General features: G+C 58.6%; 48 protein-coding genes and 1 pseudogene (2 of these 49 running past the window's edge). 18 read left to right on the forward strand and 31 right to left on the reverse strand.

Going from position 1 to position 57671, the window contains the following annotated elements:
• Positions 1-114: the end of a DNA repair protein RadC gene (gene radC / locus HBO09_RS14335; protein WP_044268705.1), read on the forward strand. Its footprint begins 384 nt before the window's first position; 114 of the gene's 498 nt are visible here — the last part of the coding sequence; its start codon lies off the left edge, out of view; it ends in the stop codon at positions 112-114.
• A 180-nt stretch (positions 115-294) separates the two neighbouring features.
• Here the strand turns inward: radC and HBO09_RS14340 are convergent, their stop codons facing one another.
• The 8 genes from HBO09_RS14340 to HBO09_RS14375 form a co-directional block, all read right to left on the reverse strand.
• The gene (locus tag HBO09_RS14340; protein ID WP_044268707.1) at positions 295-3345 is read right to left on the reverse strand and encodes a DEAD/DEAH box helicase family protein; all 3051 of its coding nucleotides are present in this window, start codon (positions 3343-3345) and stop codon (positions 295-297) included.
• A gap of 10 nt (positions 3346-3355) precedes the next feature.
• Entirely contained in the window at positions 3356-5245 is a 1890-nt protein-coding gene (locus HBO09_RS14345) for a site-specific DNA-methyltransferase (RefSeq protein WP_044268711.1), read from the reverse strand.
• 83 nt (positions 5246-5328) lie between these two features.
• The gene (locus HBO09_RS14350) at positions 5329-8022 is read right to left on the reverse strand and encodes an ATP-binding domain-containing protein (RefSeq protein ID WP_044268713.1); all 2694 of its coding nucleotides are present in this window, start codon (positions 8020-8022) and stop codon (positions 5329-5331) included.
• The gene (locus tag HBO09_RS14355) at positions 8019-8720 is read right to left on the reverse strand and encodes a DUF4391 domain-containing protein (protein ID WP_044268715.1); all 702 of its coding nucleotides are present in this window, start codon (positions 8718-8720) and stop codon (positions 8019-8021) included. The genes HBO09_RS14350 and HBO09_RS14355 overlap by 4 nt, the downstream gene beginning before the upstream one ends.
• Positions 8717-12016 carry a helicase-related protein gene (locus tag HBO09_RS14360; RefSeq protein ID WP_044268717.1) on the reverse strand — a complete coding sequence of 1100 codons (3300 nt, stop codon included), beginning with the start codon at positions 12014-12016 and terminating at the stop codon, positions 8717-8719. The genes HBO09_RS14355 and HBO09_RS14360 overlap by 4 nt, the downstream gene beginning before the upstream one ends.
• A complete protein-coding gene (locus HBO09_RS14365; RefSeq protein ID WP_044268719.1) occupies positions 12003-12212 on the reverse strand; it encodes a hypothetical protein in 210 nt (69 codons plus the stop codon). The genes HBO09_RS14360 and HBO09_RS14365 overlap by 14 nt, the downstream gene beginning before the upstream one ends.
• A 470-nt stretch (positions 12213-12682) precedes the next feature.
• Positions 12683-12883 carry an AlpA family transcriptional regulator gene (locus HBO09_RS14370; protein ID WP_017528845.1) on the reverse strand — a complete coding sequence of 67 codons (201 nt, stop codon included), beginning with the start codon at positions 12881-12883 and terminating at the stop codon, positions 12683-12685.
• 271 nt (positions 12884-13154) lie between these two features.
• Positions 13155-13811, reverse strand: coding sequence for an inovirus Gp2 family protein (locus HBO09_RS14375; protein WP_044268722.1), 657 nt, complete (start codon positions 13809-13811; stop codon positions 13155-13157).
• Between the two features lie 982 nt (positions 13812-14793).
• On the opposite strand from HBO09_RS14375, the gene HBO09_RS14385 reads away from it, so the two are divergent.
• Both HBO09_RS14385 and HBO09_RS14390 read left to right on the forward strand, forming a co-directional pair.
• Positions 14794-15288 (forward strand): hypothetical protein, encoded by a 495-nt coding sequence (locus HBO09_RS14385; protein ID WP_169995183.1) that lies wholly within the window; start codon positions 14794-14796, stop codon positions 15286-15288.
• 92 nt (positions 15289-15380) lie between these two features.
• Positions 15381-15659: a hypothetical protein gene (locus HBO09_RS14390; RefSeq protein ID WP_169995185.1), complete on the forward strand. Its 279-nt coding sequence runs from the start codon at positions 15381-15383 to the stop codon at positions 15657-15659.
• A gap of 644 nt (positions 15660-16303) precedes the next feature.
• Here the strand turns inward: HBO09_RS14390 and HBO09_RS14395 are convergent.
• Complete coding sequence (locus tag HBO09_RS14395) at positions 16304-16855, reverse strand: chalcone isomerase family protein (protein WP_169995187.1); 552 nt, start codon at positions 16853-16855, stop codon at positions 16304-16306.
• Positions 16856-17206: 351 nt separating this feature from the next.
• On the opposite strand from HBO09_RS14395, the gene folE reads away from it, so the two are divergent.
• From folE to HBO09_RS14415, 4 genes are read left to right on the forward strand one after another with little or no spacing between them, the layout of a single operon-like run.
• Positions 17207-17764, forward strand: coding sequence for a GTP cyclohydrolase I FolE (gene folE / locus HBO09_RS14400; RefSeq protein WP_169995189.1), 558 nt, complete (start codon positions 17207-17209; stop codon positions 17762-17764).
• Positions 17765-17810: 46 nt separating this feature from the next.
• Positions 17811-18353 (forward strand): DUF3833 domain-containing protein, encoded by a 543-nt coding sequence (locus HBO09_RS14405; RefSeq protein ID WP_169995191.1) that lies wholly within the window; start codon positions 17811-17813, stop codon positions 18351-18353.
• Positions 18350-19060 carry an SDR family NAD(P)-dependent oxidoreductase gene (locus HBO09_RS14410; protein WP_169995193.1) on the forward strand — a complete coding sequence of 237 codons (711 nt, stop codon included), beginning with the start codon at positions 18350-18352 and terminating at the stop codon, positions 19058-19060. Before HBO09_RS14405 ends, HBO09_RS14410 begins: the two co-directional genes overlap by 4 nt.
• A gap of 14 nt (positions 19061-19074) precedes the next feature.
• Positions 19075-19380, forward strand: coding sequence for a DUF6482 family protein (locus tag HBO09_RS14415; RefSeq protein WP_169995195.1), 306 nt, complete (start codon positions 19075-19077; stop codon positions 19378-19380).
• A 56-nt stretch (positions 19381-19436) separates the two neighbouring features.
• On the opposite strand, the gene HBO09_RS14420 is transcribed toward HBO09_RS14415, so the two are convergent.
• Complete coding sequence (locus tag HBO09_RS14420; RefSeq protein WP_169995197.1) at positions 19437-19724, reverse strand: hypothetical protein; 288 nt, start codon at positions 19722-19724, stop codon at positions 19437-19439.
• Positions 19725-19913: 189 nt separating this feature from the next.
• Between HBO09_RS14420 and HBO09_RS14425 the strand changes: the two genes are divergently transcribed.
• The 3 genes from HBO09_RS14425 to dsdC are packed head-to-tail and all read left to right on the forward strand — an operon-like array spanning position 19914 to position 23608.
• Positions 19914-21257, forward strand: coding sequence for a gluconate:H+ symporter (locus HBO09_RS14425; RefSeq protein ID WP_169995199.1), 1344 nt, complete (start codon positions 19914-19916; stop codon positions 21255-21257).
• A gap of 26 nt (positions 21258-21283) precedes the next feature.
• Positions 21284-22639 (forward strand): D-serine ammonia-lyase, encoded by a 1356-nt coding sequence (locus tag HBO09_RS14430; RefSeq protein WP_169995201.1) that lies wholly within the window; start codon positions 21284-21286, stop codon positions 22637-22639.
• A 33-nt stretch (positions 22640-22672) separates the two neighbouring features.
• On the forward strand, positions 22673-23608 hold the full coding sequence (gene dsdC / locus HBO09_RS14435; protein ID WP_169995203.1) for a DNA-binding transcriptional regulator DsdC: 936 nt from the start codon (positions 22673-22675) through the stop codon (positions 23606-23608).
• Positions 23609-23883: 275 nt separating this feature from the next.
• On the opposite strand, the gene HBO09_RS14440 is transcribed toward dsdC, so the two are convergent.
• The 6 genes from HBO09_RS14440 to HBO09_RS14465 all read right to left on the reverse strand — a co-directional run bounded on the left by HBO09_RS14440 (position 23884) and on the right by HBO09_RS14465 (position 31683).
• The gene (locus tag HBO09_RS14440) at positions 23884-26289 is read right to left on the reverse strand and encodes a TonB-dependent siderophore receptor (RefSeq protein WP_169995206.1); all 2406 of its coding nucleotides are present in this window, start codon (positions 26287-26289) and stop codon (positions 23884-23886) included.
• Between the two features lie 107 nt (positions 26290-26396).
• A complete protein-coding gene (locus HBO09_RS14445) occupies positions 26397-27365 on the reverse strand; it encodes a DUF4880 domain-containing protein (protein ID WP_169995209.1) in 969 nt (322 codons plus the stop codon).
• A complete protein-coding gene (locus HBO09_RS14450) occupies positions 27362-27871 on the reverse strand; it encodes a sigma-70 family RNA polymerase sigma factor (RefSeq protein WP_169995212.1) in 510 nt (169 codons plus the stop codon). Before HBO09_RS14450 ends, HBO09_RS14445 begins: the two co-directional genes overlap by 4 nt.
• 516 nt (positions 27872-28387) lie before the next feature.
• Positions 28388-29578 carry a benzoate/H(+) symporter BenE family transporter gene (locus HBO09_RS14455; RefSeq protein ID WP_104911544.1) on the reverse strand — a complete coding sequence of 397 codons (1191 nt, stop codon included), beginning with the start codon at positions 29576-29578 and terminating at the stop codon, positions 28388-28390.
• Positions 29579-29631: 53 nt separating this feature from the next.
• Positions 29632-31134: a PLP-dependent aminotransferase family protein gene (locus HBO09_RS14460; protein ID WP_169995214.1), complete on the reverse strand. Its 1503-nt coding sequence runs from the start codon at positions 31132-31134 to the stop codon at positions 29632-29634.
• Between the two features lie 90 nt (positions 31135-31224).
• Positions 31225-31683 carry a GNAT family N-acetyltransferase gene (locus HBO09_RS14465; protein ID WP_169995217.1) on the reverse strand — a complete coding sequence of 153 codons (459 nt, stop codon included), beginning with the start codon at positions 31681-31683 and terminating at the stop codon, positions 31225-31227.
• A gap of 193 nt (positions 31684-31876) precedes the next feature.
• Between HBO09_RS14465 and HBO09_RS14470 the strand changes: the two genes are divergently transcribed.
• Positions 31877-33292: a glycosyltransferase family 39 protein gene (locus tag HBO09_RS14470; protein ID WP_169995220.1), complete on the forward strand. Its 1416-nt coding sequence runs from the start codon at positions 31877-31879 to the stop codon at positions 33290-33292.
• A 3-nt stretch (positions 33293-33295) separates the two neighbouring features.
• On the opposite strand, the gene HBO09_RS14475 is transcribed toward HBO09_RS14470, so the two are convergent.
• Complete coding sequence (locus tag HBO09_RS14475) at positions 33296-34450, reverse strand: OprD family porin (RefSeq protein ID WP_262381234.1); 1155 nt, start codon at positions 34448-34450, stop codon at positions 33296-33298.
• A gap of 241 nt (positions 34451-34691) precedes the next feature.
• Between HBO09_RS14475 and HBO09_RS14480 the strand changes: the two genes are divergently transcribed.
• From HBO09_RS14480 to HBO09_RS14495, 4 genes are all read left to right on the forward strand, one after another.
• A complete protein-coding gene (locus HBO09_RS14480; protein ID WP_169995225.1) occupies positions 34692-35585 on the forward strand; it encodes a LysR family transcriptional regulator in 894 nt (297 codons plus the stop codon).
• A gap of 426 nt (positions 35586-36011) precedes the next feature.
• Positions 36012-37451, forward strand: coding sequence for an AbgT family transporter (locus tag HBO09_RS14485; RefSeq protein WP_169995227.1), 1440 nt, complete (start codon positions 36012-36014; stop codon positions 37449-37451).
• A 19-nt stretch (positions 37452-37470) separates the two neighbouring features.
• A complete protein-coding gene (locus HBO09_RS14490; RefSeq protein ID WP_169995300.1) occupies positions 37471-39291 on the forward strand; it encodes a CocE/NonD family hydrolase in 1821 nt (606 codons plus the stop codon).
• A gap of 184 nt (positions 39292-39475) precedes the next feature.
• Entirely contained in the window at positions 39476-41395 is a 1920-nt protein-coding gene (locus HBO09_RS14495) for a methyl-accepting chemotaxis protein (RefSeq protein WP_169995229.1), read from the forward strand.
• A 1308-nt stretch (positions 41396-42703) separates the two neighbouring features.
• On the opposite strand, the gene HBO09_RS14500 is transcribed toward HBO09_RS14495, so the two are convergent.
• The 4 genes from HBO09_RS14500 to HBO09_RS14515 form a co-directional block, all read right to left on the reverse strand.
• Positions 42704-43072, reverse strand: a complete 369-nt coding sequence (locus HBO09_RS14500) for a glyoxalase superfamily protein (RefSeq protein WP_169995231.1) — start codon at positions 43070-43072, stop codon at positions 42704-42706.
• Positions 43073-43164: 92 nt separating this feature from the next.
• The gene (locus tag HBO09_RS14505) at positions 43165-44619 is read right to left on the reverse strand and encodes a D-aminoacylase (protein WP_169995234.1); all 1455 of its coding nucleotides are present in this window, start codon (positions 44617-44619) and stop codon (positions 43165-43167) included.
• A 1-nt stretch (position 44620) separates the two neighbouring features.
• Positions 44621-45481 (reverse strand): MurR/RpiR family transcriptional regulator, encoded by an 861-nt coding sequence (locus tag HBO09_RS14510; RefSeq protein WP_169995236.1) that lies wholly within the window; start codon positions 45479-45481, stop codon positions 44621-44623.
• Between the two features lie 26 nt (positions 45482-45507).
• Positions 45508-46911: a gluconate:H+ symporter gene (locus HBO09_RS14515; protein ID WP_169995238.1), complete on the reverse strand. Its 1404-nt coding sequence runs from the start codon at positions 46909-46911 to the stop codon at positions 45508-45510.
• Positions 46912-47107: 196 nt separating this feature from the next.
• Between HBO09_RS14515 and HBO09_RS14520 the strand changes: the two genes are divergently transcribed.
• On the forward strand, positions 47108-47491 hold the full coding sequence (locus tag HBO09_RS14520; RefSeq protein WP_169995240.1) for a lysozyme inhibitor LprI family protein: 384 nt from the start codon (positions 47108-47110) through the stop codon (positions 47489-47491).
• 4 nt (positions 47492-47495) lie between these two features.
• On the opposite strand, the pseudogene HBO09_RS28930 reads toward HBO09_RS14520, so the two are convergent.
• From HBO09_RS28930 to HBO09_RS14540, 5 genes and pseudogenes are all read right to left on the reverse strand, one after another.
• A pseudogene (locus HBO09_RS28930) lies at positions 47496-47582 on the reverse strand (outer membrane lipoprotein carrier protein LolA); the annotation flags it as partial.
• Positions 47583-47603: 21 nt separating this feature from the next.
• Positions 47604-49049, reverse strand: coding sequence for a SulP family inorganic anion transporter (locus tag HBO09_RS14525; RefSeq protein WP_169995242.1), 1446 nt, complete (start codon positions 49047-49049; stop codon positions 47604-47606).
• An 83-nt stretch (positions 49050-49132) separates the two neighbouring features.
• Complete coding sequence (locus HBO09_RS14530) at positions 49133-50029, reverse strand: LysR family transcriptional regulator (protein WP_169995244.1); 897 nt, start codon at positions 50027-50029, stop codon at positions 49133-49135.
• A 41-nt stretch (positions 50030-50070) separates the two neighbouring features.
• Positions 50071-50661, reverse strand: a complete 591-nt coding sequence (locus HBO09_RS14535; RefSeq protein WP_170060914.1) for an NAD(P)H-dependent oxidoreductase — start codon at positions 50659-50661, stop codon at positions 50071-50073.
• Positions 50662-50784: 123 nt separating this feature from the next.
• Positions 50785-51549, reverse strand: a complete 765-nt coding sequence (locus tag HBO09_RS14540) for a sulfite exporter TauE/SafE family protein (RefSeq protein ID WP_169995248.1) — start codon at positions 51547-51549, stop codon at positions 50785-50787.
• Between the two features lie 191 nt (positions 51550-51740).
• On the opposite strand from HBO09_RS14540, the gene HBO09_RS14545 reads away from it, so the two are divergent.
• Positions 51741-52670 (forward strand): LysR substrate-binding domain-containing protein, encoded by a 930-nt coding sequence (locus HBO09_RS14545; protein ID WP_169995250.1) that lies wholly within the window; start codon positions 51741-51743, stop codon positions 52668-52670.
• Here the strand turns inward: HBO09_RS14545 and HBO09_RS14550 are convergent.
• The gene (locus HBO09_RS14550) at positions 52667-54097 is read right to left on the reverse strand and encodes an amino acid permease (RefSeq protein ID WP_169995252.1); all 1431 of its coding nucleotides are present in this window, start codon (positions 54095-54097) and stop codon (positions 52667-52669) included. The genes HBO09_RS14545 and HBO09_RS14550 overlap by 4 nt on opposite strands.
• Positions 54098-54194: 97 nt before the next feature.
• Positions 54195-55445 (reverse strand): kynureninase, encoded by a 1251-nt coding sequence (kynU, locus tag HBO09_RS14555; protein WP_169995254.1) that lies wholly within the window; start codon positions 55443-55445, stop codon positions 54195-54197.
• 143 nt (positions 55446-55588) lie between these two features.
• On the opposite strand from kynU, the gene HBO09_RS14560 reads away from it, so the two are divergent.
• Positions 55589-56062 (forward strand): Lrp/AsnC family transcriptional regulator, encoded by a 474-nt coding sequence (locus tag HBO09_RS14560; protein ID WP_029299899.1) that lies wholly within the window; start codon positions 55589-55591, stop codon positions 56060-56062.
• A gap of 125 nt (positions 56063-56187) precedes the next feature.
• Here HBO09_RS14560 and catA read toward each other — a convergent pair whose 3' ends face one another.
• The 3 genes in view from catA to HBO09_RS14575 are tightly spaced (at most 42 nt apart) and all read right to left on the reverse strand, a layout consistent with a single transcriptional unit that may run on beyond the window.
• Positions 56188-57117 (reverse strand): catechol 1,2-dioxygenase, encoded by a 930-nt coding sequence (gene catA / locus HBO09_RS14565; RefSeq protein WP_169995256.1) that lies wholly within the window; start codon positions 57115-57117, stop codon positions 56188-56190.
• 42 nt (positions 57118-57159) lie between these two features.
• Complete coding sequence (gene catC / locus HBO09_RS14570; protein ID WP_169995258.1) at positions 57160-57450, reverse strand: muconolactone Delta-isomerase; 291 nt, start codon at positions 57448-57450, stop codon at positions 57160-57162.
• 13 nt (positions 57451-57463) lie between these two features.
• Positions 57464-57671 carry the 3' end of a muconate cycloisomerase family protein gene (locus tag HBO09_RS14575; RefSeq protein ID WP_169995260.1) on the reverse strand. Its footprint extends 920 nt past the window's final position, so the window shows 208 of its 1128 coding nt (coding positions 921-1128); its start codon lies beyond the right edge, outside the window; its stop codon occupies positions 57464-57466.

A 57671-nucleotide genomic window follows, 5' to 3' on the forward strand; every position in this document is an offset into this window, starting at 1 on the left:
ACGCTGACTACCACCCTCAAGAACGCCCTCGACATGATCGGCACCCGGATATTGGATCATGTGGTGGTGGGCTGTGAAGGCTGCGTATCGCTGGCCGAACGAGGTTATTTGTAATCCCTAATTTTTCGCTTATGGGCATCAAACAACATCTCGTGGCCTTGGCTGGGATAAAAGAAAAGTCCTGTTTGAGCAACCCTTTAGCGGCTCAAAACAGGACTTTCTTTTTTTTGTCAGGACTACCCTGATAAGCAACAGATCATTTTTGAGTTAGACCCGATTGGACGTAGATCCTGCTTACTTCACCAGCTCCATCAGCCTCCCGAAGCTGTTCACCACATCGTACTTGACGTTCTCGGGAGCGTACTTCCTATTGATCTCGTCGAAAAACTTCCGTGCACATTCGATTTTGGTAGCCTCAATCGGACGCAAATCCATTGATGACATTGAGCCCTTAGTTTCAGCCACAAAGTACACATGCTTGATCGCTCCTTCCTTGAACGAAATTGCCCAGTCTGGGTTGTAATCGCCAACCGGCGTGGGGATCAGGAAGCCGCGCGGTAACTTGGCGTACACGACCACGTCGGTACACGTGTCCAGCTCTTTCACAAACTCGCGCTCGATACCGGAGTCGGTGATTACGTAGTCGTAGATGTGACGGTTGAGCTTGTCACCGGCCTTACTGAAGTCCTGCTTGGTCTGACCAGAGGTGAAGATATCCAAATCAAACTTGTCCTCAACGGGGTCGTAGGCCAAGTGCTCAATGATCATCGTCGCCTTCTGCTCATTGATCAGTCGAATTGCTTCGGCGATGAAGCTTTCAGGATTGGTACGAAACTGCGCAAATACCGCAACACTGATACCCTTAAGGATGTCCGCCGTCGTGCGTCGCGTCAGTTGCGTACCCTCGGCAACCTTACCAATGAGGTCGTACTTCACCGTTGAATGAATTGATTGCTTGTCGTACTCGACAGTTGTTTCAGAAACCTTGAAACCATCACCACTCTTCAGCGCATCGGCAGTCACCTGATCGATCTGCTCACCTTTCTGGATCGTGTACTGCAAGGGCGTCACCCCTAGGCTCTTGTCCAGCTCCTTGACCGCTTTCTTGACCAGTTCCGCGGAATCAAAGTCCACACTGTAGGCTGCCTTGCGATTGATTCGACTCCACAGCTCCTTAAATTCCTGTTTGTCGAAGTTGCTATTGAGTGGATTCTTCTTTGGCCGACGGTCGTCGCTGATCTCAAACATCTGACCGTCGCTGAAGACGCTATCAATCAACTGGTATACCTGCTCCGCATGAGCCTGCAGTTCCGGGGGTAGCGGAGCCAGGGTACCTTCCTTCTTGGCGTCGTGGTACGCGCCTGTAATGCGGTCCGCATCGTCGCTGTAGTCGTTCTTGAGCAGGTACTTGTAGATCTGCTTGGCCAGCTGCGGCGTGACTTCAATATCGCCAGTCGGGGTCTTGAGCACCTTGCCGGTGAAATAGGCTTCGTCGGCGACCTTAGGGCGTGCCGACAAGGACTCGCTGATGTCTTTCTGCAGCGCAGATACGAAGTCCTTGTAGCTCTCGCTCGCAACCACGGTCAATACGTTTACGTCATGGACGATGGCGGGGTGATCCATTCGGTCGCCGCTCTGATTAACGGACAAGCGCAAACCACGGCCTACTTCCTGCCGCCGCGAAATGGTGTTGTCGCTATGCTTGAGCGCACAAATGACGAACACGTTAGGATTGTCCCAGCCTTCACGCAAAGCGGAGTGCGAAAAGATAAAACGCACTGGCTCGTCGAATGACAGCAAGCGCTCCTTGTCCTTCAGGATCAGATCGTAGGCATCCACATCATTGGACAGCCCTGCGTTTTCTCCGCGTTTCTCCACATCGGGATCGGCCAGCCGCTTGGTCTTCTTGTCGATGGAGAAGTAGCCGCAGTGCGTCCTGCCTGCATCGATACCCTTCAGGTACTTGATGTACGGCGTTTCATCCAGGTCCAGCACCTCGTTCAGGTATTGGTGGTATTCCTCTTCGAAGATACGTGCGTAGTCGCCTTTCTCGTCCGCTGCCGAGTAATCGCGGTACTTGGCCACTTCATCGATGAAGAACAAGGTCAACACCTTGATGCCTTGGTGGAATAGGGCCAGCTCTTTATCGAAGTGCGCCTTGATGGCTTCCCGAATCTGGATGCGACGCAGTGCCGCTTCGTTCACGTCGCCATCGGCCTCTCCAACAAACAGCTCAACCCCGTTGGTGAAACTCAAGGTATCGGTGTTGGCATTTATGTCCGCGACCACATAGCCGCGGTACTGCTCCAACTCGTTTGAAAAGCCGTCAGAGAAGAGGTTGTCGCCCTTGGAGAGCTTGCGCACCACGCGCTTGATCTCGCCACTCTTCAGCTTCTGCTCGAACTCAACGCGCGCCTCCGGGGGCTTCTTGCTCGAAATCTCAATGGACTGCAAGTACAGATAAGCATTGGTACCGGCCAAGCCCTTAACCGAAATGCCACGCACGGCAATCTTCTTCACCAGTTTCTGGTTGTAGGCGTCCAGCGCATCCAGCCGATGGATCTTGTTGTGCGGGGTCTTGTGGGTGGCCGAGTAGCGCAGCACCATCAAGGGCTTGAAGTTCACCAGCGAGTCGAGGGTCTTGCCGCCTTCCATCTTCTGAGGTTCATCCAGAATCAGGATAGGCCGGTTCGCCGCAATCACATCAATAGGTTTGCGCGATTGGAACTCATCCAACTTTTCGTAAATGCGTCGGTTGTCCTTTCCAGTGGCATTAAACGCCTGCACGTTGATCACCATCACGTTGATTCCCGCGTCCGACGAGAAGTTCTCCAGGTGGTGCAACTGCTTGGAGTTGTAGATGAAGAAGCGCGCCTTCTTGTGGTAAGTCTCCAGAAAGTGTTCAGCCGTAATTTCCAGAGACTTGGCCACGCCTTCGCGGATGGCAATGCTGGGCACCACGATGATGAACTTGCTCCAACCGTACTGCTTGTTCAGCTCGAATATAGTTTTGATGTAGCAATAGGTCTTGCCGGTGCCAGTCTCCATCTCGATGTCGAAATTGACCTTGCTGACTTTAGTCTTCACCATTTCGGACGACTGCGGCAGGTTCTGTTGATGCTGAACCTGGGTGACGTTCTCCAGCAGCGCAATATCTGACAGCTTCAGGTCGGCGTTCTTGAATCCCCCCTCCGCAAACAGATCTTCGACGCCCTTCTTAGCCTTGCCCGGGTCGATGCGGTAGCTGATGGCCTCCACCGACGCAGTTGGTTGACCTTTAAAGCATTCGACCACGGCTTGCACCGCCGCCGTCTGATAAGACTGCATCTTGAATTTAAGTTTCATCGCGCGCCCCTTAGATGCATTTGACTTCGGTGGCGGGCGACAACAGCTTGAAAATCTGCTCGACGTTGATCTTGGCGGCGCTATCCTTGTAGCCTGCGTCGCGGAACACCACACGAAGCGGCTGCTGCTTGGCTAATTCTTTCACGAAGGCTTCGTCGACGCTGCCGCTGGCGTCGAAGCATGCGGCAAGCACATTGCCATCGACAAAGAATACATCCTTGCCTTGGATGGACTGCTTGGCAATCGGCAAGGTTAGATCGACACCCCAGTCCAGCATCACTTGGAACAGCAGATCCTCGGGGTTACGATCGGACTTGATGTTGTCGACAAACAAATCAAGGTTGCCTTTATCGATTGAATCTGGCGAGTAATACACATCAGCCATATTCGAAGTGTCAACCTTTAACACCCGGATGCCGGCGTCTTTGCTCCAGTCGTCGTGGCATGCTCCTTCAAGAACTTTTTGGCCTGCGCGGCGGATACGTTCTTTACTGATTTCCGCGATGGTTTTATATCCAGCTTTGAAGGCCTCGGACTTCTCATCGGTTGAATCATCAATTTGAACCATAATGTACTTACGGTTGCCACCATCCTTAGCATTCGATTTCAGCGTCGCATGCGCTGTCGTGCATGACCCGGCAAAGAAATCAAGAACAATATCGCCACGGTCCTTCTTCGTCGCTATTTCAATTACTCGCTCGATGAGGGCTGTCGGTTTCGGCGTGTCAAAAAGCTTTGGCTTCTTGAATAGTTCAAGCAGTTCATTCGACGCATCCTCATTACTTCCTACCTCATCGAAACCCCAATATGTAGGGACCGTTTGTCCTTCAGACTCAGATAGAAATTGCTTAACCCGAGGTACATTATCTCCACCAAGGCCAAACCAGATACGCTTATCCGCCTTGAGCGCATCAAAGGTTTTCTCGATAAGCCCCCACGAACGTCCTTCGGGAGGGCCGAGTTCTCTACCGCTAGGTAGCGTTACCTTGAAGAATTGATCCTTGGTCGCCCTCCCGATCATTCCCGTCATATCTACTGAAGCCCAAGGACCCCGCGGGTCATTATCTGGGTTCGTAAATGATGCACGCCGTTTTTCGCTGAGCGACATCTTTCCAATACTGTCCTTCGGATTATCCCCGTTCCTTACATACGCAAGGATGTAGTCATGAACACTACCGATTGTCGAGCGGGCATCAGGTGATGCTTTCTTTCGCCAGATGATACTGCCCAGAAAGTTAGACTCACCGAACACTTCATCAAGAATCCTTTTGAGATTATCTCGTTCGTGATCATCAATAGAAACAAATATGGCCCCGTTTTCTTTCAACAGGTTTCTGGCAAGTCGAAGCCGTGAATACATCATTGATAGCCAATCGGAATGAAACCTTCCATTGCTTTCGCTATTGACAACTAGCCTCCCCCCCACACTATCGACTTGATTTGATCGAATCAGAAATTCATTGGTATTTTCTGCATAGTCATCCGAATAAACAAAGTCACTACCTGTGTTGTAAGGTGGATCGATGTAAATCAACTTGACCTTTCCAAGGTAGGTTTCCTGCAGCAGCTTCAACGCTTCAAGATTGTCGCCTTCGATAAAGAGATTCTGCGTGGCATCAAAGTTTTCGCTTTCTTCTCGCGCCGGGCGCAAGGTTTTAGCGATAGGTGAATTCGCGCTCAACATCGCCTCGCGCTTACCTGGCCAGTTCAGGTGGTAGCGCTCTTGAGGGCCTTCGACTATGGAATCAGCCAACTCTTGCCGCAGTTGGTCAAAATCCACCGTCAGCTTCACTGCGCCATCCTCACCCTTGGCTTCGGTGACGCAGTTCGGGAACAACTCACGAATGCGGGCGATGTTGTCCTGCGTGAGATTGGGCGAGTGCATTTTTAGTTTTTCCATGTTTTTTCCTCTAGCAGCCGTGCTTCCGTGAAAGAAGCGCAGCGGCTCAATTGGTCAAGTTCGTTTTGATAAATTCAGTCGTCTTATTGCCAGTCCTGGCAAAAGTGCACGCGCAGACTCTCGATAGCCGATGGCAAGATGCCCTCACAGGTCACGCCCAGATAAGTGGCCGCACGAGTGGTGCCCACGTACAAGTATTTGTCGAAGAGCGCAGGATGTAGCTCGGCAAGCTGGTCGATGCCAATAAAGAAAACAGCCTCAAACTCCAGGCCCTTGATGTGCTGGATATCGAATACACGCACATTGCTTTCTTGCCCGACGGCCTGACCCTCGCGGCAAGCAATGACCTGAATGTTGTGCTCGGCCAGGGCGGCATTCAGTGCATCCGCCACCGGGGCCACGTCGTTTTCGGTATTCACAAAGATAGCCGTGGACGGCAATTGGCCTACAAAGCGCTCAATCTCACGAATGCGATCTGCGAGCCAGCTGACAACGACCGCTGTCTCGCCAGCATGCTCCAACAAGGCAGGAGCCACACCCGAGCTATCCATATTCGCGGGTAAGCTGACGTTTTGCTCGGCACCAGCGACGGCGCGGATCATGGCACGGGCCAAGTCGTTCAGTTGCTTGCTCTGACGGTAGGAGACGGTGATTTCCTTGATGTCGAAGTCGGCAAAGACCCACTTCAAGTCGTCAGCGGAGCGCGCCCCCCAGGTAGTCAGGCGCTGGTTGAAGTCGCCGCAGGCAAAGAACGAGCGCAGTTGTGGGTGAGCCAGCGCTGCCATGCAGGCGAGCTGAATGGGCGAGAAATCGGTCGCCTCGTCCACCAATACTTGGTTGCGGTAATGCCCCAGGATGGGCTGGAGCGATGACCAAGCGGGGCTGCCGATATCGCGCAGGACGCTGGGCCGGCTGATCAGGTCGCCTGCGGCGCGCAAGATGGCCAGCAGCACAATATCGAGTTCGAGCGGATGGAGGTCGCGTGCCTCGAAGCCCTCGCTGAGATACCAGCTCCCAGTTTGTTGGCGTTCTCGCCGGAACGCACGGTAGTATTTGGGAATGCCGTCGAGGTAGCGCTTGACCGGGCTCACGAAGCGCCGGGCGTTGGTTTGCACCAGAAGACTCGCTCCCACATCTGCACGGTCGGTCTCTGCCAGGCCACGATCGGCCAGCCACTCAATGATTTTGCCGTTGCGAGAGGTCTTGTTCAGAATACGCTTGGAGGCTGCTGACCGAGCCTGGGCACGCACGGCTTGCATGTAGGCGTTGAGAGCAGCCGCGCGCCCCGTGCGCGATGTTGTGGTGTCTTCTTCCTCGTCGGCATCGAAATCATCTTGCTCGTCGGTCTCAGTTGCCTGCGCCTGCTGCAAGCTGTCGATGACACGAGCTAACTCATCTAAAAATGCCCGGTTGCGGTTGAGCTGCAGGTTGAGCGCAGCTTTGATCTTGCCGTCAGAGGCTTCCTTCAGGCTGGTGACGAGCGCCTGCACTTTGGGGAGTTCTGCGGCCAATGATCCAAATGTGGTGGCCAGAGTGCTATCACCTGTCCGCGCTAAGATGTCTTGCAAGCGTGCGCCCAAGCTCTTGATGTCGGGGGTCTTGGCATCATGGAGTAGAGCCGCAGCTTCATGCAGTTCCTGCACGTAGGCGCTACGCTGCCATGCATCGAAATCGTCAAACCATTGGATGGGCCGGTCGAGCGCAGCTTCGCTAAGGTTTGGCAAGCTCTCTTTCAGGACGAAGGTGCCGCCGCCAGAAGCAGTTCTGAGAACGCCAAAAGCGTTTCTGGCCAGCTCGCGCCGATAGTCCTGCCAAGTCCTGATGCGCAGATCTGAGGCAGGAACACCTTCTCGGGCAAAAGCTTCTTTGAGGTACTGCTTGAGCAGTTCGGTAGGCGTGAACATCAGCCAGCTGTTGGAATGCGCTACGCCTTGCGCTGCAGCGACCGTCTCAACCAGGCGTTGCTCGCCTTCTTCTAAAAAAGCGGTGTCGAGCTTTTGGCCGAGGCGCCGGATCAGGGTCGTCGTTTTGCCGGTACCGGGCGGACCCAAGATTAGCAGGCGCTTGTCGAGAGGAAGACGGAAAATCTCGTCCTGGTATTGATCGAGTACAGGCTGATCCCGCAACCCCATCTTGGTGATGACGCTGCGGCGAACGCCGTCGATGATGTTGGCCTTGACGGTCTCCTCAGCCAGCAATTGGCCCAGGATATCTTCTGTGACCTCTTCCCCGGCAACCTCAGTCAACAGAGCTCGCAGCGATTCGATGGTGAGCGGCCCGAAATGCTCGGCTTCAACCACGGTGTCGCGAGAGTCCCACCCATCGGCGAGTGCACTTGGCCGGAACTGAGCTCGCTCAAGAACCTCAACAACGGTTCCATTGGGAAGCGTGAACTCTGCACCAATCGCCAATGAGGCCAATCGTCCAACAGGAGCCCGGTAGCTGGCCAAGTTAGGAATGCCCGATACCGGCGTAGTGCGGCAGATGTAGTAGGTTTTCTCTTCGCCCTCTTCATCAACCACTACAACGCGAGCAATGGCGGGCTCTGCGACCAATACCCGGTAGCTTTCACGGTTCGCCTGGCTGATCTGATCCAGTCTTTGGATAGCCGAACTGGACGTCATCGTATTGATGCTCGCCAGAGCATCGGATCCAAGTGTTCGCGCATCAAGAAGCTTGCTCTTGGAGGCTTCGGCGATGCTTTCGAGTTGCGCTAACGCCTCGCCCGCGACCTGCTCGATGTGTCTCTTCGATTCGTCATTCAGGCTCTGCGTCATACGCTATCCCTACCGGTCAACTGTTCAAGTTCGTTTCTTAGATGTCGCAAGAGCGCGTTGATCTCTACCTTGCGGTTGAATTGCTTTTCTTTGGCAAGCTTGTTCGCGACCTTCTCGACCTCACGCTGCTTCGCCGCAACCTGTTCGACACGAGCGACCAAGTCACCAAGGCCTTCTTGCGGGCGCGCAGGTGTTGGAATCAGGCGGTGAAGCAACTGTTCGTACAAGCCACCCAAGTCGAGCGCCAATGGCATGACGGCGCGCTCCACATCGCTCGGTAACCACGCCGTCGCAAAGTAGTCGCTCAACACCCAACGGCTCGCGTCTGATTCGTTCGGACGCTTGTACGCGGCGACTACCTGCGTTCGGCCGTCAAAGCTTAGCTCGAAGATGATGGGGAATTGCACCGCACCATCTATGCAGCGCAACACATCCATATTCAGCTCCGACGTCTTGAGCTGGATGGCGAAGATCTGAAGCTCCGGCACATGAGGTCTAGCGGGCAGGTTGATCGTTTCCGGAGCCAGCTTGTATTGCCAGACGATCTGTTCCACTTGCTCAACGAAGAAGTCTTTCAGCCGTGTATTGGCTCCACTGTGTTCGTAGATCTTGTTCTTTGGCAGGTTGCGGCCAAAAGCGGCCTGCTTCGGGTAGCTGATGAACGCGGCGTTCGACTCCCATGGAGAGATATGGCTCATCCGGCCTCCTGAATTATCAAGAAGGTGATGAGCTCGAAGTCATCCAGTCCGGCAATAGTGTTGACCAGCGCAGTGGTTTTGCCGCCGCTGAACAGGCTGTCCAGATCCTTCTCTTCCTTCACCTCGATCATCGAACGAATGGTCTTGCCAAGCAGGTCGGAATACACCTGCATCTGCCGCCCGTCAGCAGTTTCCTTGTTAAACAGACTGCAAGCCTCCGGAATGGGCTGCGCTTGGCCCTTGCAGCAACTGCGCACCAGATCGAGCAGGCGTTTGACCTCGGTGTGATCATGAATGACCTCACCCTCACGACTGATGTAGACGAGGTAATACGGGTGCAGACGGTTATGATGGCTAACGCTGACGCTCGAGTTGCGGTTACGCAGAGTAAAGATCACCCCTGGACGCAGGCCAAGCTCAGGTTTGGCTGACACAGCGGCGTGCATGCCGCTCGGTACGTTGTTCAACTCACCATTGGCTTTGACATAATTGAGCAAGTCCATGCGGAAGTCATTGAGCCCCAGATCTGTGATCGAAACGCCCGTTTTCAGGTCTTCCAGCTCGATGACTTCGTCTTGTAGGCGGCGCAGCTGCTCCTTGCGATAGGACACATCGTTGGCTTGAGCGCTCAACACATTGTCGTCGCCCGTGGCAGTGACGTCGGCAATCATCATCCGGCTCTCGACACGCTCCTTGAGGTTGATGTACTCGTCGAGCGAGATGTCGGGCCAGTAATTGACCAGTTGGATGCTGCTGTTGGGCGATCCAATGCGATCCACTCGACCGAAGCGCTGGATAATGCGCACGGGGTTCCAGTGGATGTCGTAGTTGATGAGGTAGTCGCAGTCCTGCAGGTTCTGGCCCTCGGAGATGCAGTCGGTGCCGATCAGCAAGTCAATCTCTGCCAGTTCGTTGGGCAGCACGATGGCCTTTTCTTTGGATCGTGGCGAGAAGAGGGTGAGCAGCTCTTGGAAGTCGTAGCTTTTCTTTTGAGCTGTGTTTTTTAGCGTCGACTGAGGCGCGCTACTACCAGTGACCTTCGCTGTGTGCAGGTTCTGATTGGCGAGCAGCTCAGTGGCCAGATTGTCATAGAGGTAATTGGCCGTATCAGCGAAAGCCGTGAAAATCAGTACTTTTTTATTGCCTGGATTAATGGGATTGGCAATCTTGTCGAGTACTAGCGATTTCAGGTGCTGCAACTTGGCGTCTTCGGCTGGCGTGATTTTGCTCATCGAGACCAGTAAAGCGGAGATGATTTCCAGGTCAACCTGGAGTTCATGCTCCCAAGAAGGCAGATCCATATCTGCCAGCTTTATCCGAATTGTGTTGCCGATTTCTAAGTCATGAAACGACGGAATACCGTCTTCTTCAGCGTCAATTGAGCCCATGGCTTCTGTAAGGCTGGCGACCTCTGTTACACCGCCCCGGCTCTCGAACTCCTTAATCAGGCCGAGAACGCGCTGGTGGTTTTCTTTCAAAGCATTAAGTGTGCTGCGGAATGCATAAACAGAGCTTTCAAGGCGCTTCAGCAAATTCGTTGTCATCAGCGCTACCAGGCTTTTTTCCCGGTCAACCTGACGTAGCTTGCCTCGACCGCCTTCAACCTGCGTGTCGTACATCTCTTCATACTTCGCCAATCTGCTAGGCAAGATGTAGCTGATGGGGGCATATACGGCGAGCTTAAGCAGAGACAACTGCTCGAAAATCTCGTTGAAGCTCATTACATCCGTTCGCTGCTCAGCATCCACAACCAGTGGGCTACGGAACGACAAGGGTTTGCGCCTCTCAGGGAATTGGCCGATATCCGTAGTGTCGTAGAAGGTCTGAATGTGTTTACGCGAGCGTGCAATAGTGACGCTGTCGAGCAACTCGAAGAAATCGAAGTCGAGCGAGTCCAAGATGGCTCGCGCCGTGCGTTCCTCGGGGGGAAGTTTTGACCAAGCGTTAAAACTGGCCTGTGCACCACGAAAAATTTCCTCGACAGTTTTGCCAGTACGCAGCTTCTTGCTTAGGTTTTCGGAGTCGCCTTCGTAGGCTAGGGCGAGTTGGTTGCGTAGGTCATTGAAGCGGTTGTTCACTGGGGTAGCTGAAAGCATCAGCACCTTGGTTTTCACACCCTCTTTGATGACTTTGTTCATCAGCTTCTGGTATCGAGTTTCCTTGTCCTTGAAGGCATCGTTATTGCGGAAGTTGTGCGATTCATCGATGACGACGAGGTCGTAATTACCCCAGTTGATGCGGTTGAGCGGAGTGCCAAAGGACTCGCCACTGGTGCGTGTAAGGTCGGTATGGCACAGCACGTCGTAGCTGAATCGGTCACGAGCAAAGATGTTGGTCTTGAGGTTACGGTTGTAGTTGAGCCAGTTGTCCGCCAGCTTTTTGGGGCAGAGCACCAGCACCGACTTGTTGCGCAGTTCGTAATACTTGACGACGGCTAGGGCTGTGAAGGTTTTCCCCAAGCCAACGCTGTCCGCCAGGATGCAGCCACTGTAGGTTTCTAGCTTGTTGATGATCCCGGTGGCCGCATCCTTCTGGTAGTTGAAGAGCTTGTTCCAGATGAGCGTGTCCTGATAACCGGTACGGTCGTTGGGTAAAACGTCCTCATCGATGTCGTCCAGGAACTCGTTGAAGATGTTGTAAAGCATCAAGAAATAGACGCTCTCAGGCGAGTTTTCCTGGTAGACAGCCGCAATGTGATCGCAGATCTGCAGGGTGACGTCTTCCAGTTTTTCCGGGTCGCTCCAGATCTGATTGAACAGGCTTAGGTAAGTTGCCGTGAAGGTTGGCTCGTCCATTTTGTTGACGAGGTTGGAGACAGCATTGCCTTGCTGGTAACCAAGATCGACGGCTGTAAAACCGTGCAATGGCATGTAAGAGGTGTCCGCTCCAGCAGATTGCACACAGGCGAACTGCTGCATAGGGGCCTTGCTACGGTTGGACTTGAAGGTAGCCTTGCGCCGCATCCAATCTGCGCACTCTTTGGCAACCGCTCGCTGGGTGAGCTTGTTGCGCAACTGAATCTCGAACTCGCTGCCGTACAGGCTGCGCTCACGATCCAGCTTCGGGATGTGGAATTCTTTTCGCTCTTTGCGGACCTTGTCGGCAACCTCGTTGGCAACGAACGTCGGCGAGGTGAAGATGAAGTTCAGCTCGTCGAGTTTTTCCAGCTCAGCTTTCAGCGCTTCGAATGCATACATCGAAAAACAAGACGCTGCGATACTCAGGCGGGAACCGGGTTTTAGCGTCGCTTTGAGGTCGTCACCCAACAGCCTGGTAATATTGTCAATGAGCTCCATCGTTTCCCTTACCTTTTTTCGTCTCTTCCACTGACGGCGTTTCTGCCTGCAGACCCTGTTCCTGAGCATATTTCAGGATTAATACCTCAATCATCGAGGCAATGGAGCGTCGCTCTCTTTCCGCTGCAATTCGCAGCAGTTGCTTGATATCACTCGAGGTACGAATGGAGAGGGTTTCGTCCTTGGGACGCTTCATGACTCAGTCCTGCAGTTTTTGTGCTGCAAATGTACTGCGTTGTGCCATCAATAGCGACTCAAAAAATCCAGAACCAGGCGAACTGCTATTCCCACCCACTAAATCTAAGATCAGGGTCGTGATCGACACAGCAGCCGCAGCTTGCAGGCTCTCAACAAATTCAGACAAGACAGGTTAGCAACTGGTCCACCACACGCTTCAATGCTGACGAATACATCAAAGCGCTGCAGCACTTGCTCCAGATAGTCTGCATAGTCAGCTAACTGCCATTTTGGTAACGGCAGCGTTGCTGGTGCCTCCCCAAAGTGCGTGAGTCAAGTTCGTAGCTTTTGGTTCATGTGGTAGTGAGCTCAACCGTCTCGTCCAACATTTCAGATTTGACGCTTTAGAAATAAAAGGAAGATTTGGGCCACACAGTCAGCATCAACTGCCGACCGCATGGCTTGAAGAAATCTCAGTCAATTAGCTGATCACGCCGTGAGAGACTCGTGAACATCCCGCGCCTCGATCCTGGCCATGACCCAACCCATCACCTCACTTTCAACCCAGCCGACAGCCCTGTCGCCCAATGACACGGGTTTTGGAAAGCTCCCCTCGCTGATGTACTTGTAAATTGTGGACCGACCTAGGCCGGTGGAATGCTGGACATCTTTCAGGCGAATGATCCTCATGAACTGGCTCCTCTTATCCGTTCAGAGGATTGGCGTGCTGGTGAAGAAGTACCTATTTGAGCGTCACCTCGCGGCCTGGCTGATTCAGCAAGCCATAACCTTCCTTTTAAATAATTCGCCGCGAGTAATGATAGCAACGTGTGATTATGCGAACAGGGTTACCTGCTACTCCTAGGCTGACACTCGCCGATAGGCTGCCCTTGGCTCACACCAGGGCAGTCAAGTGCACGGCGAACTCTCTCTTATTGGTTGCACTCCCCATCTGGTGCGCTCAGCTCCTACTGCAACCAAAACCATGACTGCCATCACCAAAGACTTTCGTCGCTGACTTGCAGAGGTAGCTCGCTCTGTAAAAGAATGCAGCCTGTCCTTCCGATTCACCGCGATTAAGGTAGTAGAACGGATTGGTGGGAATCTCGACCAAGCCGCTGACAGCCTCTATTGGCAACCCCAAGGCACTGGCCCAAGCCCCTTCTAGGCGATTAAACATGTTGTTCCTGCCAGCCTCGAACTTACCCAAGGCCGTAAACGCATCTCGGTTGAGCAAGATTGCCAGGTGATAATGGGGCTTACCATGCTGCCCCAGCTCCCGCGCCCAGACGTAGCGGACCTTGCTGTCATGGGCATGCTTGTTCAATTTCCGAGCCTGACTACGGTTATGCTTAATCTTGGCTTTAAACGATTCAATGAACCGTTCAATCACTTCATTGGTAAAAGTGTAATCGGGTAACTGAGTCTGGGCAGGGAGCCGTAGATCAACCCTAAATGCAAATACACGACTGTATTGGATAAGCGCCCGCCCCACCGCTTGATGAAGGCGGTTTAGGTATTCACTGATAAATGGGCCTTTAGCCTCCTGCACAGCCAAGCCTAGGTAAGTAGATCCTGTATGGAGAGTTAGATTAGTGTTTTGATGATGTCGGGCCATGATGGTGCTCCAAGTATGTGGGCTCATACCATCAGCACGCCTAGTACAACTTTACTGAAAATCAGAAACAAGCATAGCCCTACGACTACTTACACCCCCATCCTCTTCCCCGTCGCATCTCGCCATACACAGACAACAGCCAACACCGAAGACCAACTAACCCAACAAAAAGCAATCACACAAATTAATACACCCACCATGGTCACATCAGCAACAATTACTAACCCTATAGTCATTAATGATCCACATAAAAGCATATTACCAATACCGAAGACTTACCGAGATTTTTTGCGACTAAAACACCAAGTGAAATCATCCCACAAACATCAAAATTGAGAAGGCAGGCACTCCGACAAAAAACCATCACGACTGAGTAGACCAGACATGATTGGCGCCATCACCGATATACCCACCAAAGCCTTTAATAAAAAATTCTAGCTAATAATTCCCCCCTGACTTTTCCTATAATCCATTCCTGCACCTCACTTTCCAGCCAATCTACACATCGCTCGCCCAGCGGCATCGGACGGCCCACAGATAAATTCATAAACTCTAAATTGAACCAGGCCGATCGACTCGATGACTTTTTAGGACGAATAAACTTCAAGAATGGCACTTCGTTCTATTCGTTCAGAGGATCGACTGCGCGGTAAAAGTTAGCCGCCATCATCGTAACCTCCTACAAAGTAATACAGCTAGACCCGCACTCCTTGCACTCAACCTCAGGAATTATCGACCGTCTGAGTGGACGAGCCGACCGTGAGTGCCAAGAGGAGAATGCGGCCTGCATGCTTCACCCCCTTCAGGATGGAGGTACAAACGACGTATTTTTTGTAGAAAATCTAGCTGAACCCTAGTAAATAATGGCCGTTTAAAAATTTCATCTACTAGAGATATTCTAGAAAACAACCTAGCAAATTAAAAAACACTTCTTTAAAAATTAAAAAAATGTTATAGGAAACCTCTAGAGTTAGGAGGAGATATGGCGATACATTTCAATGACCGGCTAGCACGTATACTTGATGATACGAGCCACAATCGCAGACATGACATTTGGCGATGGCTTCAGCTAACAACTAATAACGTTCAATTATCCGGAGACGTTAATCAGCCGGGAATGCGATCCACGATGACACACGTCATATCCAGCACCCCTGGTCTTTCCGAAATAATCAAAAACAAAGAAACCGAACAGCTTCTTCCAGAAAAATGTCTTGAATGGATAAATGAAGGAAAGCGACAAGTTGAATGGTTAAGCTCAAAGCTCAGAGAGCGCATGACTTTTAGTGACTCCATAGCGCCATTAACATCAGGATTAACTGGAAAGGATTTACTGATCGCAAGCATTGACTTATGGACCATCAACATCAAACAGAAAGGTTCATTTTTAAATGAGTTAGAAAACAGCTGGAACGAACACAAAAAAGAGACAAACAGTTTAAGTGGTTCGAAGATGACGAGCAAAAATGCTTACTAGCAGGGAAGCTGATCAATAAACACATCCCATTGGACGGGCTTCTTTCGATAACGCTATCAGCATACCAACCTATTGAAAACCACGAAAACCTGTTGACTTTTTTCGACCACGCCAACCTTAATCAAAACCAAAAAAGCTTGTTCATAGAAAGAGTTAAAATAAGCTGGCGCCAGCAAAAATATCGAAAAAACCTGACTGGAAAAGGGCAGTACAACTTCATCCTCTCCGATAAAGCGATAGCACGCCTTGACAAACTTTCCGAAACTTACGAACTCAGCCGTGCAAAAATTTTAGACATTTTATTAAAAATGGAATCCGAACAAAACAGATATATACCTGAGCGAATAAAACTGCTAAAAGACGAGTCGTAACTCGTCGTACAATCACGACTTAAATATCGCTGTCAATATGACTTCCAACCCCGGGACTCAGAGCCCTAACCCCATGACTTTTCTAACATTTGAACTTAGCCGTTATCCCGTAGAAGGTGGACTGACAGTTGCGAGACGGTCTACACCATGATCGACACCCTGCTTTTGCAAGCACACCAAGCCAGCTCGTAAAGCTCGCTCCAGACTGAAGTCATTCGACATAGCAAAGCTTTGACCCGTCGTACATCGGACCGAAGATCTTGACCCAGGGCAGAGATAGCCAAAACCTACGCCGACGAAAGCCAGATACGTAGCCATGACTGTAGTACGGTAAATACCTCGGCTTAGCTCAATGACCGCACTGCGCTCAGACCCAGCATCCGAGACGGTCGCAGGTTCGAATCCCAAGCGAAGTAACGCTTAGGAAAACGGTATTCCAAATGGTATTCCACAACAAAAATCAAACCGTAAATATCATTAAAAATCAAAATGTTATGATTTAAGTTCAGATTACCCCGGCCCACGACTCAGTCTTCCCAGCCCCCCAAAAAGCCGTGCCGCCTAGTACACGTGTCCCCACACTCCGCCGCACCCCGCAAGACCACCACAAAACATCCCCCCCCTACCTTCAACATACGCATTTCTCACCGCTCCCCCACCCCCAACAACCGCGCCCGCAACTCCGGGTTACGTGTCCGAGGGTCCAGCCATATAGCAAAAAAGGCTTTAGCGAACGCAACATCCCTCACCACATGCTGAAGTCTCTTTCCAACATAAAACCGTGCGCCCTCTCCCGGGACATAAACTCCGGTGATCTGGTCACCCGCTCGTACATCGACAAATGCCTGGAACATCTCCGACTCCCAGCGGGCCATCAGTTCTGAATTCTGGGTGGTGGGCGACAGGCGACGGATTTCCTTGATGCTGGCTTTAACCAAGTCATCGCGACTGATAGCGCGACTGTAGGTCAGCTCCAGTGCAAAAGGCGCATCGGCATCCAGCGTTCCATCGGCAGTGAGGCGTGAGCTCCAGAATTGTGCGTTGTAAACGGCAAACCCGAATACGCGCATCTCTCCATACCCCAGCCGACGAGCGTTGGGAACAGCCTCGCGCCAATCAGCAAATAGCTCTGCGCTCTGGAGCATCAGAACAAAACAGATAGCCTGGCGGATTAAACGGCTCGTCTGCCTGAACATGCAAAGCCCTCTATGTGACTCAATAAGCGTCCTTAAAAGTTATACCAAATAGTTATTTTGTACAGCCAACACCTCCAAACGGGCATCACCGCGCCGGTCAACCTCAGGTAGCTGCAGTTGAGGACCCACGGGGGCCATACCCTCGAAAAATAGCCGCGTGTCGAAAGCGATCCGCGCAACCTCACGCGAGGCGTGTGTGAGGTTTTCGCATCGGCACAAAAAGTTTTCCGACTCATTGTCAGGTGATTTTTTTCAGCCTATCTTGATTAAAACCTATACAAAACTACTTTCTAAGTATAAGTCTTGGCTATGGATCGGCACTCACGCACTGCATCGCCGCGAGACACTTGAATGAACCCACTACTAGCCAGCCATTACCGTGAAATTCTCGTTGGCATCGGTGAAAACCCCGAGCGCGAGGGGCTGTTAGACACGCCTAAGCGTGCCGCCAAAGCGATGCAGTATCTGTGCAATGGCTACACGTTGAGCCTGGAAGAGGTAACCAACGGTGCCTTGTTCGAGTCGCAGAGCGATGAAATGGTGATCGTCAGCGACATCGAGCTTTATTCCTTGTGTGAGCACCACATGCTGCCCTTTATCGGCAAAGTGCATGTGGCGTACATACCCACCGGCAGGGTGCTGGGGCTGTCGAAGGTCGCGCGAGTGGTTGACATGTTTGCGCGTCGCCTGCAGATCCAGGAAAACCTCACCCGGCAGATTGCTGAAGCCATCGAGCAGATCACCGGTGCCGCCGGTGTGGCGGTGGTCATTGAAGCCAAGCACATGTGCATGATGATGCGCGGCGTAGAGAAGCAGAATTCGGTCATGACTTCGTCCGTGATGCTGGGCGTGTTCCGTGATAGTTCGACGACGCGGCAAGAGTTCCTGCAGCTCATCGGACGACGATAGCTCGAAACCTCCCCCTCACCACCTGTGTCCTTCAGGGAGTAAGTCAATGACCCGATTTCTGCTGTTACTGGTACTGGTGCTCAGCACCGCGAGCTGCGGCAGTGTGGATGTCGCCCGTTATGCCGATCAGCAACCGACATTGGATCTGGAGCGTTTTTTCAGCCAGCCCGTCAAAGCCTGGGGGATGTTTCAGAAGCGTAGCGGTGAGGTTGCCAAGCGTTTCGAGGTCAACATCGTCAGCCGGCGCGAGGGCAACAACCTGATTCTTGACGAGCGCTTCCTGTACAGCGACGGCACCCGCCAACGCCGCGTCTGGGTCCTCACGCCCACGGGCCAAGGGGGCTGGATCGGACGTGCGGATGATGTGGTCGGCGTGGCTGACGGCCAAGTCGCTGGAAACACGTTGCACTGGCGTTATCGCCTGAACCTACCGGTCGGCGACTCGACCTACGAAATGAGCATGGACGATTGGATGTACTTGATGGACGAGGACACGCTGATCAACCGCACCCGTATGTCCAAGTTCGGGGTCGAGGTCGGACAGGTGACGTTGTTCTTCCGTCGCCAAGGCGCCGGAGCGGGCCAATGAGCCGCGCATGGACCATGACCTCCCTCGGCGACGGTTATCGCGCGCTGGTGATCGGCGCCAGTGGAGCCCTCGGCACGGCTTTTTGCGAACAGCTCAAACAAGATCCGCGCTGCGCCGGGGTTCGCGCACTGGGGCGCCATTCCGTTCCCGCGCTGGACCTTGAACGACCCGAAACGATTGCCAGCGCCGCCGCCGAACTGGCAGCCGAAGCGCCGTATCAACTGATCGTACACGCTGCCGGCCTGCTCCATCGCGACCAGATCAAGCCAGAAAAAAGCCTCAGCACGATCGAGCCGGAGGCGCTGCAGGCCGTGTTTCAAGTGAACACGCTGGGACCGGCATTGGTGTTGCGCCACTTTCTGCCGCTGCTCGAACCTCGGGGAGCGATGGCGATTCTTTCGGCCAAGGTCGGGAGCATTGGCGACAACCGTTTAGGCGGCTGGTACGCCTATCGCGCCTCCAAGGCTGCGCTGAACATGCTGGTCAAGACCGCCGCCATCGAACTGGCGCGCACTCGCCCGCAGGTCCGCTTGCTCAGTCTGCACCCGGGCACGGTTGTGTCGGGGTTGTCGCAGCCGTTCAGTGGAGCCGCCAATGCCCGTCCGGCAGACATCGCCGCAGCCCAATTGCTGACCTTGATTGACCAGTTGACGCCGGCCGACAGCGGCTATTTCTATTCCTACGATGGAGAACGCCTGCCCTGGTAGGCAAGGAGTGACGCGTGAACCTGCAAACCCTTACCGAACGTGCGGCCAACAGCGAAATACGCGAGCTGGAGCTGCTGTCACTCGAAGGCGGTTTTTACCTGGCAAGGATCCGCCTTGATCACGGCCAGTTCACCTTGCTTGATGATGCGGCCAAGCCGATGCACCTGCGTTCGATCACCCACCTGCGTGACTTGCTGCAGACCGTGCCGGCATTTCCTTGCGTGCTGGTGCAGCAATGCGTGCACGACGAAATGTGCGGCCGGGATACAGGGCCTGTCGAAGCCCTGCGTATCCCGTTTTCGCTCACCACGCCATTATGAGTTGCACAGCGCAGAGCTCCACTGGATGAACGTCAAGTTCCAGTGGTTCAGCCAGCCTAGTCACACACAGCCTTCAACCCCAAAACAGTGGTCGGCGTACTACCAAGATGCGACTGCGTGGCAACCACCATATTGGCCCCAGCGTCACCCTCCAGATGGTAAGGCTTGCCATCACAGGCCTTGGCAGCCTTCTGGTTGATGTTCTCCAACAACCCTTCGCGGGAGTTAAAGATGCTGCCGTGGCTGGTGATCATGTACTGGCCGGGGGCGATTTCGTTGACCCCGGTGAAGGTGCATCCCGTCAAGACCAGGGCAATGCATGCGGCTAACAGTGCGGCTTTCAAGTGTTCGAACTCCTGTAAGGGCCTGGCGATTGCGCAGGTGCCGTGCATTGTCGAGCAATCGGCAGGCCCTGGCCATAAGTGAACAGCCTTCAGCTAGCGCCTGACGAATCATCGTTTGTCCCCGCCATAGGCCTGAAATCTAATCCATCGCAAACAACTAACAATAACTGCGATGGAGCAGACCCACCCATGTCCCCTACCTTTTCTCTATTGGTCCTTGGCACGTCAATCCTGTTGATTGTCGTGCTGATCGGTAAATGCCGTGTCCATCCGTTCCTGGCCCTGATCGCCGCCAGCCTGCTGGTGGGCGTCGGTACGGGAATGACGCCAACCGCCATTGTCTCGGCCTTTGAGAAGGGCATGGGCAGCACGCTCGGCTTTCTTGCCGGCATCATTGGGTTGGGCAGTATCCTCGGCAAGTTGCTGGAAGAATCTGGCGGCGCCAAACGCATTGCGACCACGCTGTTGCGGTTGCTGGGTGAGCAGAACGCTGCGTGGGCGATGATGCTGGTGGGCTTTATTGCCGGGATTCCGGTGTTTTTCGAGGTGGGATTTGTCCTGCTGATCCCGCTGATTTATGTCGTCGCCCGTCAGACCCGGATCAACCTGTTGTACCTGGGCGTGCCGCTGGCGACCTCACTGATGGTGGTGCACTGCATCCTGCCGCCGCACCCCGCCGCCACGGCTATTACCGGCATGCTCAATGCCGATATCGGCAAGGTGATTCTCTACGGTTTGATCGTCGGCCTGCCCACGGCGGTGATTGCCGGGCCGATCTGGGTCAAGCTGACCTGCGCGCGGCAGGCGCCTGCCAGTCAGGCTCAGTTTCTGGCCGAGCGTGGCGAAGGGAATATCGACGACAGCCAAACGCCCAGCTTCGCGATTGCGATGATCACCGTGCTGTTGCCCTTGGCCCTGATGGTGGGCAAAACCCTGGCCACTCCGTTGCTGAGCAAAGGCTCGATGGCGTTTGAGTGGGTGTCCTTTATAGGCAACCCGCTGATTGCGCTCGTACTGTCGATTTGCTTTGCCTACTGGTCCCTGGGCCTGCGCCGTGGCCTGGGCATGGGCGACCTGCTTGACCTGACCCACCGCTGCTTCCCGCCACTGGCCGGGATTCTGCTGGTGATCGGTGCCGGCGGCGCATTCAACGACATGCTGGTCGGCAGCGGCATCGGCAAAGTCCTGGCGGATGTGCTGGGTCAGTCCAACATCAACCCGATCCTCCTCGCGTGGTTGATCGCCGGCTTGATGCACTTCGCCGTCGGCTCGGCCACGGTGGCCATGATCAGCACCGCCGGCATGGTGTTGCCGATCCTCGGACAGAACCCGCAATACAGCCCCGAGATACTGGTAATCGCCATCGGTGCCGGCGCCATCGGCTGGACCCACGTGACGGACTCGGCGTTCTGGGTCGTAAAAGAGTACCTGGGGATCTCCCTCTCCGAAGCCCTCAAGAAATTCACCGGCGCCACTGTGCTCGCCTCGGTGGCGGCCCTGGTCTTTACCCTGATTCTTTCAAGGTTTGTATGATGAACCCCACCTCAAAGGCAGTTCCCATGATTCAAGGCAAAACCCTAGACGCCTGGTATGCAAGCCATCCCGTCATCCAGCCATTGGTCGCGTTGGAGCAGGTCAGCTGGTTCAACCCCGCGATCGCCCCGGCCGCTGTGGCACTTGGGGATGTGGGCCTGACCCTGGCCGATGTAAAAGACGCCAGCGCACGCCTGCTGCGCTTCGCGCCCTATCTGGCCAAGGTGTTCCCTGAGACTGCGGCAGCGGGCGGAATCATCGAGTCGGCGATCCAGCCGCTGAAGGCATTGCAGCAAGCGCTCTTGAACCAGGCCGCCCTCCCCGACAGCGGCGCGCTGTGGCTGAAAAAAGACAGCGACTTGCCGATCTCCGGTTCGATCAAGGCCCGTGGCGGTATCCACGAGGTGCTCAAGCATGCTGAAGACCTGGCCTTGCAAGCGGGTTTGATCACCCTCGACGATAACTACGAGACCTTAGCCAGCGAACGCGCACTGGCGTTTTTCAGCCAGTACAAAATCGCCGTGGGTTCCACCGGCAACCTTGGCCTGTCCATCGGCATCATGAGCGCCAAGCTGGGCTTCCAGGCGACGGTGCATATGTCATCGGATGCCCGCCAATGGAAGAAGGACAAACTGCGCGCCAGCGGCGTGACCGTGGTCGAGTACGCATCCGACTACAGCGTTGCCGTAGAAAGCGGCCGCCTGCAGGCGCAAAACGATCCGGCCTGTTATTTCATCGACGATGAAAACTCGCCCCACCTGTTCCTCGGCTACGCCGTGGCCGCCGAGCGCCTGGCCCGACAATTTGAAGTCGCGGGCGTGCTGGTGGACGCCGAGCATCCGCTGTTCGTGTACCTGCCCTGCGGAGTTGGCGGCGGCCCTGGCGGCGTGGCGTTTGGTTTGAAGCTGGCGTTCGGTGATGCCGTGCATTGTGTGTTTGCCGAACCCACCCACTCGCCGTGCATGCTGCTCGGTGTGTATACCGGGCTGCACGACCAGGTGAGTGTGCAGGACTTCGGCATCGATAATGTCACCGCCGCTGACGGCCTGGCCGTGGGCCGCCCCTCTGGTTTCGTCGGGCGGGCGATGCAGCGCCTGATCGATGGCTACTACACCGTCACCGATGAAGAACTCTATCGCCTGATGTTCCTCGCCCACGAACTTGAAGGGGTAAAACTCGAACCTTCGGCCCTGGCCGGCGCACCTGGCATTGTGCGGGTACTCAAGGACGCGCAGTATTTGCAGCGCATTGGCGTCACGCCAGCGCGGTTGGCCAATGCCACCCACTTGATCTGGGGAACCGGCGGCAGCATGGTCCCTACCGAGGAGTACGCCACTTACCTGGATAAGGGGCGTGCGCTGCAAACCACAACCCATCGTTGATCGCCGGCGGTCGACGCGAAGAGGGATACCCACATGGCGGTACCTGGCCTGAGCAAAGCGCCCAAACTTAACGGCGCGCACCTGTCCAACCTGCATACGTTCCTGGTCGCCGCCCGCCACCTCAGCTTTGCCCGCGCCGCCGACGAGCTGTGCCTGACCGCCAGCGCGGTCAGCCACCGCATCGCCCGCCTTGAAGAGGATCTGTCGCTCAAGCTGTTCCATCGCTTGCCCCGCAAGGTCGACCTGACCGATGACGGCGAGCGCATTTTCAAGGTCATGCAGCACACCATGGACACCCTGTCCGAAGCGGTGCAGGAGCGTTCCGACAGCCAGATCGAAGGCCAGCTGAGCTTCTACGCAAGGCCTTCCGTCGCGCAATGCTGGCTGGTGCCCAGGCTGGCCGACTTCACCGCACGCTACCCCGGGATTCAACTGGATGTGCGGGTCGGCAACGAACCCATCGACTACCGCACCCGCCGCATCGACCTGGTGCTGTGCTACTCCAACGGCGAGCATCCGGGCCTGCAAAGCCTGCGCCTGATGCCCGAGCGGATTGCCCCCGTGTGCAGCCCGCAATATGCCCAGGCCCATGGCCTGATGGGCCACCCGGAACGCCTGGCACAGTGCACGGTGCTGCACGATGTGGCGGCGTGGGACAACATCTCGTTCGATGCTGAATGGCGTTTATGGCTGGATGCGGTGGGCGACAGCAGCCCATTGCCCAGCCGCTTCATGACCTTCGACCGCTCCGACTTGAGCACCCTCGCGGCAATCAACCATGCGGGCGTGGCCATCGGTCGCGAACAGCTGGTGCGCAAACGCGTGCAGGATGGCGAGTTGGTGCTGCCGTTCGGTGGGTTCAGGGAGGCGGTCAACTACGGTTACTACCTGGTCCATCCCGCGCACGAAACCTTGCCCAAACGGCTCAAGGCACTGATCGACTGGTTGGTGGAGCAAGCCCAGAGCTGATCGCAGCCTCTAAATGGCTCAAGGGTTGTGCGCGGGCTTTTGTGGAGAGGGGGCTTGTCCTAATGCCAGTCAGTTAAGCGGTCATCACCTTCTGTAGGAGCGAGCTTGCTCGCGAAAAACGTCAACGATACGCGTGCTTACTGAATGAATGCGGCGCCTGTAAGTTTTTCGCGAGCAAGCTCGCTCCTACAAAAAAAGCCTTAACTGACTGGCATTAGGGCTTGTCCCCTCACCACTAAAGTCCCCTCTACTGCCCTCTCACCACGATCAGGCCATCAGAAATCCCAGCGCGTGGTCACCATCACATTGCGCGGGTCGCCGTAATACGCCGAGTCGTAGAAGCCGATGTTGGTGTAGTACGCCTTGTCGAACAGGTTGTTCACATTGAGCGTGGCCGACAGGTTTTCCGTCAGTTGGTAGCGAGCCATCAGGTCCACCAACCAGTACGGATCCTGGGTGAATTTCTCGCTCTGACGCGTGCCCGGGTTGTTGACGTTTTGCCAGCCCGCAGCCTGCCAACGCGCGCCACCACCCAGGGTGAGTTTGTCCAGGCGGCCTTGGAGTTTGTAGCTGGTGTAGAAGCTCAGTTGATCTTCCGGCTCCCAGGTGGCGACCTTTTTCTTGTCGGCATCACGGGCAATCTTGTGGGTGTAGCCGGCCTGCAGCTGCCAACCGGGGCTGAGTTCACCGGAGATTTCCGCTTCGTAGCCCTTGGTTTTGGTTTTAGTGCCGATGTAGGAGTAGTCCACGCCCGGCAGGGAGTTGTAGGCGGTATCGGCAATCGGGCGGTTCTCCTCGTGAACCTCGAAGTAGGCCAGGCTGGCGTTCAGGCGCCCGTCGAAGAATTCGCTCTTGAGGCCCAGCTCGTAGTTCTTGCCTTCGTTGGGATCAAGCATGGTGCGCGTGCGGTCGCGGTATTGGGTTTGCGGCTGGAAGATTTCGGTGTAGCTGGCGTAGGCCGTGAAGTTGTCGTTGAGGTCGTAGGTCAGGCCGGCGTAGGGCACGACTTTTCCGCTTTCCTGGGTGTCGCTGGTGCCGGTGACTTGGTAGTTGGCGATGCGCGTACCCAGCAGCAGGTGCAGGTCATCCATCAGGCTGAAACGCCCCGTGATATAGCTGCCGGTCTGGCGCGTGGTTTCGTCGTTGATCTTGGTCGGCTGATTCCACAGTGGCTTGATGGCTTCGCCGTGCCACTGGTAGAAGTCGTAGGAGTTGTCGAAATACGTCGCGCTGCCGTAGTCCTTGCCTTTCCATTTGGAGATGGACAACGACTGCCCCACCACCAGTTGGTGCTCACGACCGAACAGGTCAAAGGGCCCGGATGCGTACACATCGAGGCTGTCACTGGTGGTCTCGCCGGTGTATTTACGCGCGAAGATCGAGCTAGCGGTCAGGGAGTCCTGGGAGATGTAGCCCAACGGAGCGTTGTAGCCGTTGATCTGATGGTTGTACTGGCCCTTGGTGACCCAACCATTGTCGAAGTTGTGCTCCAGGGTAGCGAACAGGGTGCGGCTGTACTGTTCCCAACTGCTCCACTTCGGCCCGTTGTTGAACGAGCGCGGCAGGTCCAGCTTGTTGCCGGCCGGATCGAAGATGGTGCGCGTGCCGGTCCAGCTGGAGCCTTTGGGATCGCTGTCCTGATAGTCGGCACCCAGGGTCAGCAAGGTGTCGGGGTCGAGGTCGACTTCGAGGATGCCGTAGTAGACGCCGGTCTTGCGCGAATAGTGATCGAGGAATGATTTTTTATCCTGGTAGGCCGCCACGGCCCGGCCGCGCACGTTGCCGGTTTCGGTCAACGGGCCGCTGACGTCGATCTGCGAGCGGTAGTTGTCCCAGGAACCAGCGCCCAGTTCGATGCTGCTCTTGAACTCGGAAGTGGGCTTCTTGCGAATCAGGTTGATGGTGCCGCCCGGACCACCCGCGCCGGTCAGCAGGCCGGTCGCACCTTTGAGCACTTCAACGCGGTCATAAAGGGCCATATCGGTCAGGGTCTGCCCCGCCGAATACTGGGCGTCGCGCAGGGTGGGAATGCCGTCGTACTGGAAGTTGACGATGGAAAAACCACGGGAATAGTAGTTGGTACGTTCGGTGTCATAGGTCGATACGGTGATGCCGGGGGTGTGGCGCATCACATCGTCGATGGCATTGAGGCCGAAGTCGTCCATCACCTGGCGCGTGACCACCGAGATCGATTGCGGCGTTTCCCGAGGGGTGAGCACCATGCGCGTGGCCGTGGCAATCGTCCCCGGCGTATACGAGCCCGTGCCTTCGGTGATCGAACCCAACTGGTTGGCGCTGATCTGCGTGGCCTGCAATTGCACTTGCCCGTCGGCGGCCCGCGCCACCACGCGATAACTGCCCTGCTCGTACTCGGCCTGCATGCCCAGCGGTGCCAGCAGGCGCTCAAGCCCCTCGGCTACGGCAAAGCTGCCGTGCAAGCCCTGGCTTTGCACACCCTTGGCCAGCGCCGAGTCGATGGCGATCATCACCCCTGCCTGATTGCCGAAAGCCCCCAGCACACGGTCCAGGCTACCGGCAGCAATGTCGTAGGACTGGCGCGGGGCTTGTTCGGTGGCAGGCTGTGAGGTGGCGGCCATCGCGGCATGGCTGGCCGTTGCCACGGTTAAACCGACGATTATGGCGCGCAGGGCGCTGGCAAGCGGAGTGACGCGGCTGTGCATAAAGACTGTCCTGTGGTGAAAGGTTGGGGGGCGCTTTTATTCAGCGTCTTCCCTGTCTTGATGCACGAGATGGCAAATACTGCCGGTCACATGGAAAGTTTTTTAACCTAGGCCGGCACCACTGTTGCCAGGTAGCCGAAGACCCGCTGCACGCGGACCGGCAGGACCTTGGCCAGCAGGTCGAGGCTGGCGTCCGGCCGGTCGAGGGAGAACGAACCCGAGACCTGCAGACTGGCGACAGCCGGGTCACAGCGCAGCACACCGCGTCGGTAACGGTTGAGTTGCTCGATCACCTGGGCCAGCGGCATGCGCTCGGCAATCAGCAGGCCACGGCTCCAGGCATCGGCGGCGGGCGTGAGGGTTTGCAGCGGGCCGCTCTGCTGACGGTCGAAGCTGAACTGCTGGCCGGCGCGAATCGACACCCGGCCACCTTGCTGCGGTTCGACCGATACGTTGCCCGCCAGCACTTGCACCAGGGTCCCGCGCAGGCCCGACAGATCCTCGCTGATGACCAGCCGCGACAGCGCCGCCGGTCGCACCCAGCCATGGGCGGTCTTGATGCCGACGAAGGTATCGGCCGCCGTTGCCAACAGCAGGCGCCCCTGGTTCAGGGTCAATTGCGGGCCGCGCACATCCACTGCCGTCTGGGTGTCCAGTTGCACCGCGCCAGCGCCGGCCAACTGCAGCGGGCGCCGCTCGCCGGTGGTGGTGCGGTAATCACTGAACAACTGCGGCAACACCACGCGCTCGCGTACACCCAGGCCCATGGCCGCGGCGATACCCAGGCCGGCGAAGCCCTTGAGCAGCGTGCGGCGCGACGTCAGGCTGCGGGCCCGCAACAACTGGCGGGCGGTGGGCGCCGGCAGGGCAGCGGTGCTGCTGCGCAGGTCGTGGCTCAAGCCGGTCAAGCGCCGCCAGGCCAATTCGTGGTGAGGGTTTGCATTACGCCAGGCGGCGCAGGCTTGCTGCTCGACAGCGCCACTGACACCCGATTGCAGGGTGACCATCCACATCAGCGCCTGATCCAGCACGTATTCATCCAACAACTGATCGTCGGCGGGCTGGAACATCGTCATGCCTGGTACACCGCCAGGTAGCAATGCCGATAGGCCTTGAGCATGGCCTTTTGCACGATATTCACGGTCAGGTCCAGTTGCTCTGCGATCTGTGGATAAGTCAGGCCATCCAACTGCGACAGCAGGAAAATCTCCCGCACCCGGCTCCCCAGCCCATCCAGCACCTGCCCTACCGCATCCAGTGCTTCGAGCACCAGCAAGCGGGTTTCCAGGGATGGCGCGTGTTCCGGTTCGAGGATCGCCAGGGATTGTTCGTACGCACGCTCCAGGGCCTGCCGGCGAAAATACTGGCCGCACAAACGGCTGGCCACCGTGGTGAGATAGGCCCGTGGCTCACGCAGCAATGGCAATGGCCCACTGCTGAGGATGCGCACGAAGGTATCCTGTGCCAGATCCAGCGCCTGCTCCTGCCCACCCAGCTTGCGCCGCAGCAACTGCACCACCCAGCCGTGGTGCTGGGCGTAGAGTTCACCCACAGCGCGGTGGGAGGAAGAAGGTGAGGCCATCGGCAGGATATCCAGGTTGACAGCTAACGGGAGGCGCACATGATAATACTTCTCATTAGAGATCGTTAGAAGTTTATACATCCCGTTGCTTTATCCGACCAAAAGCCATGGGTGGTGATACGCACTCCTCTTTGCCTTGCATGGAAGCCAGTTGAATTGAAAAGACCGCTAACTTTGACACGCCTGCTCATATGATTCCGGCCGCAAAAGCTGCACAGGGGCAAGGGTGGTTGACCCAGATCTGGATAAACGAATAAAGATCTGCCAAGCAGATGCTCTGAGAGAGGGCGGCAAAATCCGTGTGGAAAAGCTCAGCGGCCCATTGGGGATCGTCGTGCAACAAGCTCATCTGCTGTGGCGAGCGGGCTTGCCCCGCGTTGGGCTGCGAAGCGGCCCCCCAGACAAGCCACTACGGAGTATCTGATGCACCGTATTCGGCTTACTGGGGCTGCTTCGCAGCCCAACGCGGGGCGAGCGGGCTCGCCACAAAAGCCCTATCTGCCGGGATTTATGGGGCTAGGCCAGCGCCCGGCGCCCACCATGAATCACCCCATGCACCAACAACCCCGCCACCAGCCCCCAGAACGCGCCGCCAATCCCCAGTAGCGTGACATTGGCCGCCGTCGCCAAAAAGGTGATCAGCGCCGTTTCCCGAGTGCGGGTATCGGCCATTGCATTGGCCAGGCTTGAACCAATGGCGCCGAGCAGCGCAAGGCCCGCCAAGGTGGTGATGAATGCGCGCGGCAGGACCATGAACAAGGTCGCCAGCGTCACGCCAAACACCCCGACCAGGATGTACAGCGCCCCACACACCAGCCCGGCGATGTAGCGTTTGGAGGGGTCCTGATGGGTATCGCGCCCGGTGCAGATCGCCGCCGTGATCGCCGCAACGTTGAACGCGTGAGCCCCAAACGGTGCCATCAGCAAAGAGCCCAGGCCCGTGACGGTGATGATCGGATTGGCACTGGTCTTGAACCCGTCGTTGCGCAGCACCAGCATGCCGGGAATGTATTGCCCGGTCAGGGTGATCACGAACAGCGGCAAGGCCACGCCAAAAAACGCCGCAATGGAAAAATGCGGCATTTCAAACACCGGCGCCGCCAGTTGCAGTTCAAGGCTGTGCAAGTCGAGCCGCTGCTGGGCGAGCAGCAGCCCCAGGCCAATCAACAGAATCCCGACCATCGCATAACGTGAAGTAAAGCGGCGCAGCACCGCGTAGGCCACCACCAGCACGATCACCAACAACGGATCCGCACTCGCTCCACCAAACGCCGCCACGCCAAACTGCAGGAGAATCCCCGCCAGCAAACCCGCCGCAATGCCACCGGGGATCAGCCGCACCAAGCGCTCAAACGCACCGCTCAGGCCCAGGACGATAAAACCGATGGCGCACATCACGTAGGCGCCAATCACCTCGGCATAGGGAGTAAACGGCATGACCGTCGCCAGAAACGCCACACCCGGCGTCGACCACGCCGTGATGATCGGCTCGCGGTAGCGGTAGCTCAGCCACGCACCGGTCACGCCCACGCCAATACTCACCGACCACACCCACGAAGCGGTTTGTGCCGCACTCAGTTGCGCCAAGTGCGCGGCCTGGAACACCAGGACGAAGGTGCCGGCGTAATTGACGATGACGGAAATCAGCGCACTGATGCTCGGTGACAGGTAATCGGCGAGGCGCAGGCGTAGGGCGGGTCGGTTCATGGCGCATTCCTTTTGTTAAGGCCGCAAAGGCTAACAAGCACCGGACCGTCCTTTCAGTCCACTTCGCCACCTTGCACCAGACCACCCTTGAGCACCTTGGCCAACTGCCGGCTGGCGCTGTCGATTTCACCGGGCGTCAGCGCCGAGAACCCCAGCAGCCAGCCGCCCCTGGCCGGCGGCTGGGTGTAGAGCCGAGTCAGGCCTGGCAGCTGGATACCCACCCGCGCCGCCTGGCGAATGGTCTCCAGCTCCGACCACCCCTCATGCAACACACAAGGCAACTGCAAGCCACCGGGCGGCAAGCTGGCGGTGACCACATGGCTCAAGTGACGCTCAACCGCTGCGGCCATGGCATCCCGGCGCTCGCCGTAGATTTTGCGCATCGCGCGTATATGGCTGCCGAAATGCCCATCGTTCATGAAACGCGCCAGGGTCAACTGGGCGATTTGCGGGGTGTGGCCGTCGAGGATGCTGCGGGCGTAGGTCATGGGTTTGACCAACTCCCGGGGCAGCACCATAAAGCCCATGCGCAAGCCGGGGTACAGCGACTTACTGAAGGTGCCGAGGTAGAGCGTGCGCTGGTAGTTGTCCAGGCCCTGCACGCAGGCGGTCGGCAAGCCTTCGTAATGAAACTGGCTGTCGTAGTCGTCCTCGATGATCCAGCCTTGGCGTTGCTCGGCCCAGGCGATCAGGTCCAGGCGCCGCTCCAGCGCCAGGGTCGCACCAGTGGGGTATTGATGGGACGGCGTGACATAGACCGCATTGGCGCCGCTGCGGTCGGCGCGCAAGGCGTCGATACACAGGCCTTTGGCGTCCACCGCCACCGGTACCACCTTGAGCTGGGCCATTTCAAACGCCTTGCGGGCGCCGAAGTAACCGGGGTCTTCCATCAGGATCGGCTGGCCGCTGTCGACCAGCACCTGCGCACACAGGTACAGGGCCTGACGCGTGCTGGACAGCACCAGCACCTGATCCGGCGTGACCCGCGCACCGCGTTCCAGGTTCAGGTAGTCGGCGATGGCCTGGCGCAGGGGTTCAGCGCCTTGCGGGTCGCCGTGCAACAGCAGGTTCGGGCGGTAGTCCTTCAACGCCTGGCGGTGCAGGCGCTCCCAGATGCCCACGGGGAAGGTGCGCGTTTCCGGCAGCCCCGTGGCAAACGCCTTGACCACCTGCTGGTCGCTGACGCCGCCGCTGGCGAGGATCTGCGCGCCCCTGGCACTCAGCGCCGGGGCCTGGTTCGGCAGCAGCGGCTGGCGCTTGCGCGCACCCCGCAGGCTCGGCCCGATTTTCTCGGAGACGAAACTGCCCGAGCCTTCGCGCCGGCTCAGGTAACCGTCCAGTTGCAGTTGGACGTAGGCCATTTCTACGGTATCCCGGGAAATGCCCAGTGACTTGCACAGCGTGCGGGTCGCGGGCAAGCGGCTGCCGGGCGCGAGGACGCCCTCGAGGATCAATTGGCGCAGCACGCGTTGCACCCGCACCCGCAAATCCAGCGAGGCCAGCTTGGGGTCCGTCAGGCGGATCTTCAGCGTGTCCAGTTCCAGGTTGTGGGTCATTGACTTGGCCAAGGGCTAAAAAACCATGCATCTTTGTGCGAAGCCGCCGATATGTCCACGACCAATATCGGCGAGCTGAGCGGGCGGGCGTTACAGGGCCATGCGGTACTCGATGCAACCCGAGTCTTCGGCGATCCAGTTGTAGAGTTTTTGCGCGCGCTTATTGGTCTGCTGGGTATGCCAGTACAAACGTGCGCAGCCGTGATACTGCGCATAGCGCTGGACCCATTCGATCAGCAACTTGCCGGTACCGCCACCGCGTACCGTGGGGGCGACGTACAGGTCTTCGAGGTAGCAAAAGTCAGCCACCGCCCAGGTCGAACGATGCAACAGCGCGTGCACCAGCCCCACCAGCTCATCGCCCTGCACCGCTACCGCGCAGGCCATGGCTTCATTGGCATCGAGCAAGCGGCTGAAGGCGGTGCGGGTCGTGGTCTCATCCAGGGACACTTGATAAAAGTCCTGGTAGGCCAGCCACAGTTGCAGCCACTGCTCATAGTCCTCGGCTTGCACGGTTCTGACCACGATTGCCTGTGGATCGTTACTCATCGCATTCTCCTGTAGGGAATGCCCGTTCCGGTGTGGATCGGGACCCGGCAATGGTAGGTTCCCAAGGCAACGGTAAACCGACCACTTCAAGGCCAGCGGGCAGGCCAATCCACAACGGGATCTACGTTCACAATTTGTTAAGGATTGCCTTCGTATACTCCAACGCTGCCCCCTCGCATCCGGTAACCCACCCATGACACGCCCTGCCCCGCTGTTGCTGCTGCTTGCCGGTTTGCTGTTCTTCGTTGCCCTGGGCAACCACGAGTTACAAGGCTCCACCGAAGCCCGGGTGGCCGGGATTGCCATGGCCATGCACCTGGACAATGACTGGGTGGTGCCGCGCCTGTTCGGTGAGCCATTCCTGGAAAAACCACCCCTGAGCCTGTGGCTGGATGCCGGGGCGATTCGCCTGTTTGGTGCCAGCACCGGCGCGGTACGGCTGGCCTCGGCGTTTGCCGGTTTGTTCAGCGTGATGCTGCTGTACGGCATGCTGCGCCGGTTCGGGCGGCCCACGTCGCTGGCGTTTTGCGCAGCGCTGGTGCTGGCGACCATGGCCAGTTACTGGAGCAACGTGCGCGGCGTGGGTGAAGATGCGCTGCTCAGCCTCGGCGTAACCCTGGCCCTGCTGGCGTTCTACCAGGCCACGCGTCCCGAGTCCCAGCACCGCGCCAACGTCGGCAGTTGGCTGCTGTTTACCTTGGGGATGGCGATTGCCACCTTGAGCAAAGGCGTGCTGGGGCTAGCGATGCCGGGGATTGTGATTTTTGCCTATCTGGCTTGCACCAGCCTGATGGACAAACGCTTGCAACTCGGCCAGTGGCTAAAACCGGGGGCCTTCACTTTGCTTGCGCTGGTGCCGTTATTGATCTGGCTGGGCTTTCTCTATCAACGGGGTGGCATGCAGGCGGTCGGTGAGGTGTTGTGGACCAACAGCGTCGGACGCTTTAGCGGCTCCTTCGTCGAAGCCGGGCATTACGAGCCCATCTACTACTACCTCGCCAAATTGCACGAAGCCTTTTTGCCGTGGAATATTCTGGTGTACCTGGGCCTGTGGCACTTTCGCAAAAGCCTGGCGAGCAATCGTTACCTGCTGTTTTTCAGCCTGTGGCTGGTGGCGCAATTTACCCTACTGACCTTCGCATCGAGCAAACGCGTGGTGTATCTGATGGCCGTGACACCGGCGGCGGCGGTCCTTGCCACCGAGTATGCCGCGGTTCTGCTCCAGCGCCTGCCCACCTATCGCCGCAGCTTGATCACCGGGGTGTTTGCCCTGGTGATAGCCTGCTACCTGGGTGCAGCAATCTGGTATGCGCCAAAGGCCGACCGGCGTGAATCGTTCGTCCCCCTGACCAGCCAAATCCAGGCACTGCAAGCCCAAGGCCATAGCGTGGTGCTCTACCAACCCAATGAGCGCGTGGCGGGCGCCAGCGTGTTTTACACCCAGAGCCACCTGCCGATCCTGCAGTCGCCAGCGCAACTGCGCGCCTATCTCGATGCCAAGCCGGGCAACGTGGCGCTGCTGGACCGTATCGAAGAATTGACGATCCCGGTCACCACCCGCCAGCAAATCAAAGTGGGCAGCCGCCCCTACTCCTTTGTCGAACAGTAAGGCCTACCAGAGCGCCAGGTCGTACGTCAGGTAGACCCGGTAGTTGTCACGGTCACTGGCATAGGTGGAACGGTAGGTGGCCTTGCGCAACTCTACGCCCAGGCCTTTGAAGGTACTGTCCTGGATCACGTAGCGCAGGTTGGTGTCGGACTCCCACTCCCGGGCTTCACGCCCTTTGAAGTCGCCGTTCTGGCCCTTGTAGTAACGGGTCATGAAACTCAGGCCCGGCAGCACGGCGGCGAAATCGTAGTCATAGCGCAGCATCCAGGTTTGCTCACCGGCCTGGATGAACTTGCCGACCCCGGCGTTGCTGAACGAGTACACCGTCGACACACTGGCATAGGGCAACGCGGTGTCGCCGCTGACTTTCTGGTAGCCCACGCCCAATGCCTGCGGCCCCAGCTTGTAGGTGAACAGGCCACTGAACATGTCGCTGTCGACCTTGCCGTTGCGCGCCTCGCCGGCTTCATTGCTGATGAAATAACGCAGATCGCTGGTCAGGCTGCCGGGGCCCAACGGCTGCTTGTGCACCAGGCCAAGGAATTGCTGGCGATAGAATTCGCGCATTTCCCCGTAGTACCAAGTACCACTGAGGCTCGGCGTGAAGGCATAGGTGGCGCCGGCGAAATCGAAGTCACTGCCCTTTTTGCCGCTGTAGCCCTGTGGATAAATATCCACGCTGTCGGTGGAGTTACGCAGCTTGAATTGATCCAGGTGCCCGCTGTGCAGGTACAGGTTGCGGATGCCGGTGTATTCGATCTGAGTGCCGCGAAACGTCTGCGGCAGCAAGCGACCATCGTTGTGTACCAGTACCGGGATCTTCGGCAGCAACGTGCCCGTTTTCAGCACGGTAGCGCCGATGCGCATTTTTGCGGTCACGCCCAGGCTTGAGAATTCATTGGCGGCGCGCCCGTCATCATGAACCGGCAATAAACCGGTACCGGCGTGGGTGCGGCTGGAGTCGAGCTTGATCCCGGACAACCCCAGGGCATCCAGGCCAAAACCTACGGTGCCTGCGGTATAGCCCGATTGCAGGTTGAGCAAAAAGCCTTGCGCCCATTCCTTGCGGTCTTCGCCACCATCGCGATAACCGTCGTTGAAATAGTAATTGCGCAGGGTCAACTTGCCGTGGGAGTCCTCCCAGAAACCCTGGGCCATCAGCGCCGGTGACAGACTCGCCAGCAAGCCTGCGGTGACCACGCCGCCCCTCGTGAAAAGCTCACGCATCAGTGTTTCCTCAATGCCGTATTGTCGATTTTTATGGGCAATTGCTCCGTGTGCCAGGCTGGACGCCAGGTCACATTGGGGCGGACACTAACGGCTTGCCGAACGCCCCACAACGTTATGCGAGAAGCGCATGACGCTATGCGCAAAGCCGCCCTTCGACAGGAAATCCACGGTGAACCTCAAGCAACTCGAAGCCTTCAAGGCGATCATGTCCACCGGCTCGACCATCGGCGCGGCCACGCGCATGGGCTTGTCGCAATCTGCGGTCAGCCGCCTGTTGAGCCAGTTGGAGGACGCCCTGGGGTTTGCCCTGTTCTTGCGCAAAAAGGGCCGCTTGATGGCCACGCCAGAGGCCGAGGAATTACTCACCGAAGTCGCAGGATTGGTGGACGGCATGCAACGCATCCAGCGCCTGGCCGATGAAATGCGCGTAGGCCGCTCACGCAAAAGCCTGCTCAAGGTCGGCGTGCCTACCAGCATGACCCAGGAGTTGTTGCCGCGTATTGTCGCGGACTTTCTCAAGGACCATGAAGACATCGTGGTCGAACTGCTGACCGGCTCCTACGACATGATCGAGCGCGCCGTACTGGACCGCTCCGCCGACCTGGGTTTTGTGCGCCTGCCCACCGAGATGCCCGACTTCGATGTCGAGCCAGTGCTGCACACCGAAGGCGTGTGCGTGATGCCGGCCGACCATCCACTCAGTCGCCACGAGTTCATTGAGGTGCAGCATCTGCGCAATGTGCCGCTGGTGATGCTGGGCCGGCAACGGGCGCTGCGTACCGAGCTGAACCAGATGTTCCGCGCCGCCAACCTCACGCCCCAGGTGCGGGTCGAAGTGCACTCGGTGGGCGCCGCCTGCAGCTTTGTCGCCGAAGGTCTGGGGGTGTCGATCGTCAATGGTTTGCTGGCCAGCCACTTCATGCATCTGCCGATTGTCAGCCGCCCGTTTCGCCCGGCGTTGCCCTATGCATTCGGCCTGGCATTTCGTGCCGACGAGCCGCGCTCACAGCTGGTGACGGCCTTTGCCGATCACCTTAAACAGCGACTGAATCTGAGCACATAGCTCCCCAGAGTGCTTGTTGTGAAGAGCAGGCTTGTTGTGGCGAGGGGGCGTGCCCTAATGCCAGTCAGTTAGCGGTCATCGCCTTCTGTAGGAGCGAGCTTGCTCGCGAAAAACGTCAACGATAACGCGTGCTTACTGAATGAATGCGGCGCCTGTAAGTTTTTCGCGAGCAAGCTCGCTCCTACAAAAAAGCCTTAACTGACTGGCATTAGGGCTTGTCCCCTCTCCACAAAAACCAAATCTGTGCATCTGCAAAGCAAAGCAACCCTGCTCACCACAACAAAAACGCATACCCCAACCCGCCCCACGCATAACGTTGTGGCCGGCAAAACTTTGCCCTAGTGTCCGCCCAACCAAGCGTCACTACCCACAACAATAACAGCGCACGCACCCCGCTCAGACGGGGGCCGCGCCGGGGCCGCCAGCATGACCGAACCGCAGATCCTCCGTACCCCGCCGCCCACCGAGGCGGCCGCAGACAAACCCGCGCAACGCAAGCAAATCAACCCGGCAATCATTCTGCTAAGCATCGTCCTGCTCGCCGTGGCCTTCACCTATGCGGTCAACGCCGGCAAGTTCCAGCGCCAGAATGGCCTGGTGGTACCCGGCTCGTACCAGGTGCTGGAAAAGCAGGATTCCTTCAGCCAGTTGTTCTCCCTGGAACCGCGCAAGGCGGGCGATACAACGGCCCGCCCGGTGTCGCTGGTGGAAGGTTTCATGGCCATTCCTCAAGGCATCGAAAAGCGTGCGGCGCTGATTTTCATGGTGCTGTTCATCGGCGGCATGTTCGGCGTGCTGAACAAGGCCGGGGTGATCGATGCCGGGCTGGAGCGCCTGCTGGGCCTGACCCGGGGCAATATCTACGTGTTGGTACCGAGCCTGATGCTGGTGTTTTCCGCCGGCAGTACCTTTATGGGGCTGGCCAAGGAATTCATCCTGATCGTGCCGTTGATGGTGGCCATGGCCAATCGCCTCGGGTTGTCGAACCTGATTGGCCTGGCCATCGTCACCATTTCGGTGAAGATCGGTTACCTCGCATCCATCTCCAACCCGGTGGCCTTGTCGGTGGCCCAGCCGATGGTCGGCCTGCCGATTTTCAGCGGCTTGAGCATGCGCGTCGCGGCGTATTGCACCTTCTTGCTGGTGGGCATCGCGTTTGTGTTGTGGAGCATTCGCAAGCACGGGTTTGATGCCAGCGCGCAGATCACCTTCGAAAGTAAGCCCTTGCCGATGCGCCATCTGCTGAACCTGCTGGTGCTGGGTGGCGGGATCGGCTTCCTGGTCTATGCCTCGAACCGTTGGGGCTGGAAATACCATGAGCTGTCGGCGTTCTACCTGCTGCTGACCGTGCTCTTCACGCTGATCGCCGGCCTGGCCGCCAGCACCGCCGCCAGCGCTTTTGTCGACGGCATGAAAAAGGTCCTGATCGCCGGCGTCCTGATCGGCCTGGCGACCGCCGTGGAAATCATCCTCAGCACCGGCCAGGTGCTGGACACCATCGTCAACAGCCTGGCCAACCTGGTGGGCGACCACGGGCCCGTGGTGTCGGCCTACGGCATGTTCTTCGCGCAACTGGGGCTGGACGTGCTGATCCCCTCCACCTCCGGCCAGGCCGCCGTGACCATGCCGATCTTCGGCCCGCTGGGCCAGTTGTCCGGGGTCAGCCCACAAACCACCGTCTTTGCCTTTTTGATGGGCAACGGCCTGACCAACATGATCACCCCGACCTCCAGCGGCCTGCTGGTACTCCTGGCCACCGCCAACGTCGGCTGGGGCCAATGGGCGCGCTACATCCTGCCGCTGTTCCTGATCTATGCGGTGCTGGCGATGGTGCTGTTGGCCATCGCAGTGCAAACCGGATATTGAGTCGATGAGTGTTTTACCTATGCGAACCCTGCACAACCAGATGATCGCCATGCGCGATGGCATCCACCTGGCCACCGACATCTACCTGCCGGCAGGCGGCGACGGCCCGTATCCGGTGGTGATCGAACGTACGCCCTATGACAAGAGCAAACCGTCGCGCTCGGAAAAGCAGCTCGACGGCCAGCACATTTCCCGTGAACAAATGGCGGCCCGCTTTACCGCCCAGGGCTTTGTCGCAATCTTCCAGGATTGTCGCGGGCGCTACGCCTCCGAAGGGGTGTTCACCAAATACACTGCCGAGGGCGAAGACGGTTTCGACACCCTGGCCTGGATCGTCCGCCAGCCATGGTGCAACGGCAAGATCGGCAGCATGGGCCTTTCTTACGCGGCGCACACCCAACTGGCGATGGCCTGCCTGCATCCGCCGGGCCTGGGCAGCATGGTGCTCGACAGCGGCGGCTTCGCCAACGCCTACCAATGCGGGATTCGCCAGGGTGGTGCGTTTGAACTCAAGCAGGCCACCTGGGCGTTTCGCCAAGCCAAGGAAAGCCCGGCGGCGCTGGCCGACCCGCAAGTGCGCCAGGCGCTGGAAGACGAGGATATCCACGAGTGGTTCCGCCGCATGCCCTGGCAGGCGGGCCAATCACCGTTGCGTCATGTGCCCGAGTACGAAGCCTATCTGCTGGAGCAGTGGGCCCAGGGCACCTTCGGCCCCTACTGGCAGAAATCCGGAATTTATGCCGAAGGGCATTACGCCGGCTTGCCGGATATTCCGGTGCTGTTCATGTCCAGTTGGTACGACGCTTATGTCAGCTCGACCCTGGCCAACTACGCCGCCTTCAACCGAGCCCGCCGCGCACCGCAGCAATTGATCATGGGCCCGTGGCTGCACGGTGACCGCAATATCAGCCACAGCGGTGATGTTGAGTTCGGTGCCCAGGCGGCCTTTGACGGCCAGGTGGCGCAGGATTGGTTGAGTTGCCGTCTGCAATGGTTCGAGCAGTCTCTCAAGACTGGGACGCAACCACCGCAGGCCCAAGTGAAAGTGTTCTTGATGGGCGGCGGCAGCGGCACGCCGGATGAAAACGGCCGCCTACAGCATGGCGGCCGTTGGCTGCAGGGCGAGCAATGGCCGCTGCCCGGCACCCAGTCACTGACCTTGTACCTGGATGCGCAGCGGCAATTGACCGAGGTTGCGCCCAGCGCGGGCGAGGCTGTCTTGGGTTACTACGCCGACCCGGCCAACCCGGTGCCGACCGTGGGCGGTGCATTGACGTCCGGCGCGCCGATTTTTGTCGGCGGCGCCTTCGACCAGCGCGAGCGCGCCGACTTTTTTGGCAGCCGGGGCGACAATCGCCCCTTGTCCGAGCGCGACGACGTGCTGAGTTTCCAGACCGCGCCCCTGGCCGCAGACTTGATCGTCGCAGGTCCCGTGCAGATCGAACTGTGGATCGACAGCGACGCGCCAGACACTGACTTCACCGCCAAGCTGGTGGATGTCTACCCGCCGAGCGCGGCGTATCCGGAGGGCTTTGCGATGAACATCACAGACGGCATCCGCCGCTGCCGTTATCGCGACGCTTGGGAGCAGCCCAAACCGCTGGCGCCCGGTGAGCGGGTGAAGGTGACCATCGAGCCATTCGCCACCTGCAACCTGTTTAAACAAGGTCATCGCCTGCGCTTGGACATATCCAGTAGCAACTTCCCACGCTTCGACGTCAACCCCAACAGCGGCGAGGCCGAGGGCCAGGCCCGGCATCCGCGCATTGCTCACAATCGTGTGCACCTGAGCCGGGATGCCGCGTCGTGCCTGGTCTTGAGCATCCTGCCGAACGATTGAGCGCCCTGTAGGTGCCGGCTTGCCGGCGCCTACATCGCTATCAATGACCGCTCATCCGCGAATCCGGCATTGATTAAAAAACCGTTTCAGCTCTCGCCCTGCCTGCCGATACCTCCTGTCTATCCATCGGCTGGGCGATCTTCCAGCAACTGATGTACACGCAATCTGTTCCTGGAGGAATTCGATGAATACATGGTTTGGCAACATCAGCGTCAACTTGAAACTGGGCCTGGGCTTCGGCCTGGTGCTGGTGCTCACCTCGATCCTCGCGATCACCGGCTGGACCAGCCTGGGCAGCCTGATCGACCGCAGCAACTGGATGAGCGACATCACCCAACTCAACGCTTCGCTGACCAAACTGCGGATCGTGCGCCTGCAATACATGCTGGCCAACGGCGACGAGGACGTGGCGCAGAATGTCCAGGCCAGCCTCGACAGTTTTGCCGCGCAGCAACAACAGCTGATCAACAGCTTCAAAAGCCCGGAAAACCTCAAGCTGCTCAACGAGCAGAAAGACACCATCACCGCCTACCGGCAGTCGCTGAACAAAATGCGCGAGGCTTACCGTAACGGCAACGCAGCACGCCAAACCATGGGCGAGCGTGCCGACGCCGCAGGCCTGGTGATTGCCGCCCTGGACCGCAGCGTGCGCCAGATGCCCGAAAGCAGCGAGCGCTTCGCCCAGTACGAAGCGATCAACCACGCCAAGGAAGAGTTCCAGGTCGCCCGCTATGAAGTGCGCGGCTATACCGGCAACGTCAACCCGGAAACCGAGGCCCGCGCGGCGGCGCAAATCGAGTCGGCGATCAATGGCCTCAAGGGCCTGAAAGACGTATTCGGTCAGTCCCAGCAAACCGAGCTGACCGCCCTGGAAAACGCCTTGGGCGCTTACCGCAGCGCGGTGCAGGCCTACAAGGCAGCCAATGCCAATATCGTCCTCGCCCGTCAGGAAATGACCGTGCAAGGTGCCGATATCGTGTCGCGCAGCGAAGCGCTGTATGACATCCAACTGCAACGCCGCGATGCAGAAAGCGTCCAGGCCCGTAGCCTGCAACTGATCAGCACCGTGCTGGCCCTGTTGGTGGGCATTATCGCCGCGCTGGTCATCACCCGGCAGATCACCCGCCCACTGCAGGAAACCCTGGCCGTGGTCGAGCGCATCGCGTCCGGCGACCTGAGTCACAACATCCGGGTGACCCGCCGCGATGAACTGGGCGTGCTGCAACAAGGTATCCAGCGCATGGGCACCACCTTGCGCGAGCTGATTTCCGGTATTCGCGACGGCGTCACCCAGATCGCCAGCGCCGCCGAAGAACTGTCGGCCGTGACCGAACAGACCAGCGCCGGGGTCAACAGCCAGAAGATCGAGACCGACCAAGTGGCCACGGCAATGCATGAAATGACGGCCACCGTGCAGGAAGTCGCACGTAATGCCGAGCAAGCTTCCCAGGCCGCCTCCACCGCCGATGGCCAGGCCCGCGAAGGCGACAAGGTGGTGGCGGAAGCCATCGCACAGATCGAACGCCTGGCCGACGAAGTGGCACGCTCCACCGACGCCATGGCCCATCTGCAACAAGAGAGCAACAAGATCGGCAGCGTGATGGACGTGATCAAGGCCGTGGCCGAACAGACCAACCTGCTGGCGCTCAACGCCGCGATTGAAGCAGCGCGCGCAGGTGAAGCCGGGCGTGGGTTTGCCGTGGTGGCCGACGAGGTCCGTGGGCTGGCCCAGCGCACGCAGAAATCCACCGAGGAGATCGAAGGCCTGGTCGCCGGCTTGCAGAACGGTACCCAGCAAGTGGCCAATGTGATGAACAACAGCCGCAGCCTGACCGACAGCAGCGTCGAATTGACCCGCAAGGCGGGCGTCTCCCTGGAGAACATCACCCGTACGGTGTCGAACATCCAGTCGATGAACCAGCAAATCGCCGCCGCCGCCGAACAGCAAAGCGCCGTGGCCGAAGAAATCAGCCGCAGCATCGTCAATGTGCGCGATGTGTCGGAGCAGACCGCAACCGCCAGCGACGAGACCGCCAAGTCCAGTGTCGAATTGGCACGCTTGGGCAGCCAGTTGCAGCAGATGGTCAGCCATTTCCGGGTGTAAACAAAAAGCCGCCCCGGCCAAAACCGGGGCGGCTGCGCTTCTCAGGCCTTAACGGTCATCGAAGCTGTCTCGCAGGAATTTCCAGACGTGATAAACACGCAGGCAATTCACTACGAGGTCCCACGTACGTCGTGCAAACTTGGACATACTCGGCCCTCCTAGAGTTGGGCCTTACCTCCAGCGCACTTACCGGAACACGTGAGCCTTTGGACGCTAGTCGATCGCGCCTCTTGAGGTGGCCGGGCTAATGGTCCTTCCGCATGAATCCGGCACGGATTACTAGCCCGTGGCGGCCGGTCCAAAATTCGCGCGCGTACCCGACTCACTCAAAAGCGACAAACGCAGAACGGGGAAGATCCTAACCAACATTTGGGCCGAAGGTGTGACCAACAGTGGTCAAATATCCAGTGTTGGACGGGAGATTTATTGCAGCCTTTTGCAGCTGGAATTGACGCGAAAAAAGCGCCAGAAACCATCAGCACCGATCATCGCTCAATCTTGCAGGCCGATATGAACAGCGCTAATATCCCGGCGAGTCGATTGCGCCTTTTGAGATAGCAACCCCAGCCACTAACTGGGATTGCAATAAAAAACCGCCCTGTAAAGGCGGTTTTTTATTGCCTGCTATTTGTCGATCAGGCCTGGCCTTCCTCGACAATTCCAACCGAATAGCAAAAAGCCGCCCCGGCCAAAACCGGGGCGGCTGCGCTTCTCAGACCTTAACGGTCATCGAAGCTGTCTCGCAGGAATTTCCAAACGTGATAAACACGCAAGCAATTCACTGCGAGGTCCCACGTACGTCGTGCAAACTTGGACATACTCGGCCCTCCTAGAGTTGGGCCTTACCTCCAGCGCACTTACCGGAACATGTGAGCCTTGGGATGCACATCACTGCTTCCTTTGAGGCGGCCGGGCTTTGGTTCCTCCCGCGTGAATCCGGCACGGATTACTAGCCCGTGGCGGTCGGTCCAGAATTCGAGCGCATACCCAGCCTCACCTACCAAACGACAAACGCAGAACAGGGGCGATACTAACCAAGATCCCAGCCCAAGGTGTGACGAGCGCTCATCAAACACTCTTTAGTTCCCCAGCGTTTTATTACCATTTTTTGCATCTGTATTTGGATAAAGTCAGGCATCAAAACCGAACCATGCCGATTGTCGCCAAGCCTTGCGAGTTCCCAAAACCATAAGTAGTATTTGTTCGCACGTCACTGCTTCCTTTGAGCACGTAACCCCAGCCACTAACTGGGATTGCAATAAAAAACCGCCCTGTAAAGGCGGTTTTTTATTGCCTGCTATTTGTCGATCAGGCCTGGCCTTCCTCGACAAATACCAGCCGATTGCCAAATGGATCCTTGATGCTCATCTCCCGCGTGCCCCAGGGTGTTTCTTCGATTTGCGGCTTGGCAAAGCGGTAGTCCTTGGCCTGCAATTGCTGCTGGTAAGCGTCCAGCCCCTGGGCCTGGATACGCACCGCGGCGCCTGGTGAGGCATCACCATGGTGCTCGGACAGGTGCAGTACACAGGCACCGAACGACACTTGCAGATACAACGGAAAATTATCTTCGAAGCGGTGCTGCCAATCGACCTTGAAGCCAAGGAACCCGATATAGAACTCCTCAGTCTTGGCCTCGTCGAAGGTCCGCAAGATGGGGGTGACTGTTCCTAACTGCATGGCGACGGCTCCCTGTTTTGAAGCAGCCACTATAAGCAAGCATCCCACCTGTGGCGAGCGGGCTTGCCACGGTAGCGCCCTTCGCCCTGAAATCAGAACCCTGCGCGCAAATCCCCGCTGCGCGCCAGAAAACGCCCCGCCCGCTGACCATTCGCCTGCCCGTCGCGGTAGCTCAGCACGCCGTTGATCCACACCCCATCTATCCCTTCGGCAGCCCGTTGCGGGTCCTTGAAGTCGGCCACATCCCGCACCCGCAATGGGTCGAACAACACCAGGTCGGCCCAGTGCCCTTCGCGGATTTCACCGCGTCCGGCCAGGCCAAAGCGCGCGGCCGACAGGCCAGTCATTTTGTGTACTGCCGTGTGCAGCGGGAACAAGCCCAGATCGCGGCTGAAATGCCCGAGCACCCGTGGGAAGGCGCCCCACAAGCGCGGATGGGGAAACGGGTCTTCCGGCAAACCATCGGAGCCCACCATCGACAGCGGATGGGCGAGGATGCGCTGCACATCGGCCTCATCCATTCCGTAGTACACCGCCCCCGCCGGTTGCAAGCGGCGGGCGGCGTCCATCAAGGACATGTCCCACGCAGCGGCGATATCCTGCAAATCCCGCCCACCCATTTGCGGGTGCGGTGTCGACCAGGTGATGGTGATACGAAAGGCATCGGTCACTTGCTTGAGGTCCAGGGTCGAAGAACTGGCGGCATAGGGATAGCAATCGCAGCCCACCGGATGGCTCTTCGCCGCCTGCTCCAAAGACGCCAGCAACTGCGGACTGCGCCCCCAATTGCCCGCGCCGGCGCACTTGAGGTGGGAGATGATCACCGGGGCCTTGGCATGGCGGCCGATCAGGAATGCCTCGTCCATGGCCTCCAGCACCGGCTCGAATTCGCTGCGCAAATGGGTGGTGTATACCGCACCAAACGCTGTCAGTTCTTCACTCAGTTGCAGCACTTCGTCGGTATCGGCGTTGAACGCGCTGGCGTAGGCCAGGCCTGTGGATAAACCGAGGGCGCCCGCTTCAAGGCTTTCGTGCAATTGCACGCGCATCAACGCGATTTCAGTCGGCGTGGCGCTGCGCTGCAGGTCGTCCATATGGTTGCTGCGCAGCGCCGTATGACCGATCAACGCAGCGACGTTGACCGCCGGCTGGGCGTGTTCCACGGCGGCGCGGTAATCGGTAAAACGCGGATAGACAAACGCCTGGGCCTTGCCCAGCAGGTTCATCGGGTCCGGTGGGTCGCCGCGCAGGCTGACCGGCGAGGCGCTGATGCCACAGTTGCCGACAATCACCGTGGTCACGCCCTGGCTGAGCTTGGGCAGCATCTGCGGCTGGCGGATCACCACGGTGTCGTCGTGGGTGTGCACGTCGATAAAACCCGGCGCCAATACGCGGCCACTCGCCTCGATCTCATGCTCGCCCTGGGCACCCGACAAATCGCCGATCGTCTCGATACGCCCGTCGCGCAACCCCACGTCAGCGATGTACCCCGGCGTGTTGCTGCCATCAATGATCAGCGCCTGGCGAATCAGCGTGTGGTACTTCATCTCAATCTCCAAGCGGCAGGCTGTCAGGGCCGCCGCGATAGTCGTCCAGGGCCAGCTTGATCCGGCGCAGGCGTTCCTGGTTGTCATCCGGCCTGGCCAGGGCCAGTTCGGTGGCAAGTACATCGATGGCCAGCAGCATTCCGTAGCGCGCAGCAGTGGGTTTATAGATAAAACTGGTTTCGGCCGGTTGCAGCGGCAGCAGTACGTCTGCCAACTGCGCCAGCGGCGAGTCGGCCAGGGTGATCGCGACGATCCGTGCACCATAGTTGCGGGCCAGTTCCACCGCCCCCAAAAGTTCGGGCGTCAGGCCGGTGAGGGAGCAGACAATCAGTGCGTGTTCGGCGCTCAATGTGGCGGCTGTGACCCGCATCATCACCGGGTCGCGGCACGCGGCAATCGGGTAGCCCAGGCGCACCAGGCGCACCTGCAATTCTTCGCTGCACAGGCTCGACGGGCCGCCCATGCCAAACGCGTGGATCATCCGCGCCTTGCCCAGCAGGTTCACGGCATCGACAAAACCTGCCTGGTTGAAGCCCGACAGATGCTGGCGCAGGGTCGCTTCGATATCACCGAGGATCTGCCGATGAAACGCCGACTGCTCGGGCAACCCCGCCGGGTCGAGGAAGCGACTGCCCACGCCGCTGGCCTGGGCCAGTTGCAGGCGCAGGTCGCGCAGATCACGGCAACCAACGCTGCGGGCAAAGCGCGACAAGGTGGCGGTGCTGACCTCGGCCCGCTGGGACAGTTCTTCCAGGCTGGCGGATGCGGCGAAGCCCACATCATCGAGCATCAGCCGGGCGATTCGCCCTTCGCCAGCGCTGAAGAAATCCTGGCGGGCGCGGATCTGGTAGAGGATGTCCATGGGGTCTCCGGGTTACAGGATCAGGCTCATAAAACAAGAGACAGACCGTAGGTCAGACCGAAGGCGACCAGCGAAATAAGGGTCTCCAGCACGGTCCAGGTCTTGAAGGTCTGGATCACCGTCATATTGAAGTATTCCTTGATCAGCCAGAAGCCACCGTCGTTGACGTGGGAAAAAATCACCGAGCCGGCACCGGTCGCCAGCACCAACAATTCCGGGTGTGGATAACCCAGGCCCAGGGCCACGGGCGCAACAACGCCGGACGCGGTAGTCATGGCCACGGTGGCCGAGCCGGTGGCAATGCGCATCAGCGCGGCGAACAACCAGCCCATCACCAGCGGCGACAAGTTGAAGGCATTGGCCATGCCGAGGATTTCATGGGTCACGCCGGCGTCCACCAGAATCCGGTTCAAGCCGCCGCCCGCGCCCACTAGCAAGGTGATGCTGGCGGTCGGCGCCAGGCACTCGTTGGTGAACTTGAGGATCGACTCGCGGTTGAAGCCCTGGGCCAGGCCCAGGGTCCAGAAGCTGAGCAGGGTCGCCACCAACAAGGCAATCACCGAGTTACCGATAAACAACAGGAACTGGTTGAAGCCGCTACCGGGCGTAGAGATCAGGTTGGCCCAACCGCCGATCATCATCAGCACCACCGGCAACAGAATGGTGCCCATGGTCAGGCCGAAACTGGGCAGGCGGGTACGTGGCTCGCGCTCGATGAACTGGCGCTCCAGGGGGTTCTCGGCAGGCAAGTGGATACGCGGCACGATGAACTTGGCGTACACCGGGCCGGCGATGATCGCGGTGGGGATGCCGATCAAAATTGCATACAACACGGTTTGCCCGACCGAGGCGTTGTAGGCCAGCACCGCCATCATCGCCGCTGGGTGCGGCGGCACCAGGGCATGCACCACCGAAAGACCGGCGACCATCGGCAGGCCGACCATCAGAATCGACACCCCGACGCGCCGGGCCACGGTAAAGGCAATCGGCACCAGCAATACAAAACCGACCTCGAAAAACAGCGGCAGCCCCACCAGGAAGGCAATGCACACCATGGCCCAATGGGCATTGCGCTCGCCAAAACGGTTGATCAGGGTACGCGCCACCTGCTCGGCACCGCCGGACTCGGCCATCATCTTGCCGAGCATCGTGCCCAGGGCCACCACCAGCGCGATATGCCCCAGGGTCTTGCCGACCCCGGCCTCATACGACCCCATGATCGTATCCGCCGGCATCCCGGCCAGCAGCGCCAGGCCGATGGACACCAGGGTGATGACGATAAACGGGTTGAGCCGATAACGTGCAATCAGCACGATCAATGCAATGATGGCGATGGCAGCGTATGCCAACAGCCAGACGCCAGGTGATGTGGCCATGCGGTACTCCTCGGAAAGGGTCACGTCGAATTGGTTGTGAAACTCATAAATCATTACCGATGAGATTTTTCAAATTTTATGAAAGTAATTTTCGCCCACAGATAAGCGCTGTCGCTTTGGGACATGCCCTCAGACCCGGGATGAAAATCAGGGGATAGTTCTTACATGCAGGCCGCGGGCGGGTACGGGAAACTCGACTGCCCGTGTCCGGTCTCAGATTGCACACCGAATCCTCTTCAGGAAGCCCGTCATGAACCGTAGAACCCTCGCCATCAGCGCGCTATTGCTGGCCTCGTCCGGCACCTCGATGGCCGCCGACAGCAGCCCCGCCCTGCAAAAATGCATGGACAGCGCCAACACCACAGCCGCGATGGTCGGCTGCAACGCCCAGGAAACCAAGGTTCAGGACAAGCGCCTGAACAGCGCCTACAAAACCGCGCTGCAAGCCCAGCAAGGCCCGCGCAGGCAGCAATTGCAGGATGTGCAGCGCCTGTGGATCAAATACCGCGATGCCAATTGCGCCTTCGCCGGCTCCGCGACCGGTGGCAGTATTGATCAGGTCAATGGCTCTGGCTGTGTACTGGACATGACCCAGACCCGCGCCGAGGAACTGGAAAACCTCGTCGGTCCTTGATCTCTGTGGGAGCGGGCTTGCCCGCGAAAAACCTGAGAGCGCCGCGTGCGTCCAGAAGCCCCGCGTTATCGTTGACGCTTTTCGCGAGCAAGCTCGCTCCTACAGGGGAGGATCAGTCGTGTTGCACCCGCGCACGCTTGAGCAGTTTCTTGCAGCGCTCGGACAAATGCAGCACACGCAGATGCTTGCCAGCCTTGGCGTAGCGCTCGCGCAGGGTCATCAAGGCCGCGATAGCGGAGTAGTCGACAAAGCTCAGGTGCCGGCAGTCCAGCGTGACCTGGGCCGGATCGTTGGCCGGGTCGAACTGGTTCAAGAACGGCGTGGTCGAGGCAAAGAACAGCGTACCGTGCAGGCGATAGAGCTTGCTGCCATCCGCCTCCAAATGTTCATCGGCGTACAGCTCACGGGCCTGTTGCCAGGCAAAGTTGAGCGCGGCAATCACAATCCCGCACAGCACCGCCGTGGCCAGGTCGGTAAAGACGGTGATCACCGTCACCGCCATGATCACCAACACATCATTGAGCGGCACTTTGTTGATGACCCGCAGCGACGCCCAGGCAAAGGTCTGCTGGGACACCACAAACATCACCCCCACCAGCGCCGCCAGGGGAATGCGCTCGATCAGCGGCGACAGGAACAAAATAAACAGCAGGATCATCACCCCGGCAAACACCCCGGAGAAACGCCCGCGCCCGCCCGAGCTGAGGTTGATCACGGTCTGCCCGATCATTGCGCAACCGCCCATGCCGCCAAACACCCCGCTGACCATATTTGCCGCGCCCAGGGCCACGCTTTCACGGTCGGGATAGCCGCGGGTCTCGGTGATTTCATCGGTGAGGTTCAAGGTCAGCAGGGTTTCCAGCAGCCCCACCATCGCCATCAAAAACGCGTAAGGCGCGATGATGCCCAGGGTTTCCAAAGTCCAGGGAATCTGCGGCAAGGCAAAAGTCGGCAGGCCACCGGCGATGTGGGCCATGTCGCCCAGGGTGCGCGTGGGCAAGCCCAGCAGGTACACCGCCAGCCCCACCCCGAGAATCGCCACCAGCGCCGGCGGCACCGCGCGCGTCAGGCGCGGCAGCAGGTAGACGATGGCCATGGTCGCCGCCACCAGCGCGCCCATCACATACAACGGCGTGCCACTGAGCCAGGCCTCACCGCTCTTGAAATGCTCCAGTTGCGCCAGGGCAATGATGATCGCCAGGCCGTTGACGAACCCCAGCATCACCGGGTGCGGCACCATGCGCACCAGCTTGCCCAGGCGCAGCAAGCCGAAGGCGATCATGATCAAACCGCCGAGCAGCACTGTCGCCAGCAGGTACTCCACCCCGTGTTGCACCACCAGCGCGACAATCACCACCGCCATCGACCCCGCCGCCCCCGAAACCATCCCCGGCCGGCCGCCGAACAAGGCGGTCAAGGTGCAGATGATAAAGGCGCCATACAGCCCCATCAGCGGGTTGAGGTGGGCCACCAGGGCAAAGGCGATGCATTCGGGCAACAAGGCAAAAGACGTGGTGAGTCCGGCCAGGGCATCGGCACGCAGACGAGAGAGTTTCATGGGGTTACCGGGGGAATTGCGGGGAATGAGGTGGCGATGGTACGCAAATACATCAGATGGAACCACTGTGGTAAACAGTCGGTTCAACAGGAGTAGCGCGCCAGTTTTTCCTGGATAAAGTCGAGAAAGCACTGGATACGCAGGGCCAGTTGCGAGTTGCGGTAGTACACCGCGTTGATCGGCTGGCGATAGCCACTGTTGAACGGGGCCAGAACCGTCTGCAAGCGACCGGCGTTGATGTCTTCGATGGTCATGAAGTGCGAAAGGCAGGCGATCCCCTGCCCCTCCAACGCCAGTTGGCGAAGGGTTTCACCGCTGGACGCGGCAATGTCCGGCTCGATCTGCCAACGATCGCCCTGCACATGGCGCAGCGGCCAATGATTGAGGGTTTCGGTCTGGGTAAAACCGAGCAAGGTATGGTCGGCCAGGTCTGCCACGCTGGTCGGCGTGCCGTGTTGTTCAAGGTACGCCGGGCTGGCCAGGATATGCAGTGGACTGCAGCCCAGGGAGCGGGCATGCAAGGTCGAATCCGCCAGGGTGCCGATGCGGATCGCAATATCGGTGCTCTGCTCCAGCAGGTCGATGATCAGGTCGTTGCTGTTGAGCTCCAATTGGATATCCGGGTACAGGCGGCGAAACTCGGCGACGTACGGCACGATGGCATGCAGCATGAACGGCGACGCCGCATTGATCCGCAAGCGCCCGGACGGGGTTTTCTGCCGCGACGACAGGCGCTCTTCCAACTCGTCCATCTGCGCCAGGATCAGCTTGGCCTGTTCGAAGAAATACTTGCCCTCTTCGGTCAGGTCCATGCGCCGCGTGGTGCGGTTGATCAGGGTGGTGTCGAGCTTGGCTTCGAGCCGCGACAAGGTGCGGCTGACCGCCGAGGGCGTCTGCCCGACTTGTTCGGCGGCGGCGGAAATCGAACCGCACTCAATCACGCAGACGAAGATCTGTAGCTCATCGGATCGGGCTTTCAACGTGAATCCTCGTGAATACGGCTGCGTGGATACTAGCCGTATTACCGGGGCAGGTTAAACACCTGGGCCAGATGCTCCTCGTAACGCAGCACATCAGCCTCAATGGATGGGCGCTTCATCACGTCCACACAGAGGAACGTCGGCAGGCCGCTCATGCCGAGGAACTGGTTGGCCTTGTGGAACGGGAAATACACCGCATCCACGCCCTTGGCTTCGAAGAAGTCGCTCGGATCGTCGAAGGCCGCCTGCGGCGCGTTCCAGGTCAGCGACAGCATGTACTGCTTGCCCTGGATCAGGCCACCGCTGCCGTACTTTTGCGAGGCATCGGAACGGGTGCGGCCATCACTGGCGTACAGGCTACCGTGGCCTTCGGTGAAGACTTCGTCGATGTACTTCTTGACGATCCACGGGGCGCCCATCCACCAGCCGGGCATTTGATAGATGATCACGTCGGCCCAGAGAAACTTGGCGACTTCTTGCGCAACGTCGTAGCCGGCGTCGATATGGGTGACTTTCACGTCGATACCACCACGGTCCAGCACGGCCAGGGCGGCGTCGTGCAGGGTGTTGTTGTAGCGACCATCGGAGTGGGCGAATTTCTTGCCACCGTTGAGCAACAGAACTTTTTTCATGGGGGGTTACCTGAAGGTTGAAAATGTATGAGCGCAGGCTACGGGCAACCCCTCGGGTGAGTAAGCCACGGAACGGCAAAACACTTTTGACCTTCAAGCACGAGTAACTATCTGATTGTTGCGCTAACCGCCAATCAGCAGGTGCCCGCCCAGGGCCGCCATGCCGATAAAAAACACGCGTTTGAACAGCACACCGCTGATGCGCTGGCGCAGCTTTTGCCCCAGCCACATGCCTATCAGAGCCGGCACTAGCGCCAGCAGCGAGGCATTCAATTCGCCGGCACCGAGGTTGCCGCGCCACAACAGCCCGGCTGCCAGGGCCAGGGTGGACACGGTGAAGGACAGGCCCAGCGCCTGCACCAGTTGGTCACGGTTCAAGCCCAGTGCTTGCAGGTAGGGCACGGCCGGGATCACGAAGACGCCGGTGGCCGAGGTGATGATCCCCGTCAGCAGACCACACACCGGTCCCAGCCAACGCTCAGCGCTGCCCGGTACGCTGAACGCCGGCAGGAACAGCCCGCACAGCGCATACACCAGCAATGCCCCACCCAGCGCCCGCACCACCCATGGGCCAGCGTCCATGCCCAGCCACAGTGAGCCGAGCCCGGTGCCGAGGAAAATCAGCAGGAGCATGGGCCACAGGCGTTTGCTTAATGCGCCCAAGTGCCCACCGAAGGCCAATTGCCAGAGGTTGGTAATGGTAGACGGGATGATCAGCAGGGCCGCAGCCTGCGCCGGCAGCATAGCCAGACCGAGCAGGCCCATGGCGACGGTGGGCAAGCCCAGGCCGATCACGCCCTTGACGGTGCCGGCCAGCAGGAAGGTGCCGATCACCAGCAGTGTCAGGGCTGGACCGAGGTTTTGGTAGAACGCTAGGAAGGTCGTCATGGCGGGAATTGTGCGGGTTTGGCGAGGGGTTGGGAATTCGCCATATACTGAGGCAGCCTCTTGTTTTGTGTGAGGCTGATAACGCTATCGCAGGCAAGCCAGCTCCCACATTTTGAATGTGTTCACAAATCCCAATGTGGGAGCTGGCTTGCCTGCGATGAGGCCCGTCCAGGCACCCGAGATTTCCAGCCATGCACTTTGACCTGATTGACCTGCGCCTCTACCTGCACATCCTCGACACCGGCAACATCACCGCCGGCGCCGCCCGCAGCCATTTATCCCTGGCCGCCGCCAGTGCGCGCATCCGCGCCATGGAGGCCTCATTGGGCATCGCGTTCCTGCAGCGTGGCCGCCGTGGCGTGACCCCGACCGCCGCCGGCAACGCCCTGGCCCGGCACGCGCGCCTGCTCTTGCAGCAGGCCGAGCGCCTGCAACAAGACCTGGCGGAGTACGCCAACGGCGTCAAAGGCCAGGTGCGTCTGCTGTGCAACACCACCGCCCTCAGCGAATACCTGCCGGAGTTGCTGGCGGATTTTCTCTGCGCCCACCCCAACCTCGATATCGACCTGCAAGAACTGCCCAGCCTGCGCATCACCCACGCCTTGCGCCAGGGCGCGGCGGACCTGGGGATTACTTCCGACGCGGTGGACACCCACGGTTTGCAGACCCGGCCGTTTCGCGATGATCCACTGGTGTTGATCCTGCCGACAGGTCACCCGCTCACCGCCGGCGCAGTGAGTTTTATCGACAGCCTGCCCTACGACTATGTAGGCCTGGCCGCCGACAGTGCATTGTCGGTGTACCTGGAGGAACAGGCCCTGCACGCGGGCTTCCGCTTACAGACCCGGGTACGTGCCGATGGTTTTGATGGGGTGATGCGCATGGTCGCCCGTGGTGCCGGGCTGGGGATTGTGCCACTGGCGGCATTGCAGCGCTGGCCCCACGCGCAGCCATTTCAGGCCCAGCCCCTGACGGAGGACTGGGCCTGTCGCACACTGCTGTTATGCGCACGTTCGTTTGAGCAGTTGCCGGGTTATGCCACTGCCCTGCTGAACGCACTCACGGTAGGAGCGGGCTTGCCCGCGAAGGTCGTCAACGATAACGCGGGCTTGCAGGTTTAACGTGGCGTGCTCGGGTTTTTCGCGAGCAAGCTCGCTCCTACAGGGGTTGCGCGGCGCTTGCGGAAGAACACGTAATACACCGCCGAGAGAATCAACAGGAACGGCACGCCAAACACCAGGGTCATCTTGAACGCCTCGGTGAAGTAGGTGGTCACCATCACCGCGCCCATCAGCACCAGCCCCAGCAACGTGCTGTAGGGAAACAGCCGCAGTTGGAACGATAACTTCGGCCCGCCGTGACGCTTGCGGTAGCGGCGGAAGAACAGGTGTGTGAGGAAGATCATGAACCAGGTGAAGATCGCGCCGAACATCGAGATGGCCATCATCAAGGTGAAGGAGCTTTCCGGGTATACCACGTTCAACAAGGTCGCCAGGGCGATGCCCGAACTGGACAACAGCAACGCGTTCAGGGGGATGCCGCTTTTACTCAAGGCACCCATGGATTTAGGCGCAAAGCCGCCACGGGACAGGCTGAACATCATGCGTGTGGTGATGTAGAGCTGACTGTTCATCGCCGACAATGCGGCAATCAGAATCACGAAGTTCATCACCCCGGTGGCGCCGGGAATGCCGATGGTCTGCATCACCGTGACAAACGGGCTCTGGCTCTGCCCGGACTGGTTCCACGGCACGATGGCCAGCATCAACGCCAGGGTCAGCAGGTAGAACACCACCAGCCGTACAATCGTGGCACGGAAGGCTTTTTTCACCGCCTGCTCCGGGTCGGCCGCTTCACCCGCCGCCACCGCGATCATCTCCACGCTCAGGTAGCTGAAGATCGACACGATCACCGCGATCCACATGCCGCTCAGGCCATTGGGGAAAAACCCGCCGTGGGCCGTGTAGTTCTGCACCCCGTAATCCGGGTTGCCAGAGCCGAACACCACATACACCGCAAGGATGATAAAGCCGACGATGGCGCTGATCTTGATCGTCGAGAACCAGTATTCGAAATTGCCAAAGGTCTTGACGCTGATGGCGTTGAGCACGATCAGTACGCTGGAGAACGAGACGATCCACACCCATTCCGGCACGTTGGCGAACCAGTACTTCATGTACATCGCCACCGCCGTGACCTCGGCGCCCACCGCCAGCACAATCGCCGCCCAGTATGCATAACGCACCAGGAAGCCGGCCAACGGGCTGATATAGAACTCGGCGTAGGCGCCAAAGGAGCCGGAGGTGGAATGGGCCACCGTCATCTCTGCCAGGCAGCCCATCAACAACAGGGTGATCAACGCACCGATGGCGTAGCTGACCAGCACGCTGGGGCCGGCATAACCGATGGCGTAAGCACTGCCCATGAACAGCCCGGTGCCAATGGCGCCACCGATGGCGATCATGCTCATTTGCCCGGAAGTGAGTTGGCGCCGCAGGCCCAACTCGCGATTGGTGATTGCTGCAAAGCCGTTGTCTGGCGTGGTCACGTGCGTGCCCCTTTTATTATTGTGATTGTTACTGCTGGCCAAGCACCTGTGGGAGCTGGCTGTGGGAGCCAGCTCCTACATGGGTTTTGTGGTGCGCTTAGGTGACGCTGTGGCGCACTTTGAATTGTGGTTGGTCCCAGGTTTTGCCATCGAGGATTTCGCCAAGGATTTCTACTGCATCCCACACCTCGGTGAAGCTGGTGTACAGCGGGGTAAAGCCAAAGCGCATGATCTTCGGCTCGCGGTAGTCACCGATCACGCCACGGGCGATCAGGGCTTGAATGATGGCGTAGCCTTCGGGGTGTTCGAAGCTCACATGACTGCCGCGCTTGGCATGCTCGAGCGGGGTGATCAGTGTCAGGTCGTGGGCGGCGCAGCGGCTTTGCACCAGCTCGATAAACAGGTCGGTCAGCGCCAGGGATTTACGACGCAGGCTGGCCATGTCGGTCTGGGCGAAGATCTCCAGGCCGCACTCGACCATCGCCAACGAGGTGATCGGCTGGGTGCCGCACAGGTAGCGAGTGATGCCCTTGCCTGCGACGTAGTTGGACTCCATGGCGAACTGGCGGCTATGGCCGAACCAGCCCGACAACGGCTGCGTCACCAGCTCTACCAGCGCCGGGTTGACCCACACAAACGCCTGGGAACCGGGGCCGCCGTTGAGGTATTTGTAGGTGCAACCAATGGCGTAGTCGGCGCCGGCCTGGTGCAGGTCAATCGGCACCGCGCCCGCCGAATGCGCCAGGTCCCAGATCGCCAGCGCACCGCACTCATGGCTCAGGGCGGTCAGTGCCTGCATGTCGTGCATGTAGCCGGTCTTGTAGTTGACGTGGGTGATCATCACCACGGCGGTGTCCTGGTCGATGGCCGCTGGCAGTTCGTCCGGGCTGTTCACCAGGCGCAGGGAATAGCCCTGTTGCAGCAGCGCAGCCAAGCCTTCGGCGATGTACAGGTCGGTGGGGAAGTTGCTCGCCTCGCTGACAATCACCTTGCGCTGCGGCTGGCGTTGGCGCTGCACGCTCAACGCTGCGCTGAGCACCTTGAACAGGTTGATCGAGGTGGTATCGGTTATCACCACTTCAGCCTCGCCCGCGCCGATCAGCGGCGCCAAGCGGTTGCCCAGGCGCTGGGACAGATCGGCCCAGCCAGCGCTGTTCCAACTGCGGATCAAACCATCGCCCCACTCCTGGGCAATCACCGCTTGCGCCCGCTCCAATGCCGCCACCGGACGTGCGCCGAGGGAGTTGCCGTCAAGGTAGATCACGCCTTCCGGCAGGGCGAATTGATCGCGCAGTGGCGCCAGCGGGTCCTGGGCATCGAGGGTCTGGCAATGGTTTCGGGTGGTCATGGAAAGTCCTGTTTTTATAGGTGACGATGGACCAAATAATGAACGAAGATTTGCAGAATTTTCGTGCAAAGTGCGCTACAACTGGCGTAATAAGCTGTAGGAAATTCGAATTTAACCTCCAAATACGCGGATTAATTCTAAGCATGATTCTTGACGCCACCGACCTGCGCCTCCTGCATTTCCTGCAACAGGATGGCCGTATCAGCAACCAGGAACTGGCGGAGAAAGTCGCCCTGTCGCCGTCCGCCTGCCTGCGCCGTTTGCGCCTTTTGGAGAGTGAAGGGGTGATCAGCGGTTATCGCGCGGTGCTCAATGCCGAGCAGTTGGGGATCGAGTTGGAAGCCATCGTCCACCTGTCATTGCGCCAGGATATGGAGGATTGGCACGAGACCTTTATCAAGAAGGTCCAAGGCTGGCCGGAAGTGGCCAGCGCCTATGTGATCACCGGCGCCAGCAACTATGTGTTGCGGGTACAGGCGCGCAACCTCAAGCACTTCTCCGACTTTATCGTGAACCACCTGAACCGCACCGCGGGGGTGATGGATATCCGCTCGGAGATCGTGCTGCAGAAGATCAAGGACCGGGATGAGGTGCTGGACCTGGTCGTACGCAAATAACCAGCCCCACCACAAAACCAATGTGGGAGCGGGCTTGCTCGCGAAGGCGGTGTGTCAGTCAATACATCTGGCGACTGACACACCGCTTTCGCGAGCAAGCCCGCTCCCACATTTTTTTACCGCGCTCAGTCTTCGAGAGCGCGTACGCGCTGCAGGCGTTTTTGCTCGACCGCTGCCACCGCTGGCTGCAATTCGAAGTCAAAATCGATCTGCGCAAACTTGCCTTCCACACCGAATTCCCGCGCCAGTTGCGGGTCTTCGCTGAAGCGAATTTCGGCAATCAACTCGTCCCGGGTGGCATAGGCAAAGTCATCGTGCAGATACGGATCATCCGACAGGTTGATCTGCGTGGTCAGGTGCCGATGCCCCGGCGCCGAGATAAAGAAGTGGATATGCGCCGGCCGCTGGCCGTGACGGCCCAGTTGATCGAGCAACTGCTGGGTCGGGCCGGTCGGTGGGCAGCCGTAGCCGGACGGCACGATGCTGCGAAAGCGGTAGTTGCCCTGGGCATCGGTCTCGATCCGGCGACGCAGGTTGAACTCCGATTGCGACGGGTCGAACCAGGAGTAAGTACCGCCGGTATTGGCTTGCCACACGTCCACAATCGCCCCGGCCAATGGCTTGCCGTCGACGTCGCGCACTTGCCCGCGCATAAACAGCGGCACCGCCGCATCCAGGCCATCATCCAGCCGCGCCTCGTACTTGGAGAGCGGCGCGCCCGCCACGTACAGCGGCCCTTCGATGGTGCGCGGCGTGCCGCCAGACTTGCCGGCTTGCTCGTCGGCTGCGTCCATCAACAGGTCCAGGTAATGCTCCAGGCCCAGGCCGGCGGCGAGCAGTCCGGCTTCCTGGTTCTTGCCCAATTCGTTGAGGTAGTTGACCGCCTTCCAGAACTCTTCCGGGGTCACTTCCAGGTCTTCGATGATGTTCACCGTATCGCGCAGGATCCGGTAGATCAGCGCCTTGGCCCGTGGGTTGCCGGCATCATTGAGGTTGCCGCTGGCTTCTTCGAGGAAGCGCTGGGCGTGGGCAGTCTGGGACAGTCGAATGGACATGGTGCAATCCTCATCTTGTAATTATTAGGTGGCTAGACAGACTCAGCGATCATCCTCATGGATCGACGACGGATGCCGGCACAGGGCATTCACTTCGATGGCCATGTAGGGATAGAGCGGCAGTTGCATCAGCAGGTCATGCAGTTCCTGCACGCTGTCGACATCGAACACGCTGTAGTTGGCGTACAACCCGGCGATACGCCACAGGTGGCGCCACTTGCCCTGCGCTTGCAGGCGTTGGGCCAGGGCTTTTTCGTCGGCCTTGAGGGCCGCTGCGCGCTCGGGGTTCATGTCCACAGGCAGGTTTACGGTCATTTTTACGTGGAGCAACATCACAGGCGTCCTCTTAATGTTTGTCGCGACGGAAGAACGCCAGGCGTTCCTCATCGATGGCCAGGCCCAGGCCCGGGGCGGTCGAGACATGCAGGTGGAAATCGCGATACACCAGCGGCTCGCTGAGGATGTCCTCGGTGAGCAGCAGCGGCCCGAACAGCTCGGTGTCCCACGCCAATTTGTTCAGGGTGAGAAACGCATGGGCCGAGGCCAGGGTGCCG

Source organism: Pseudomonas sp. WS 5027, assembly GCF_012985695.1.
Taxonomy (GTDB): domain Bacteria; phylum Pseudomonadota; class Gammaproteobacteria; order Pseudomonadales; family Pseudomonadaceae; genus Aquipseudomonas; species Aquipseudomonas hygromyciniae.

Excerpts from the sequence above, each read along its gene's own strand:
- HBO09_RS14340 (WP_044268707.1), bottom strand. The coding sequence starts at position 3,345 with ATGAAACTTAAATTCAAGATGCAGTCTTATCAGACGGCGGCGGTGCAA.
- HBO09_RS14345 (WP_044268711.1), bottom strand. The coding sequence starts at position 5,245 with ATGGAAAAACTAAAAATGCACTCGCCCAATCTCACGCAGGACAACATC.
- HBO09_RS14350 (WP_044268713.1), bottom strand. The coding sequence starts at position 8,022 with ATGACGCAGAGCCTGAATGACGAATCGAAGAGACACATCGAGCAGGTC.
- HBO09_RS14355 (WP_044268715.1), bottom strand. The coding sequence starts at position 8,720 with ATGAGCCATATCTCTCCATGGGAGTCGAACGCCGCGTTCATCAGCTAC.
- HBO09_RS14360 (WP_044268717.1), bottom strand. The coding sequence starts at position 12,016 with ATGGAGCTCATTGACAATATTACCAGGCTGTTGGGTGACGACCTCAAA.
- HBO09_RS14365 (WP_044268719.1), bottom strand. The coding sequence starts at position 12,212 with ATGAAGCGTCCCAAGGACGAAACCCTCTCCATTCGTACCTCGAGTGAT.
- HBO09_RS14370 (WP_017528845.1), bottom strand. The coding sequence starts at position 12,883 with ATGAGGATCATTCGCCTGAAAGATGTCCAGCATTCCACCGGCCTAGGT.
- HBO09_RS14375 (WP_044268722.1), bottom strand. The coding sequence starts at position 13,811 with ATGGCCCGACATCATCAAAACACTAATCTAACTCTCCATACAGGATCT.
- HBO09_RS14385 (WP_169995183.1), top strand. The coding sequence starts at position 14,794 with ATGGCGATACATTTCAATGACCGGCTAGCACGTATACTTGATGATACG.
- HBO09_RS14395 (WP_169995187.1), bottom strand. The coding sequence starts at position 16,855 with ATGTTCAGGCAGACGAGCCGTTTAATCCGCCAGGCTATCTGTTTTGTT.
- folE (WP_169995189.1), top strand. The coding sequence starts at position 17,207 with ATGAACCCACTACTAGCCAGCCATTACCGTGAAATTCTCGTTGGCATC.
- HBO09_RS14405 (WP_169995191.1), top strand. The coding sequence starts at position 17,811 with ATGACCCGATTTCTGCTGTTACTGGTACTGGTGCTCAGCACCGCGAGC.
- HBO09_RS14410 (WP_169995193.1), top strand. The coding sequence starts at position 18,350 with ATGAGCCGCGCATGGACCATGACCTCCCTCGGCGACGGTTATCGCGCG.
- HBO09_RS14425 (WP_169995199.1), top strand. The coding sequence starts at position 19,914 with ATGTCCCCTACCTTTTCTCTATTGGTCCTTGGCACGTCAATCCTGTTG.
- HBO09_RS14430 (WP_169995201.1), top strand. The coding sequence starts at position 21,284 with ATGATTCAAGGCAAAACCCTAGACGCCTGGTATGCAAGCCATCCCGTC.
- dsdC (WP_169995203.1), top strand. The coding sequence starts at position 22,673 with ATGGCGGTACCTGGCCTGAGCAAAGCGCCCAAACTTAACGGCGCGCAC.
- HBO09_RS14440 (WP_169995206.1), bottom strand. The coding sequence starts at position 26,289 with ATGCACAGCCGCGTCACTCCGCTTGCCAGCGCCCTGCGCGCCATAATC.
- HBO09_RS14445 (WP_169995209.1), bottom strand. The coding sequence starts at position 27,365 with ATGACGATGTTCCAGCCCGCCGACGATCAGTTGTTGGATGAATACGTG.
- HBO09_RS14450 (WP_169995212.1), bottom strand. The coding sequence starts at position 27,871 with ATGGCCTCACCTTCTTCCTCCCACCGCGCTGTGGGTGAACTCTACGCC.
- HBO09_RS14455 (WP_104911544.1), bottom strand. The coding sequence starts at position 29,578 with ATGAACCGACCCGCCCTACGCCTGCGCCTCGCCGATTACCTGTCACCG.
- HBO09_RS14460 (WP_169995214.1), bottom strand. The coding sequence starts at position 31,134 with ATGACCCACAACCTGGAACTGGACACGCTGAAGATCCGCCTGACGGAC.
- HBO09_RS14465 (WP_169995217.1), bottom strand. The coding sequence starts at position 31,683 with ATGAGTAACGATCCACAGGCAATCGTGGTCAGAACCGTGCAAGCCGAG.
- HBO09_RS14470 (WP_169995220.1), top strand. The coding sequence starts at position 31,877 with ATGACACGCCCTGCCCCGCTGTTGCTGCTGCTTGCCGGTTTGCTGTTC.
- HBO09_RS14475 (WP_262381234.1), bottom strand. The coding sequence starts at position 34,450 with ATGGCCCAGGGTTTCTGGGAGGACTCCCACGGCAAGTTGACCCTGCGC.
- HBO09_RS14485 (WP_169995227.1), top strand. The coding sequence starts at position 36,012 with ATGACCGAACCGCAGATCCTCCGTACCCCGCCGCCCACCGAGGCGGCC.
- HBO09_RS14490 (WP_169995300.1), top strand. The coding sequence starts at position 37,471 with ATGCGAACCCTGCACAACCAGATGATCGCCATGCGCGATGGCATCCAC.
- HBO09_RS14495 (WP_169995229.1), top strand. The coding sequence starts at position 39,476 with ATGAATACATGGTTTGGCAACATCAGCGTCAACTTGAAACTGGGCCTG.
- HBO09_RS14500 (WP_169995231.1), bottom strand. The coding sequence starts at position 43,072 with ATGCAGTTAGGAACAGTCACCCCCATCTTGCGGACCTTCGACGAGGCC.
- HBO09_RS14505 (WP_169995234.1), bottom strand. The coding sequence starts at position 44,619 with ATGAAGTACCACACGCTGATTCGCCAGGCGCTGATCATTGATGGCAGC.
- HBO09_RS14510 (WP_169995236.1), bottom strand. The coding sequence starts at position 45,481 with ATGGACATCCTCTACCAGATCCGCGCCCGCCAGGATTTCTTCAGCGCT.
- HBO09_RS14515 (WP_169995238.1), bottom strand. The coding sequence starts at position 46,911 with ATGATTTATGAGTTTCACAACCAATTCGACGTGACCCTTTCCGAGGAG.
- HBO09_RS14520 (WP_169995240.1), top strand. The coding sequence starts at position 47,108 with ATGAACCGTAGAACCCTCGCCATCAGCGCGCTATTGCTGGCCTCGTCC.
- HBO09_RS14525 (WP_169995242.1), bottom strand. The coding sequence starts at position 49,049 with ATGAAACTCTCTCGTCTGCGTGCCGATGCCCTGGCCGGACTCACCACG.
- HBO09_RS14535 (WP_170060914.1), bottom strand. The coding sequence starts at position 50,661 with ATGAAAAAAGTTCTGTTGCTCAACGGTGGCAAGAAATTCGCCCACTCC.
- HBO09_RS14540 (WP_169995248.1), bottom strand. The coding sequence starts at position 51,549 with ATGACGACCTTCCTAGCGTTCTACCAAAACCTCGGTCCAGCCCTGACA.
- HBO09_RS14545 (WP_169995250.1), top strand. The coding sequence starts at position 51,741 with ATGCACTTTGACCTGATTGACCTGCGCCTCTACCTGCACATCCTCGAC.
- kynU (WP_169995254.1), bottom strand. The coding sequence starts at position 55,445 with ATGACCACCCGAAACCATTGCCAGACCCTCGATGCCCAGGACCCGCTG.
- HBO09_RS14560 (WP_029299899.1), top strand. The coding sequence starts at position 55,589 with ATGATTCTTGACGCCACCGACCTGCGCCTCCTGCATTTCCTGCAACAG.
- catA (WP_169995256.1), bottom strand. The coding sequence starts at position 57,117 with ATGTCCATTCGACTGTCCCAGACTGCCCACGCCCAGCGCTTCCTCGAA.
- catC (WP_169995258.1), bottom strand. The coding sequence starts at position 57,450 with ATGTTGCTCCACGTAAAAATGACCGTAAACCTGCCTGTGGACATGAAC.